The organism is Kitasatospora sp. NPDC088134 (assembly GCF_044741705.1).
Classification (GTDB): domain Bacteria; phylum Actinomycetota; class Actinomycetes; order Streptomycetales; family Streptomycetaceae; genus Kitasatospora.
Genome location: NZ_JBIUTD010000035.1, coordinates 1 through 57,671, shown reverse-complemented (window position 1 = coordinate 57,671; position 57,671 = coordinate 1). Strand labels below are relative to the sequence as shown.

Here is a 57,671-nt window from a genome sequence, read left to right as displayed (position 1 = left end):
CCCGCCATCATGCACAGCATCTTCACCACCGGCGGCGCAACCTCCACCAGCGGTCCGGCGTCCGCACGTGCAGACGCCGGGTGCCGTGCCGCAACACGCCCTGACGGGGCGCCGGGTGACGGACCGTCAGACGGTCGCGAAGGCCGACTCCAGGATGTCCAGGCCCTCGACCAGCAGGTGCTCCGGCATCACCAGCGGCGGCAGGAAGCGCAGCACGTTGCCATAGGTGCCGGCGGTCAGCACCACCAGGCCCTCGGCGTGGCAGGCCTTGGCGATCGCCGCGGTCACCTCCGGGTTCGGCTCCTTGCCGCCCGGCTTGACCAGCTCCACCGCGACCATCGCGCCGCGGCCGCGGACCTCGCCGATCACCTCGTACTTCTCCTGCAGCTCGCGCAGGCGGCCCAGCATGACCTCGCCGATCCGCTGCGCCTTGCCGTTCAGGTCCTCGGACTTCATGGTCTCGATCGCGCCCAGCGCGGCCGCGCAGGCCACCGGGTTGCCGCCGTAGGTGCCGCCCAGACCGCCCGCGTGCGCGGCGTCCATGATCTCGGCCCGGCCGGTCACCGCCGCCAGCGGCAGACCGCCGGCGATGCCCTTCGCGGTGGTGATCAGGTCCGGGACGATGCCCTCGTCGTCGCAGGCGAACCACTGGCCGGTCCGGCAGAAGCCGGTCTGGATCTCGTCCGCCACGAACACGATGCCGTTCGCCTTGGCGAACTCGACGATCGCGGGCAGGAAGCCCTTGGCCGGCTCGATGAAGCCGCCCTCGCCCTGGATCGGCTCGATGATGATCGCCGCGACGTTCTCCGCGCCGATCTGCTTGGTGATGACGTCGATCGCCTGCGCGGCCGCCTCGGCGGCGCAGTTCTCCGCGCCGGTCAGCCAGCGGTACGGGTAGGCCACCGGCACCCGGTAGATCTCCGGCGCGAACGGGCCGAAGCCGTGCTTGTACGGCATGTTCTTCGCGGTCAGGCCCATGGTCAGGTTGGTGCGGCCGTGGTAGCCGTGGTCGAACACCACCACGGCGGTCCGCTTGGTGTAGGCGCGGGCGATCTTCACCGCGTTCTCCACCGCCTCGGCGCCCGAGTTGAACAGCGCGGTGCGCTTGTCGTGGTCGCCCGGGGTCAGCTCGTTCAGCTGCTCCGCCACCGTCACGTAGCCCTCGTACGGGGTCACCATGAAACAGGTGTGCGTGAACGCGGCCAACTGCTCCGTCGCCTTCGCCACCACGGCCGCGGCGCTGTTGCCCACGTTCGTCACGGCGATGCCCGAGCCGAAGTCGATCAGGCTGTTGCCGTCCACGTCCTCCAGCACGCCGCCGCCGGCCCGCGAGACGTACACCGGCAGCGTGGTGCCCACGCCCGCGGCCACCGCGCCGAGCTTGCGGGACTGCAGCTCCTGCGACTTCGGGCCGGGGATCGCGGTGACCAGACGGCGCTCCTGCGGGAGCGGAGTAGCAGCGCTCATGTCTTCTCCAAGTTCTTGACGCGGTACCCGCAGGCTACGGCCGCCCGCTCCGGCCGGGCATGCGCCACTCGGTCCTGCTGGGCCGTCCGAATTGTCCTGCGCGGCCAGTGGCCGAAGATCGGCTGAGGCGCCCCGCGCTCCACTAGATTGACCTCGGGTGTGTCGGTGGGACGGCGATGCGGGTATGGCACCGCCGGCAACGTAGGAGGGGCCCCAAGTGGAACTGAACGACGCGCGTACCCGGCACGCCCGACCCCATCTCCCCCCGCCCCGTCCCCCCTTCCACCTCCCCACCTGGGCCACCGCCCCCCGCCCCGACGCCCCGCCCGGCGTCTACCGGCAGCACCACACCCCGTACGACCCCAGGAAGGCCGAGGACGCCGAGACCCCGGCGGGGCCGCTGCTGCTGCGGGCGGTGCTGAACCTGGCGGTCGGGCTCTTCGTGTACCTGGAGGGCGTCTCCCTGCTGCAGGGGCTGCTCAGCACCCTCGGACTCACCGTCACCAGCTCCTTCGCCGTCTCGCTGCTGATCGCGGCGGCCGTGAACGTCGCGGTGCTCGCCCTGGTGCTGATGGTCTTCGGCCGGATGGGCCGCTGGGGCGAGGTGTGGCGCCGCTGGATCGCCCCCGTCCTGTCCCGGACCGTCACCGAGGTGCCGCCCGAGCCCGAGGCGGCGCCGGTGGTCGACATCTGGGCGGAGCTGCGGCCCGCCGGGGAGGCGGTGCGGCGGCTGGAGGGCGGCGAGCCGGTCGGCGACGTGGACTACGTGCGGCTGCACCAGGCGTGGCGGACGGTGGGCGCGGACCCGGCGGCGTGGCGGGAGTTCGCGGCCCAGCTGGCCGCCCGCGGCCCGGCGGCCTGCGCGCACCCGTCCGAGCAGCGCGACCTGCCCGGCGGCCGGGTAGCGCGGCACGACCTGATGGTGCGCCAGGTGCGGCTGGGGACGGCGCAGGACGTGCTGAAGAACCCGGTGACGCACCGGAACGCCGGCTTCGCGCTGGACCCCCGGGTACTGGGCACCTCGCTGCTGGCGGTCGGCCCGGCGGGCACCGGCAAGACCGCCGCGCTGGCCCGCCCGGTCGCGGAGGCGCTCTGCCTGCAGGCGCTGGCGGGCGCGGCCTGCGCGGTGGTGGTGGGTGCGGCCGACGCCGACCTGGGGCCGGACGACTGGTACGACGTGGTGATTGCCCCCGGCGACCCGTCCGCCCCGTACGGGCTGGACCTGTACGGGGCGGCGCCGAACCCGGACGAGGCGGCGGCCCGGCTGGCGGACGCGCTGCTGCCGGACGAGCTGGCGCCGCGGGCGGAGAGCGCCCGGACCGCGATGCAGCAGGTGGTCGGTCCGTACCGGGCCGGGTACGGCCGCTACCCGGGGGTGCGCGCGCTGCGGGCGCTGCTGGCGGGCGACCGGGACGGCTGGGCGGAGCTCGCCGAGCGCCTGCAGAAGGCCGGGCGGCGGGCCGAGTTCGAGGCGGACGTCCAGCAGCGGGAGCGGATGCACGGCCGGGCCGACGACCCGGGCGCGCTGCTCGCCGACCGGCTGGCGCTGCTGGACCGGCCCGCGCTGGCCGCCGGGTTCTCCGGCGGCCCGGACGCCAAGCCGGCGTTCGCCATGCGCGCGCTGGAGCACCCGCTGCGGGTGCGGGTGAAGCTGCCCGAGCGCAGCCACCCGGAGGCCGCCCGGATGCTGTCGCGGCTGCTGCTCGGCCAGTTCGTCCAGGCCGCGGCCGACCGTACGGACCGGGAGCTGTTCGCCGGCCTGGTGCTGGACGACGCGACGGCGGCGGTGGACGCGCAGGCGATCCGCGGCATCCAGCGGCTGCGCGGCGCCAACGCGGGCGCGGTGCTGCTGCTGCGCACGCTGGCCGACCTGCCGGAGGCGCTGCGGGCCCCGCTGTTCGGCGCGGTCGGCAACCGGATGGCGTTCCCCGGCATCGCGCCCTGGGACGGCAAGCTGTTCTCCGAGGCCTGGGGCACCCACCTGGTCCGGGAGACCGCGGTCACGCACACCCCGGACACCTCGGGCGGAGTGGTCCGCCGGACCGGCCGGCTGCTGCGCAAGGCCCTGTCGGGGACGACCGCGCAGACCGAGTCGGTCACCACCCGGGACGTCGAGCGGCACCGCTGGTCGCCCTCGGACCTGGCGCACGCCCTGCCGTCCGGCCACGCGGTGGTCTCGCTGACCTCCGTCACCGGCGAGCAGGTGCCGCCGCTGCTGGTCGACCTGAGGCACTGAGGCGCGGAGGCACTGGGGCCGCGGAAGCCGCGGAGGATCAGCATTGGGTCACGGAAGCTACGGACCGGCGGATTTCGGTGCTCCGGCTTGTCCGGAGCGTCCATAATGGGGGGAGAACCCTCACTCGCCCGGTCGCAACGGCGCGTCCAGGTCGAACCACCGAAGGTGCCATGCCCCCCACTCTCGCCTCCGTCGTCCGCACCACCGCGCTGCACCTGACGGTCCTGGCCGGCGCGGACCACCTGGAACGGCCCGTCCGCTGGGTGCACACCAGCGAACTGGACGACCCCACGCCCTTCCTGGAGGGCGGCGAGCTGCTGCTGACCACCGGCATCAAGCTCGACAGCGGCGCCGAGGCGCTGCAGGCGTACGTGCACCGGCTGGCCGACGCCGGCGTGGTCGGCCTCGGGCTCGGCGTCGGCCTCTCGCACAGCGAGGTGCCGCAGGCGCTGGTGGACGCCGCCGCGCAGCGCGGCCTGCCGCTGCTCCGGGTCCCGGAGGCGACGCCGTTCATCGCCATCTCCAAGGCGGTCTCGGCCGCCCTGGCCGCCGAGCAGTACGAGGCCGTCACCACCAGCTTCGAGGCGCAGGAGGAGCTGACCCGGGCCGCGCTCGGCAAGGACGGCACCACCGCGATCGTCCGCCGGCTGGCCGCCCGGCTGGGCGGCTGGGCCGCGCTGTACGACGGCTCCGGCGCGCTCTCCGCCGTCGCCCCGGACTGGGCCGCCCGCCGGGCCGGCCGGCTGGCCGCCGAGGTCGACCGGCTGCGCCGCCGCCCCGCCCCGTCCAGCGCCGCCCTGCAGGGCCGGGCCGGGACCATCGACACCGCCGACGAGGACTACGTCGTCGTGCAGTCGCTGGGCGCGGACCGGCGCCCGCGCGGCTTCCTGGCGGTCGGCACCGAGGACCGGATCACCCCGACCGAGCGGTACGTGCTGAACGCCGCCGTGGCGCTGCTGACGCTGACCCTGGAGCGCTCCCGCGAGCTGCGGCAGGCCGAGGAGAAGATGGGCGCGGCGCTGCTGCGGATGGTGCTGGCCGGCGAGGTCGGCACCGCCCGGCAGGTCGCGGCCGGCCTGTTCGGCGGGCTGCCCGAGGGCACCGTCCGGGTGCTGGTGGCGGCCGCCGCGCCGGGCCCGGAGGCCGCCGAGGCGCTCGGCGAGCTGGGCGACCGGGCCGAGAACGCCGGCGGCAAGGTCGGCGAGAAGCTGCTGGCGGCCCGCGAGGACGGCCCGCACGGGCCGCGCCTGCTGGTGCTGGCGCTGGACAACGGCTCGGTGCACCGGGCCTGCCTGGGCGCCGTCGAGGAGCACGAGGGCCTGGCGCTGGGCGTCTCCGCCCCCGCCGCGCTGGAGGACGCCGGCACCGCGCACGCCCAGGCCGAGCGGGCCCTCGCGGTCGCCCAGCGGGGCGGCCGGCGTACCGTCGACCACGAGGAGGTCGGCGCGGGCTCGCTGCTGCCGCTGCTCGGCGAGGAGGCCGTCACGGCCTTCGCCGAGGGCCTGCTGCGCCCGCTGCGCGAGCACGACCGCACCGCGCGCGGCGACCTGGTCGCCTCGCTGCGGGCCTGGCTGTCCCGGCACGGCCAGTGGGACGCCGCCGCGGCCGACCTGGGCGTGCACCGGCACACGCTGCGCTACCGGATGCGCCGGGTGGAGGAACTGCTGGGCCGCTCGCTGGACGACACCGACGTCCGGATGGAGCTGTGGCTGGCGCTCCGTTCCGGCGAGGAGTAGGCCCGGCGTGTCCGCGGCGTACTAATCGGACCCCCGGTTTCGTCCCGTCCGTCCAATCGGGAACGGCCCCGTTCCGCCCTACCGTGAAGGCGACAAGTCTTCGAGGGAAGGGGCCGGTGCGACCGTGACCACCACTCATGAGTTCTGGCTGGCCGGGCGGCGGGCGAGCGGCGAGACGGAGTTCGAGGTCCGTCACCCGCACGACGGCAGCCTGGTGGCGAAGGTCGGCGTGCCGACCGACGCGCAGGTGGAGGAGGCCGTGGCGGCCGCCGCGGCCGCCGTCCCGGTGTTCGCGGCGACCCCGGCGCACGTCCGGTCGGCGGCGCTGGACCACGTGGCGAAGCGGCTCGCGGAGCGCACCGAGGAGATCGCCCGGCTGATCACCGCGGAGAACGGCAAGCCGATCAAGTGGGCGCGCGGCGAGGTCGGCCGGGCCGTGTCGGTGTTCCGTTGGGCCGCCGAGGAGGCCCGCCGCACCAACGGCGAGACGATGCGGCTGGACACCGACCCGGGCGGCACCGGCCGCTACGCGGTCGTGCGGCGCTTCCCGCGCGGCGCGGTGCTGGGCATCGCCCCGTTCAACTTCCCGCTGAACCTGGTCGCGCACAAGGTCGCCCCGGCGATCGCGGTGGGCGCGCCGATCATCCTGAAGCCCGCCCCGGCGACCCCGCTGTCGGCGCTGCTGCTCGGCGAGATCCTGGCCGAGACCGAGCTGCCGGCCGGCGCCTGGAGCGTGCTGCCGGTGGAGAACGCCAAGATGCCGGCCCTGGTGCAGGACAAGCGCCTGCCGGTGATCTCGTTCACCGGCTCGGACAAGGTCGGCTACCAGATCATGGACTCGGTGCCGCGCAAGCACGTCACCCTGGAGCTCGGCGGCAACGCCGCGGCCGTGGTGCTGGCCGACTGGAGCTCCGAGGCCGACCTCGACTGGGCGGCGACCCGGATCGCGCTGTTCGCCAACTACCAGGGCGGCCAGTCCTGCATCTCGGTGCAGCGGGTGATCGCCGACGCGAGCGTCTACGACCGCCTGGTGGAGAAGGTCGTCGCCAAGGTCGAGCAGCAGGTCACCGGCGACCCGTACGACGAGGCCACCGACGTCGGCCCGCTGGTGGACGAGAAGGCCGCCGAGCGGGTCGAGTCCTGGGTGCAGGACGCCGTGGACAAGGGCGCGAAGCTGCTCACCGGCGGCAGCCGGGACGGCGCCGCCTACGCCCCGACCGTGCTGGCCGACCTGCCGGCCGACGCGATCCTGGCCACCGCCGAGGTGTTCGGCCCGGTGCTGTCGCTGCACCGGGTCGAGGGCACCGAGGCGGCCTTCGCGGCCGTCAACGACTCGGCGTTCGGCCTGCAGGCGGGTGTCTTCACGCACGACGTGCAGACCGCGTTCCGGGCCCACCGCGAGCTGGAGGTCGGCGGCGTGGTGATCGGCGACGCCCCGTCCTACCGGGCCGACCAGATGCCGTACGGCGGCGTGAAGGACTCCGGCGTGGGCCGCGAGGGCGTGCGCTACGCGATGGACGACTTCACCTTCGAGAAGGTCCTGGTGCTCACCGGCCTGGACCTCTGAGCCGTCCCGCGACCGGGCCGTCCCGCGACGCCTCCTGACGCCCCGTCACCGCGCCCCGCGCGGCGGCGGGGCGCCGTCGTGCCCGGACGCCGCCGCCGTCCGGGGCAGGGCCGGCGGCAGGACACAATGGGGGGCATGAACTCGCTCGCCCACCCGCAGCTGCGCTTCGCTCCGACCGTGGAGAACCCCGACGGACCCCGGGAGCTGGTGCTCCTCGGCTCCACCGGCTCGATCGGCACCCAGGCCATCGACGTCGTGCTCCGCAACCCCGACCGGTTCCGGGTGGTGGCCCTGTCCGCGGCCGGCGGGCGGGTCGAGCTGCTCGCCGAGCAGGCCCTCGCGCTCGGCGTGCACACCGTCGCGGTGGCCGACCCGGCCGCCGAGGCGCCGCTGCACGCGGCGCTGGCGGCGCAGGCCCAGGGCGCCCCGCTGCCGGAGGTCCTGGTCGGCCCGGACGCGGCGACCGAACTGGCCGCGCTGCCCTGCCACTCGGTGCTGAACGGCATCACCGGCTCGATCGGCCTGGCCCCGACGCTGGCCGCGCTGCGGGCCGGCCGGGTGCTGGTGCTGGCCAACAAGGAGTCGCTGATCGTCGGCGGGCCGCTGGTGAAGGCCGTCGCGCAGCCCGGCCAGATCGTCCCGGTCGACTCCGAGCACGCCGCGCTGTTCCAGGCGCTGGCCGGCGGCACCCGGGCCGAGGTCCGCAAGCTGGTGGTCACCGCCAGCGGCGGCCCGTTCCGCAACCGCACCCGGGAGCAGCTGGCGGGCGTCACCCCGTCCGACGCGCTGGCGCACCCGACCTGGGCGATGGGCCCGGTGGTGACGATCAACTCGGCGACCCTGGTGAACAAGGGCCTGGAGGTGATCGAGGCACACCTGCTGTACGACGTGCCCTTCGACCGGATCGAGGTCGTCGTCCATCCGCAGTCGATCGTTCATTCGATGGTGGAATTCACCGACGGTTCCACGCTGGCCCAGGCCAGCCCGCCGGACATGCGGATGCCGATCGCGCTCGGCCTCGGCTGGCCGGACCGGGTGCCCGACGCCGCCCCCGGCTGCGACTGGACCAAGGCCGCGACCTGGGAGTTCTTCCCGCTGGACAACGCCGCCTTCCCGGCCGTCGAACTGGCCCGCGAGGTGGGTACGCTCGGCGGGACCGCCCCCGCGGTGTTCAACGCCGCCAACGAGGAATGTGTGGACGCTTTCCTGAAGGGCGCGCTGCCCTTCACCGGAATCGTGGACACTGTGGCGAAGGTGGTCGCCGAGCACGGCACCCCGCACCCGGGAACTTCGCTCACGGTGGAGGACGTACTCCAGGCTGAGCACTGGGCCCGGGCCCGGGCCCGGGAACTGGCGGCAGGTTAGGAACGACGGAGGCGACGCGGTGGACAAGCTGATGTGGGTGCTGGGCGTCCTGATCTTCGTGGTCGGGCTGCTGTTCTCGATCGCCTGGCACGAGCTCGGCCACCTCTCCACCGCGAAGCTGTTCGGCATCCGGGTCCCGCAGTACATGGTCGGCTTCGGCCGGACCATCTGGTCCACCAAGCGCGGCGACACCGAGTACGGCCTCAAGGCGATCCCGCTGGGCGGCTACATCAGGATGATTGGGATGTTCCCGCCCGGCCCGGACGGCCGGGTCACCCAGCGCTCCTCCTCGCCCTGGCGGACCATGATCGAGGACGCCCGCTCGGCCTCCTACGAGGAGATCCGGCCCGGCGACGAGGACCGGATGTTCTACACCCGCAAGCCGTGGAAGCGCGTCATCGTGATGTTCGCCGGCCCGGGCATGAACCTGATCCTGTCGATCGGCCTGTTCCTCGCCCTGTTCATGGGCATCGGCGTCCAGCGGGCCGTGCCGACCGTGCAGGAGGTCAGCGAGTGCGTCGTCCCGGTCGGCGCCAAGACCGACGCCTGCGCGCCCGACGCCGAGAAGTCCCCGGCCAACCTGGCGGGCCTGCGCGCCGGTGACACCGTGCTCAGCTTCGGCGGCGTGCAGATCCATGACTACCCGCAGCTGCAGAACCTGATCCGGGACTCCGCGGGCAAGCAGGTCGAGGTCGTGGTCCGGCACCGGGGCGGCGAGCAGCAGACGCTGCACGCCGACATCAAGACCAACACGCTGCAGGCGTACGACAAGGACAACGAGCCGATCAAGGGGCAGACCGTCACCGCGGGTTTCCTCGGCATCACCCCCGCCACCGGGGTGCACCACCTGACGCTCGGCGAGAGCGCCGACCGGATGGGGTCGATGGCCCGGCACAGCGTCGAGTCGCTCACCCAGCTGCCCGGCAAGATCCCCGGCCTGTGGCACGCCGTGGTCGACGGCACCCCGCGCGACGCCGACTCCCCGATCGGCATGGTCGGCGCCGCCCGGCTCGGCGGCGACGTGTTCTCGATGGACCTGCCCGCCACCCAGCGGCTCGCCTTCTCGGTGCAGCTGCTGGCCGGCATCAACATGATGCTGTTCCTGTTCAACATGCTCCCGCTGCTCCCGCTGGACGGCGGCCACATCGCCGGCGCCCTGTGGGAGTCGCTCCGCCGCGGCTTCGCCAAGCTGCTGCGCCGCCCCGACCCCGGGCCGTTCGACGTGGCCCGGCTGATGCCGCTGGCCTACGTGGTCGCCGGGATCTTCATCTGCTTCACCGGCCTCGTGATGGCCGCCGACATCGTCAATCCGGTGCGGCTCAACTAGCGCCGCGCCAGGCAACCTTCGCCCGTCGCGACGCCCGGCACGCGCCCTCCTTGCCCGCCCTCGGGCAGGAGGGGCCCGCTCGCCGCACCGGCCGAAAACCCGAGTACACCCAGTACGAGGGCTTCCGGCCGGCACGCCGAGAGCACGCACCGGACGCCGCTCCTTGACGGCAAAGGTTGCCTGGCGCGGCACTGGCGCCGCGCCACCCACGGCCGGGTGTGCTCCGCCACCCGGCCGTGCCGTACCGTTGGACGCCGGGCGCCCGGGCCGACCAGGCCCGCCCCCCGGCACACCGAACCTCTCCAGAGGAAACACCGCACACATGACCGCGATCTCGCTCGGTATCCCTTCCCTGCCGCTGAAGCCGCTGGCCCAGCGCCGACACTCGCGTCAGATCATGGTCGGCAACGTGCCGGTCGGCGGCGACGCGCCCGTCTCGGTGCAGTCGATGACCACCACGCTCACCTCCGACGTCAACGCGACGCTCCAGCAGATCGCCCAGCTCACCGCCTCGGGCTGCCAGATCGTCCGGGTCGCCGTCCCCTCGCAGGACGACGCCGACGCGCTGCCGATCATCGCCAGGAAGTCGCAGATCCCGGTGATCGCCGACATCCACTTCCAGCCGAAGTACGTGTTCGCCGCGATCGACGCCGGCTGCGCCGCGGTCCGGGTCAACCCCGGCAACATCAAGGCCTTCGACGACAAGGTCGGCGAGATCGCCAAGGCCGCCAAGGACGCCGGCGTGCCGATCCGGATCGGCGTCAACGCCGGCTCGCTCGACAAGCGCCTGCTGGAGAAGTACGGCCGGGCCACCCCCGAGGCGCTGGTCGAGTCCGCGCTCTGGGAGTGCTCGCTGTTCGAGGAGCACGACTTCCGCGACATCAAGATCTCGGTCAAGCACAACGACCCGGTCGTGATGATCAACGCCTACCGCCAGCTCGCCGCCGCCTGCGACTACCCGCTGCACCTCGGCGTCACCGAGGCCGGCCCCGCCTTCCAGGGCACCATCAAGTCCGCGGTGGCGTTCGGCGCGCTGCTCGCCGAGGGCATCGGCGACACCATCCGGGTCTCGCTGTCCGCCCCGCCGGCCGAGGAGATCAAGGTCGGCATCCAGATCCTGGAGTCGCTGAACCTGCGCCAGCGCGGCCTGGAGATCGTCTCCTGCCCGTCCTGCGGCCGCGCCCAGGTCGACGTCTACAAGCTCGCCGAGGAGGTCACCGCCGGCCTGGAGGGCATGGAGGTGCCGCTCCGGGTCGCCGTCATGGGCTGCGTCGTCAACGGCCCCGGCGAGGCCCGCGAGGCCGACCTCGGCGTCGCCTCCGGCAACGGCAAGGGCCAGATCTTCGTCAAGGGCGAGGTGATCAAGACCGTCCCCGAGTCGAAGATCGTCGAGACCCTGATCGAGGAGGCCATGAAGCTGGCCGAGCAGATGCAGGAGGAGGGCGTGGAATCCGGCGCCCCCGTCGTCGTGGCCGCCGAGTGACGGCCTGAAGTCCCCCGGCGGGGCCGCCGCGCGCGGCGGCCCCGCCTGTTCGAGAGGTGCCCCCGTGCTCGACCGAGGCGTGACGCTGCCCGGCCCCTTCCAGGTGGCCCGGGCCCTGGCCGCGACCCGCGTGCTGGAGACCCCCGACCTCGACGCGGCGCTGGAGATCCTGCACCGCGACCCGGTCGCCAACGCCTTCGTCGCCACCCGGGTCGAAGCCGTCGGCCTCGACCCCTGGCGGCTCGGCGGCGAGATGTGGGGCTGGTACGACGCCGAGGGGCGGCTCGACGCGCTCTGCTACGCCGGCGCCAACCTGGTCCCCGTCAACGCCGGGCCCGAGGCCGTCCGCGCCTTCGCCGAGCGGGCCCGCCGACAGGGCCGCCGCTGCTCCTCCATCGTCGGCCCCGCCGACTCCACCGCCGCCCTCTGGGCCCTGCTGGAGCGCTCCTGGGGCCCCGCCCGCGACGTCCGCGCCCACCAGCCGCTGATGGCCACCGCCGAGCCCGTCACCGCCGTCGCGGCCGACCCGCAGGTGCGCCGGGTCCGGCGCAACGAGATCGAGGCGCTGATGCCCGCCTGCGTGGCGATGTTCACCGAGGAGGTCGGCATCTCCCCGCTGGCCGGCGACGGCGGACTGCTCTACCAGGCCCGGGTCGCCGAACTGGTCTCCACCGGACGGTCGTTCGCCCGCTTCGACGAGGACGGCAAGGTCGTCTTCAAGGCCGAGATCGGCGCCGTCACCGTCGGCGCCTGCCAGATCCAGGGCGTCTGGGTCGCCCCCGAGCACCGCGGCCGCGGGCACTCCGAGACCGGCATGGCCGCCGTGGTCAACACCGCGCTCGCCGAGGTCGCCCCCGTGGTCTCGCTGTACGTCAACGACTTCAACCTCCGGGCCCGCGCCGCCTACCGCCGGGTCGGCTTCCGCGAGGTCGGCGCGTTCATGAGCGTGCTGTTCTGACGACCCGTCACTGCCCCGCGGGGTCGCGCAGCGGCAGGTGCGCGCCCATCACCGCGTACGGGCGCGCCGTGTTCGGGAAGCGCACCGCCGGCGCCAGGTCCCGGTAGCCGAGCGAGCGGTACAGCCGGCGCGCCGGGGTCTCCGCGTCGATCGCCGACAGGATCGACCGGTCGAGGCCCGAGCGCCCGCACAGCGAACGGATCAGCCGGGTGCCCACCCCCAGGCCCTGGAACTCCGGCAGCACGTGCAGCTCCGTCACCGCGAACACCCCGTCCAGCCAGCCCTCGTGGCCGCGCGCCGCCAGGTACGGCTCGATCACCGTCGACCACCAGTGGTCGCGCCGGTTCGGCATCCCGTACCCGAACCCGACCAGCCGGCCCTGCGCCATCGCGCCCAGCGCCACCACCCCCGGCTGCAGGGCGTGCCGCCCCACGATCGGCAGCCGCACCGCCACCTCCTGCGGCCCCAGCCCGAACGCGACCGCCTGCACCTCCAGCACGGTCGGCGCCCACGCCGCCAGGTCGATGGCCTCGATCGTCACCCCGGTGAGCTGCTCCATGAAGCGGGACGTTACTACCTGCCGCACCGCCCGGTGCCGCGCCCCGGCCTCACAGCCAGGACGCGAACTCCAGACGGAGCTCCGCCCCCGCCGCGTCGCCCGCCGCGAGCGCCCCCAGCCCGGCGTCCACCGCCCGCAGCAGCGTCCACGCCCGGACCCGCTCGGCGGGCAGCTCCACCGCCTCGGCGAGCTGCCGCAGCCGCCGCCGGGCCGCACCGCGCGGCCCCGGCGAGGCCGCCAGCGTGTCCACCCGGTCCAGCACCAGCCGGGCCAGGTCGAAGGCCCGGTCGCCGACCACCGGGCGCGGGCCGACCGCCAGCCACGGGGCCCGCTCCGCCGCCAGCACCCGCCCGTGGTGGAACGCCCCGTGCAGCAGCCAGTCGCCGCCGTCCCCCGCCAGCGCCACCGCCTCCAGCGCCTCGTCCACCAGCGGCGCGGCGTCCGCAGCGGCGGGCAGCTCCCGGCGCTCCGCGATCCGGGCGGCGATCCGGGCCGCCCGCTCCGGCAGGGTCTCGAAGCCGTGCCCCGCCGGGGCCGGCACCCACAGCCGGCGCAGCAGGCTGGTCGCCTCCAGCATCGCCTTCGCCTCCGCCAGCGAGCGCAGCGGGATCTCCCCGTGCAGGCGCTCCAGCAGCAGCGCCCCGTCCGCCTCGGCGAGCAGCAGCACCGCCCCGCGCCCCGCCCAGGCCCGCAGCGCCGCGGCCTCCGCCGAGGGCCGGGCCGCCTTCACCGCGACGGGGGAGCGGTCCGCCGCCCGGTGCGCGTAGAGCAGCACGGAGCCCCGGCCGCCCGGCTCCAGCACCCGCTCGGGCACCAGCTCCCAGTCGGCCAGCCGCCGGGCGAGCAGGCCGGGCAGCGCCGCCAGCCAGACCTCCCCGGCGGGGTCCCCCGCCGCCCGCACCGACCCGACCAGCCGCCCGGGGGCGGTGAACTGCGCAGATTGTGCCGACATGGGACCGATTATCGGGTACCGGACGGGGCGCTCAGGGCGTCGCCGGGCCCGTCGGCTCCGCCGTTTCCATGATCCCCGGCAGCGCCGGGAGGTCCGCGCCCCAGTGGACGGCGCGCAGCGCGCACTCGCGCAGCGCGGCGGCGCCCTCGGCGCGGAACGCGGCGGTGGCGGCCAGGTCGGCGTAGGCGGCGGTGAGCTGGATCTCCAGGTGGGCGGCGAGCTGCGTCGCGGCGGCGGCGTCCTTGACCGGGAACGGCAGCCGGTAGCCAGCCGCCGCGGCGGCGGGGGAGGCGCCCCGCCCGGCCAGCAGGCGCTGCCAGGCGTCCCGCCGGGCCTGGTGGGCGGCGTACGCGGCGCGGCCGTCCTCGCGCTGCGGCCCGACCGGGAGGAAGGCGCCCACCACGCCGTACCCGTACACGGCGGCGTGCTCGGCGGCCAGCGCCGCCTGCAGCGCCCCGGTGTCGGCCCCGGCCGGGGCGGCGGACCCCGACGGAGCGGCGGACGGGGCGGCGGACGCGGAGCCGGACGGGGCGGGCGGCGGCGCGGCGGGGTCGAAGCCCCCGGTGTCGCCGAGCGCGGCGGCGTGGGCCGCGCCGGAGGCGGCGACCGCGGCGAGGGTCCGGGCCAGCTCCGGGGAGGCGGCGGCCAGGTCGGCGAGGCGCAGGCCGGCGGTGCGCCGCTCGGCCGCGGCCAGCTCGGCGACCCCGCGCGCCGGGGCGGTGGCCGAGGCGGAGGCGGAGGGAGAGGGCGAGGGGGAGTCCGCAGGGAGGCTCCGGGCCAGCGCCGTACGGTGCTGGAGCACGTCCTCGCGCAGGTCGCCGAGCCGGGCGGCGTCCGCCGGGCTCGCCGCGGCGGCGGCGTCGTAGTCCGCCAGCAGCGCGTCGGTGGCGGCCAGCTGACGGAGCCTCAGCACGGCGTCCGGGTCCTGCTGCTGCTGCGGAGCGGGCGGCCGGTCGGAGCCGCCGGTGCAGCCGACCGGCAGGGCGAGTCCGGCGAACGCCCCGAGGGCCAGGAAGGTCCGCCGTGTCGGCGCGCGCATCGGTGCTCCAGCGGGGTCGGTGGGGTCGATGGGGGCGGTGTGCCCCCGTCGGGAGGAATCTTTACCGGATCAGCACGGTCTGCTGCTGGACCTCGGACGGTATCCGGCGCCTGTGACCTTCCTCGCAGCGGGGTGGCCCGGGCCGGGGGCGGAATCGGCGGTTCGGCCTCCGACCCGATAGGCTTCGCGGTGAGTTAGCACCTTCGACAACAGCAGACGCGGCCGAGGAGTCACCCGGATGAGCACCACCCCCACCGACCGGCTGCGCGCGTTGTTGGAGCCGCTGGCCGCCGAAGCCGGGCTGGACCTCGAAGAGGTCAAGGTGACCCAGGCCGGCAGCCGCCGCCAGGTGCAGATCGACGTGGACTCCGACGAGGGCGTCGACCTCGACGCGATCGCCGACTTCTCCCGCCTGGTGGGCCAGGCGCTGGACGAGTCCGACCTGATGGGCGCCGCCCCGTACCTGCTGGAGGTCGGTTCGCCGGGCGCCGAGCGCCCGCTGAACGAGCCGCGGCACTGGCGCCGGGCGGCCGGCCGACTGGCGGCGATCAAGCTGGTGGACGGCGCGGAGCTGACCGCGCGGGTGCTGGAGAGCGACGAGGACGGCGCGCTGGTCGAGGTGCAGCCGGTCAAGGGGCGCGGCCGCCCCAAGGAGCGCCGACTGGAGTTCGCGGAGATCGCGCGGGCCCGGGTGCAGGTCGAGTTCAACCGCAAGGACGAGGAACCCATCGACGCCGCCGCCGACATCGCGGACGTGGACGAAGAGGAAGAGGAGGCGTAGTCGTGGACATCGACATGAGTGCCCTGCGCGGGCTGGTCACCGAGAAGGGCGTGCCGTTCGACCTGCTGGTCGAGTCGATCGAGTCGGCCCTCCTCATCGCGTACCACCGCACCGAGGGCTCGCGCCGCCGGGCGCGGGTGGAGCTGAACCGCAAGACCGGCCACGTGACGGTCTGGGCCCTGGAGGACGCCGCCGAGCTGGAGGAGGGCGTGGAGCCGAAGGAGTTCGACGACACCCCGTCGGGCTTCGGCCGGATCGCCGCCTCCACCGCCAAGCAGGTCATCCTGCAGCGGCTGCGGGACGCCGCGGACGACCAGACCTTCGGCGAGTACGCCGGCAAGGAGGGCGACATCGTCACCGGTGTCGTCCAGCAGGGCAACGACCCGAAGAGCGTGCTGGTCGACATCGGCAAGCTGGAGGCCATCCTGCCCCCGCAGGAGCAGGTCCCCGGCGAGGTGTACGCGCACGGCACCCGGCTGAAGTGCTACGTGGTGGGCGTGCGGCGCGGCGTGCGCGGCCCGTCGGTCACCCTGTCGCGGACCCACCCGAACCTGGTGAAGCGCCTGTTCGCGCTGGAGGTCCCGGAGATCGCGGACGGCTCGGTGGAGATCGCCGCGATCGCCCGCGAGGCCGGCCACCGCACCAAGATCGCGGTCTGGTCGCGCCGGTCCGGCCTGAACGCCAAGGGCGCCTGCATCGGCCCGAACGGCATGCGGGTGCGCACCGTGATGTCCGAGCTGCACGGCGAGAAGATCGACATCGTCGACTGGTCGGAGGACCCGGCGGAGATGGTCGCCGCCGCCCTGTCGCCCGCGCGGGTGACGAAGGTGGAGATCGTCGACCTGGCCCAGCGCTCGGCCCGGGTGATCGTGCCGGACTACCAGCTGTCGCTGGCGATCGGCAAGGAGGGGCAGAACGCCCGCCTCGCGGCCCGGCTCACCGGCTGGCGGATCGACATCCGTCCGGACACCGAGGTCCCCGCCCAGGAATCAGCGGGCCGCTAGCAACCGTTGTCATGAGCCTCCGGAGATCTACTCGGCGGCGGTGAGTCCCTTCGGAGGGGTAGACTTGAACGTGTCTGGCCGGACGCATGTCCGCGCACGCCCTGAACGCACCTGCGTGGGCTGCCGCAAGCGAGCGGCCAAGCACGAGCTGCTGCGTGTCGTGGCGGGCGAGGGCGCGTACGTCCCCGATCCCCGCGGCACACGGCCGGGCCGGGGCGCGTACCTGCACCCCGATCCGGCCTGCCTCGACCTCGCGGTCCGCCGCCGGGCGTTCCAGCGGGCCCTCCGGGTCCGGGAAGCGCTCGACCCCGGCGCCCTGCGGGAGCACGTCGGGGCAGGAGTGGCGCCGGCCGACGGGCAGTCGGCCCGCTGACGGGCATCGCGCCCGGCAACACGCACCAGTGCACGGCGGTGGTACGCCGCCGTGCGCCCCAGTCAGGTACCTCGCGAGATGGAAGTAGGTCGAGATTGCGATGAGCACTCGATGAGTACGCGATGAGTACGCCCATGAAGTAACGGCAGTCCGGCGGACGAATACCCCGGACGCATAGACAGGAGCGAAGTGGCTAAGGTCCGGGTATACGAACTCGCCAAGGAGCTCGGTTTGGAGAGCAAGGCCGTCATGGCCAAGCTCACCGAGCTGGGCGAGTTTGTCCGTTCGGCGTCCTCGACGATCGAGGCGCCGGTCGTGCGCAAGCTGACTGACGCTTTGGGAGCGACCCCGCCGTCCGGCGGCGCGTCCTCCGCGAAGCCTGGCCCGCGGAAGCCCGCGGCGCCCCAGCCGTCCGGCGCCGCCGGTTCGGCCGCGCCCAAGCCGGGCGCAGCACCCACCCCCGGCCCGCGTCCCACCGTGACGCCGGGCCCCCGTCCGACCACCCCCGCGCCCGCCGCGCCGAAGCCCGCGGGTGCGCCCGCCCCGGCTCCGCGCCCGGCGACGCCCGCCCCGGCCGCTCCGGCGCCGGCGGCGGAGTTCTCCTCCCCGGCCCCGGCCGGCGAGGCTCCGGCGCGCCCGGCCGCCCCGCGGCCGGCCCCGGCCAACCCCGCGGCCCGTCCGGGCCCGCGTCCGGCCGGTCCGCGTCCGGGCAACAACCCCTTCACCTCGGGCGGCGCGTCGGGCATGGCCCGGCCGTCCGCCCCGCGTCCGGGCGGTGCGCCCGCGGGTGACCGCGGTCCCCGTCCCGGTGGCGAGCGCGGTCCCCGTCCGGCCGGTGCGCCGGGTGCCGGTGAGCGCGGTCCCCGTCCCGGTGGCGAGCGCGGTCCCCGTCCGGCCGGTGCGCCGGGTGCCGGTGCCCCGCGTCCGGGCGGTGCGCCGTCCGGTGAGCGCGGTCCCCGTCCCGGTGGCGCTCCGCGTCCCGGTGGCCCGGGTGCCGGTGCGCCCCGTCCTGACGGCATGCCCCGTCCGGCCGGTCCGCGCCCCGGTGCGCCGAGCCCGTCCGGGATGCCCCGTCCGAACCCCGGCATGATGCCGCAGCGTCCGGGCCCGCGCCCGGGTCCGGGTGCCGGCGGTGCGCGTCCGGGTGGTCCCGGTGCGCGTCCGGGTGCTCCGGGCGGCGGCGCCCGTCCCGGTTTCCAGGGCCGTCCGGCCGGTCCGGGCTCGCGTCCGGCCGGTGGCGGCTTCGGCGGCCCCCGTCCGGGTGGCGGCGCCGGCGGCGGTGGCGGCTTCGGTGGCGGCGGTGCCCGTCCCGGTGGCTTCGGCGGTCGTCCCGGCGGCCCGGGTGCCCGTGGTGGCACGCAGGGCGCGTTCGGTCGCGGCCCCGGCGGCCGTCCGGCCCGCGGCCGGAAGTCGAAGCGCGCGAAGCGCCAGGAGTACGAGGCCATGCAGGCCCCGTCCGTCGGCGGCGTGATGCTGCCGCGCGGCAACGGCTCGACCGTTCGCCTCTCGCGCGGTGCTTCGCTGACGGACTTCGCGGAGAAGATCAACGCCAACCCGGCGGCGCTCGTCTCGGTGATGTTCAACCTCGGTGAGATGGTCACCGCCACCCAGTCGGTCTCCGACGCCACGCTCCAGCTGCTGGCCGACGAGATGGGCTTCGTGCTGGAGATCGTCAGCCGGGACGACGAGGACCGCGAGCTGCTCGAGTCCTTCGACATCGACTTCGGTGTCGACGAGGGCGACGAGGAGATGCTGGCCGCGCGTCCGCCGGTGGTCACCGTCATGGGTCACGTCGACCACGGCAAGACCCGCCTGCTCGACGCGATCCGCAAGACCAACGTGGTCGCGGGCGAGGCCGGCGGCATCACCCAGCACATCGGTGCCTACCAGGTGGTCACCGAGGTGAACGGCGAGCAGCGCCCGATCACCTTCCTCGACACCCCGGGTCACGAGGCGTTCTCCGCCATGCGTGCCCGTGGTGCCAAGTCCACCGACATCGCGATCCTGGTGGTCGCGGCCAACGACGGCGTCATGCCGCAGACGGTCGAGGCGTTGAACCACGCCAAGGCCGCCGGCGTGCCGATCGTGGTCGCGGTCAACAAGATCGACGTCGAGGGCGCCGACCCGACCAAGGTCCGCGGCCAGCTGACCGAGTTCGGCCTGGTGGCCGAGGAGTACGGCGGCGACACCATGTTCGTCGACATCTCCGCCCGCCAGGGCCTCAACATCGAGGAACTGCTGGAGGCCGTGGTCCTGACCGCGGACGCCTCGCTCGACCTCCGGGCCAACCCGGAGCAGGACGCGCAGGGCATCGCGATCGAGGCCCACCTGGACAAGGGCCGCGGCGCCATGGCGACGCTGCTCGTCCAGCGCGGCACCCTGCGGGTCGGCGACTCGATCGTGGTCGGCGACTCCTACGGCCGCGTCCGCGCGATGCTGGACGAGAACGGCAACAGCCTCACCGAGGCCGGCCCGTCCCGTCCGGTGCTGCTGCTCGGTCTGACCTCGGTGCCCCGCGCCGGCGACAGCTTCATCGTCGTCGACGAGGACCGCACCGCCCGCCAGATCGCCGAGAAGCGCGCCGCCCGCGACCGCAACGCCTCGATGGCCCAGCGCCGCGTCCGCGTGTCGCTGGAGGGCTTCGAGGCCGCGCTGGCCGCCGGCAACATCGAGAAGCTCAACCTCATCATCAAGGGTGACGTCTCCGGTTCCGTCGAAGCCCTCGAGGACGCCCTCGTCAAGCTGGACGTGGGCGAGGAGGTCGAGCTGCGGGTGCTGCACCGCGGTGTGGGTGCCATCACCGAGTCCGACGTGGACCTGGCGATGGGCTCGGACGCCATCATCATCGGCTTCAACGTGCGCGCCGAGGGCCGTGCGCGCACCGCGGCCGAGCGCGAGGGCGTCGACATCCGCTACTACTCGGTCATCTACCAGGCGATCGAGGAGATCGAGGCGGCGCTCAAGGGCCTGCTCAAGCCCGAGTACGAGGAGGTGCGCCTCGGCTCCGCGGAGATCCGCGAGGTGTTCCGCTCCTCCAAGTTCGGCAACATCGCCGGTGTGCTCGTCCGCGAGGGCATCATCCGCCGCAACACCAAGGCGCGCCTGCTGCGCGACGGCAAGGTCGTGGCGGAGAACCTCAACATCGAGGGCCTGCGCCGCTTCAAGGACGACGCCACCGAGGTCCGCGAGGGCTTCGAGGCCGGTGTCACGCTCGGTTCGTTCAACGACATCAAGGTCGAGGACGTCATCGAGACCTACGAGATGCGGGAGAAGCCGCGCTCGTAACGGGTGACCGACCGGGGCCGGTCGGCGGGAGCGTTATCCCGTCGACCGGCCCCGGCCGCGCTTGTTAGGGTCGGGGCCAGTCGGAAACCCTTCGAGGCTCCCAGGCCGGCCCAGGCCTGTCCCACATGTTCGTAGGAACACTCACCTTCGACCTGCTCCTCGGCGACGTGCACTCGCTGAAGGAGAAGCGCTCGATCGTGCGGCCCATCGTGGCCGAACTGCAGCGCAAGTACAGCGTGTGCGCTGCCGAGGTAGGGAACCAGGATCTGCACCGCAGGGCCGAGATCGGCTGTGCGGTGGTGTCCGGCGACGCCGGGTACGTCCACGAGATCCTGGACAGCTGTGAGCGGCTCGTCGCCGGCCGCCCCGAGGTGATGCTGCTCTCCGTCCGGAGGCGGCACCACCACGACGACGACGAATGACCTGCGGGAGTCACCACTGTCACACCCGCACCTGACCGAGAGCGCCCGCAAGGCCGGGCGCGGGCGGGTACGTTGGGGAGAGGGCCCCTCCGGGAGTGGTCATGACCCGGGTACGCGCCCATTGCACGAGGAGGCAACGTGACCGACACCGCTAGGGCGCGCAAGCTCGCCGACCGCATCCAGGTGGTCGTGGCGGAGACCCTGCAGCGCCGGATCAAGGACCCGCGACTCGGGTACGTCACCATCACCGACGCCCGGGTGACCGGGGACCTGCGCGAGGCCACCGTCTTCTACACCGTCTACGGTGACGAGGCGGAGCGGGAGTCCAGCGCGGCCGCGCTGGAGAGCGCCAAGGGCGTCCTGCGCTCCGAGGTCGGCAAGCAGACCGGGGTGCGGTTCACCCCGACCCTGACCTTCGTCGCCGACGCACTGCCGGACAACGCCCGGAACATCGACGACCTGCTGGACAAGGCGCGGCTCTCCGACGCCGCGGTCCGCACGGCCGCCGCCGGGGCCGCGTACGCCGGCGACGCCGACCCCTACAAGGCGGCGCGCGACGACGACGAGGACGAGTGACGATGGCCGGGGAGCCGGCCGGGTCCGGGGCCGCGGGGGCGGTCTCCACCGTTGAGGTGGAGACCGCCCCCGCGGTGCTTCCGGGCCCGCGCAGCGGGTCGCCGTCCGACTCCGGCGCGTCGTCGGACTCCGGGGCGTCGTCGGACCCCGGGGCCCCGTCGGGTCCCGGCGCGTCGTCCGGTTCCGCGGCGGAGCCGGAGGGCGGCCGCTTCGAGCCGCAGTGGGCCCGGGCGCTGGAGCTGCTCGCGGGCTGCGACCGGGTCGACCTGATCTGCCACATCGCCCCCGACGGCGACGCGCTCGGCTCGGCGCTGGCCGCCGGGCTGGCGCTGCGCGGCCTGGGCAAGCAGGTGCGGGTGTCGTTCGGCGACGACCCGCAGGTGATCCCCGAGTCGCTGTCCTTCCTGCCCGGGCAGGAGCTGATCGTGCCCGCCGCCGCGGTGCCGGACCGGCCCGCGCTGGTGCTGGCCTTCGACGCCGCCTCCGAGGACCGGCTCGGCCTGCTCCGGGACAAGGCGTTCGCCGCCGACGCGCTGGTGGTGTTCGACCACCACGCCTCCAATCCGGGCTTCGGCACCGTCCGGCTGATCGACCCGTCCGCGCCCGCCACCGCCGTGCTGGTGGACGAGCTGCTGCGGCGGCTGCGGGTGCCGCTGGACCGGGCGATCGCCACCTGCCTGTACACCGGCATCGCCACCGACACCGGCTCGTTCAAGTACCGGGCCACCACGCCCGCCACGCACGAGATGGCCGGGCGGATGCTGGCCACCGGCATCCGGCACGACCTGATCTCCCGCCAGCTCTGGGACACCACCTCCTTCGGCTACCTGAAGGTGCTGGCCGGGGCGCTGGAGCGGGCCCTGTTCGAGCCCGAGGAGGCCGGCGGGCGCGGGCTGGTGTGGACCTGGGTGCCGTACCAGGACCTGGCGCTGTTCGGCGTCACCGTCGAGGAGATCGAGGGCCTGATCGACGTGCTGCGCAAGCCCGCCGAGGCGGAGGTCGCGCTGGTGCTCAAGCAGGACCCGGACGGCACGCTGCGCGGCTCCTGCCGCTCCCGGGGCGCGGTCGACGTGGCCGCGGTGTGCGCCCGGATGGGTGGCGGCGGGCACGTGTACGCCGCCGGGTTCAGCGCCCGCGAGGCCGTGGAGGCCACCGTGCAGCGGTTCCGGGTGGCGCTGGCCGAGGAGAGCGCGCGCTAGGCTCGTCCGGTTCGGTGGACGGGCCGGGGCCGCGCTGGTGCGGGCGGCAGCGGCGGCGCGCTGGTGCGCGCGGAGGCGAAACGATGATGAAGCGATGAAGCGTAGCGGGACGGGCCCCGACGGGCTGGTGATCGTCGACAAGCCGGAGGGCATCACCTCGCACGGGGTGGTCGCCAAGCTCCGGTGGCTGGCCGGCACCCGGAAGGTCGGGCACGCCGGGACCTTGGACCCGATGGCCACCGGCGTGCTGGTGATCGGCGTCGAGCGGGCCACCCGGCTGCTCGGGCACCTGATGCTCACCGCCAAGACCTACGAGGCGACGATCCGGCTCGGGCAGACCACGATCACCGACGACCGGGAGGGCGAGGTCACCGCCTCCGTCCCCGCCGACGAGGTGGCCCGGGCGGCCGTCGACGCCGAGGTCGCCCGGCTCACCGGCGAGATCATGCAGGTGCCGTCCAAGGTCAGCGCGATCAAGATCGACGGGAAGCGCTCGTACGCGCGGGTGCGCGAGGGCGAGGAGTTCGAACTCGCCGCCCGGCCGACCACGGTGCACTCCTTCACCGTGCACGAGGCCCGCCCCGCGGTCGCCGAGGACGGGACGCCGGTGCTCGACCTGGACGTCACCGTCGAGTGCTCCTCCGGCACCTACATCCGGGCGCTGGCCCGCGACCTGGGCGCGGCGCTCGGCGTCGGCGGCCACCTGACGATGCTGCGGCGCACCAGGGTCGGCCCGTACTCCGTCGAATCGGCGCGCACCCTGGAGCAGCTGGAGGAGAAGCTGGAGGTGCTGCCGATCGCCGAGGCCGCGGCCGCCGCCTTCCCGCGCTGGGACGTGGACGCCGAGCAGGCCCGGCTGCTCTCCAACGGCATGCGGCTGCCCGCGCCCGGGCTGGGCGTGGACGGGCCGATCGCGGTCTTCGACCCGGACGGCCGGTTCCTGGCGCTGGTCGAGGAGAGCGGCGGCCTGGCCAAGTCGGTCGCGGTGTTCGTCGGCTGACGGGGCGTCGGACGGTACGTCGGCCGTTGTCGGTGTTCAGCGCAGGGCCAGGTGCCAGTCGTTGCTGTGCAGGAACCGGCCGGAGCGCTGCGGGTACTCGAAGGCGCACGGGCCCGCGTCGGTGAAGCCCAGGCGGGCGCAGAGCGCGTTGGAGGGCGCGTTGTCGACCGCCGGGAAGGCGTGCAGCACGCCCGGTGCGGCCGGGTCGGCGGCGACGGCGGCGCGCAGGTCGGCGAGCAGCGCCCGCCCCGCCGCCACCGCCACGCCGCGCCCCTGGAACTCCGGCAGCACGTTCCAGCCGGTCTCGTGGATCTCCGCGCCCCGCCACTCCCGGCGGTGCCGGGCGATCGAGCCGGCGGGCGCCCCGTCGACCAGCACCGCGAACATCACGCCGCCCCGGGACGGGAGTTCGAGGTAGCGGCGGTGGCGGACCAGCAGCTGCTCCGGTGTCTCCGGGCCGCCGACGTGGCGGCGCATCAGCGGGGTGTTGATGCGCCGCAGCAGGTCGAGGTGGGCGTCGGACCAGGGTTCCAGGCTGATCTCCATGCCCGGCATGGTGCCCCGGCGGGGCGGCCGGGAGCGAGCGGGTTTTCGGGACGTCCTGCCGGGGCCGGGCGGTCAGGACGGTGCGGCGGGGCGGCTCCCGTCGGGTGCGCGGGTGGCCGGGAAGAGGCGTCCGACGGCGGCGACCACGGCGGCGCGGCGGGCGGCGAGGAAGGCGGCGCGCTCCCCGGGGGCGGTCGGCAGCCGGTCGGGGCGGTCGGCCCAGGCGGTGGCGAGGCGGTCGACGAAGACCAGGACGTCCTGCGGGTCCCAGCCCGGGTCGAGCAGCCCGGCGGCCTGGGCCGCGCGCAGCCGGGCCAGCCGGCGGGCGGTGGCGCGGCGCAGGGCGGCGTCGGGCCGCGAGCCGTCCGCGCCGAGTTCCAACTGCCCCCAGCGGACCAGGCGCAGGCGCTCCGGGTGGGCGGTGAAGTGGTCGTGCAGCCGGCCGGCGTAGCCGGGCAGGTCGGCCGGGTCCAGCCGGGCGGCCCGGGCGACCGCGGCCAGCTCCCGCGCGCAGACCAGCCGGTACAGCTCCTCCTTGCCGGTGAAGTGGGCGTACACCCGCTCCTTGCTGGTCCGGGCGGCCTTGGCGATCCGGTCGACCCGGGCCCCGGCGATCCCGTGGCGGGCGAACTCGGCGGTGGCGGCCGCGACCACCCGGTCCCGGGTCGACCCCGCGGCCGCGGACGGGGCGGTGCCCGGCGGGCTGGTGCTCGGCGGGGCGGTTCTCGAAGGGGCGCTCGGAGCAGGGGAGAGGGCAGGCCGGAGGAGGGCCGGGGGCGGGGGAGTCATGGCGGCCACGCTACGGGGCCGTCCTGACGGTCCGTCAGTCCGGTACGGGGGCGCCCCGTGGGGGCGGGGTCAGCAGAGCGGGGCGGCCGGCGGGGCGAGCGGGGTGTCGCCCGGGGCGGGGGCGAGGCCGCGCAGGACGTGGTCGAGGACGTCGTCGAGGACCTGGTCGAGGGCGGGGCCGGCCAGGGTGCCGGTGGCGGCCCGGGCGGCGACGCCGTGGACGGCGGTGAAGAGCACGTTGAAGATCCGCTCGGTGTCGCCGGGGCGGACCAGCCCGTCCCGCTGCCCCTGGGCGACCACCTGGCCGACCTCGTCCTCCAGCGGCTGCCAGGCGGTGCGCAGTTCGTCCGTCACGGCGGGGTCGTGCTTGCGGATGAAGGTCAGCTCCAGCAGGGCGGGGCGCTCGGCGGCGAAGTCCACGTAGGCGCGGGCGAAGGCGCGCAGCCGGGCGTCGAAGGCGGGCCCGGCGGTGGCGAGGCGGGTGCGGGCGGCGGCGGCGACGCGCTGGATGCCGGTCAGCGCGAGCGCGTCCAGCAGGGCCCGCTTGTCGCGGAAGTGGCGGCTGGGCGCGGCGTGGCTGACGTCCAGTTCGCGGGCCAGTTCGCGCAGCGAGAGGGCGTCCGGGCCGTGTTCCTGGAGGGCCTTCTCGGCCTGGGCCAGCAGTGCGGCGCGGAGGTCCCCGTGGTGGTAGCGGCCCGTTCGCATGGGCTCATGATAGGCGAATGTTGGCGTTGACCACTTTGTGGGCGGCGACTACATTCGGGTTGTTGTCACCGTCAACATGCGGCGGTCGCGCCCGCCCGCCGCCGTCCCGGGAGCCCCGATGGATTTCACCCGCAGCACCGCCCTGATCACCGGCGCCTCCACCGGCATCGGCGCCGCCTTCGCCCGCGAGCTGGCCGCCCGCGGGGCCGACCTGGTGCTGGTCGCCCGCAGCGAGCGGCGGCTCGCCGACCTCGCCGCCGAACTGACCGCCGCGCACGGCGTCCGGGCCGCGGTGCTGGTCCAGGACCTCACCGCCGCCGACGCCCCCGCCGCGCTCCAGCGGCGGCTCGCCGAGCAGGGCCTGGAGCCCGACGTGCTGGTCAACAACGCCGGCTTCGGCATGCACGGGCCGCTGGCCGCCGCCGACCCCGACCGGGTCGCCGCCCAGGTCCGGCTGAACTGCCTCGCCCTCACCGAGCTCACCACCCGCCTGCTGCCCGGCATGCTGGCCCGCGGCCGCGGCGCGGTCGTCAACGTCGCCAGCACCGCCTCGTTCCAGCCGCTGCCCGGCATGGCCGTCTACGGGGCCACCAAGGCGTACGTGCTGTCCTTCACCGAGGCGCTCGCCCACGAGCTCAGGGGCACCGGTGTGCGGGCGCTGGCGATCTGCCCCGGCGCCACCGACACCCCGTTCTTCGCGGTGATGGGCGGCGAGGTCACCGGCCCCGGCGCCAAGCGCACCCCCGAGCAGGTGGTCGCCACCGCGCTCGCCGCCCTCGCCAAGGGCCGCCCCAGCGCCGTCGACGGCCTGCTCAACCGGCTCACCGCCGCCTCCCCGCGCCTGCTGCCGCGCCGCGCCGTCACCGCCGTCGCCGCCCGCTTCACCCGCACCGCCGCTGCCGCGCCCGGGAACTGACGGGCCGTCGGCTCCGGGGGTCCTGCGGGGGGCGTGCGACAGGGTGGTCGTGCGACGGGGCGCGAGGGCCCGGAGCCGGCGCCCGGGGCCCGCTCCGCTCCGCCCGCGCGGGCCCCGGAGGGGGGCGCACGGAGTGAAGCGGTGTGGTGAGAGGGGCGCGCGGGGTGCGGTGGGGCTGGTGGGGGGCAAGCTGACCGGCGGCGTGTACGGCGGCCGTACCCCGGCCCCGGACGGGCCCGGGGCCGCGGCCCGGCGGGAGGACTGGCCAGATTGGGCGAGGACACGGGCGCCGTCGGTGCGGGGTATCCGGCACCGGCGCTGCTGCGGATCAGGGACGCGCAGGGCCGGCTGTGCGGGCTCGGCTTCGTCGCCGACCGGCACGGCACGGTGGTCACCGCGCACGAGGCGGTGGCCGGACTGCCCCGGCTGGTGCTGCACACCCCCGGCGGGCAGTCCCGGGTGCTCGGCCCCGAGAGCGTCGACCTGCTCCCCGCGCGCGGCCTCGCCCTGCTGCGCACCGCCGCCGTCGGCGGCGTCCCCGGCCCGGCGCTGGCGATCGGCCGCGGCCCCGTCGGCGGCCCCGTCGTGGTGCCGCACCAGCGCTGGGAGGACGGCACCCCCGTGCTGGTCCGGGGCGGCCCCGTCGGCCGGGAGAGCGGGCGCTGCGCGGACGGCGCCCGGGTGCGGACCGTCCCCGGCGTACTGGTGCTCGACCTCACCGCCACCCCCACCGCCGGCGCCCCCGTGCTCGACCCCGCCACCGGCGCGGTGCTCGCCGTGATCGCGCCCCGGGTGCGGGCCGTCCCCGGCGCGGGCGTCGCCGCCGTCCCGCTCACCGCCGACGACCCGCCGCCGGACAGCGACCCGCTCGGCGGGCTGCTCGCACGCAACGCCGCCGACGTCCCCGCCTTCGGCCGGGCGCTCAACCTGGGCGGCGCGCTGCGCCTGGCCGAGGCCCAGCTGGACGCCGCCACCGCCGGGCCGGGCCGGGTCGCCGACCTGGCCGCCGACCGGGTCGACCGCCCCGACGGCCTCAGCGGCGAGGAGCCCGGCGACACCCTCACCGTGCTGCTCGGCGGCACCGGCAGCGGCCGCAGCACCGAACTCGCCGCGCTCGCCGTCCGCCGGGCCGGCGCCGAGCACCCGCTGCCCACCCTCTGGCTGCGCGGCGCCGACCTCGCCGCCGGCGACCGCAGCCTCGGCGACCCGCTGCGCCGCCGCCTGACCGAGGCCGCCCGGACCCTCGGCGTCCCCGAGGCCGACCCGGGCGAGCTGGCCGCGCTGTGCGCCGACGCCGGGCGCCCGCTGCTGCTCGTCCTGGACGGCCCCGAGGAGGCGCCGCTGGCGCTCTCCGCGCGCTGGCTGGCCGGCGGGCTGGACTGGCTGCGCGGCAACCGGGTCCGCGCCCTGGTGGCCTGCCGCCCCGACGGCTGGGACCAGCTCGGCCCCTGGCGGGCCGCCGCCCGGGCCCTGTGGCTCGGCCCGCTCACCGACGACGCGGCCGCCCGGGCCGGCCGCCGCTACGGCCTCCCCGAGACCTTCCTCGGCGCCGCCGACCGCGGCCACCCGCTCGCCCTCCGGCTGGCCGGCGACCTGCGCACCGCGGGTGTGCACGGCCCCGTCGGCAGCCGTACCGAACTCTTCGACGGCTGGCTCGACCTGGCCTGCCTCACCGTCGCCCGCCGGATCGCCGCCACCCCCGGCGGGCCGCGCCGCCACCGCCGCGGCGACCCCGTCCCGCCCGGCGAGAACGCCCGGCAGGTCCGCCGGCTCGCCGCGGTCGCCGCGGGGCGGCTGCACGAGGCCGCCCGGCTGATGCTCGGCGCGGGCGACGGGGCGCTCCCCGCCGCCGACTTCGACCGCCTCTTCCCGGCGGCCGGCGGCTGGGCCCGGGCCGTCCGCGAGGAACGCCTGCTCGTCCCGGCGGGTACCGGCCACCGGGCCGGTCACGAGGAGTGGGGCGAGTGGCTGCAGAGCCTGCACCTCGACCTCGACGCGGCGCTGCGCCTGCTGCTGGAGGAGGACGCGGAACCGGAGCCGGACACCGGGGTGACGGACCGTCAGGACGGGGGCGGCTGCGGGGCCTGCGCCGGCGGGACGGACGGGGCGTGCGGCCGAGGTGGGGGGACGGAGCGTCGGGGCGGCGGAGGGGCGCTGCGGGACCAGGACGGGGCGGCGGGGCCGAGCGGGCCGACGGGCCGTCAGGACGGCGACGGTGCCTGCCGGGTGTGCGCCGGGCCGGGCGGTGGCGACGCCGGGGCGGGGGAGCCGGGCGGCGGGTCGCCCCGGACGCGCCTCGCGGAGCCGGGCGGGGTGGTGGTGCTGGCGGAGCGGCGGGCGGGTGCGGCCCCCCGTCCGGAGGGCTGTCCGGAGGACCGTCCGGAGGGTGGGACCCGGCCGGCCGGGGCGGCCGTCGGCGGGGTCGGCCGGGGGCGGGCCGGGGTGGTGGTCGGGGCGCTGCGGCGGCTCGGACAGGTGCAGGGGGCGGCGGCGCTGGACGGCCGGCTGCGGCGGGTCCTGGCGGCGCTGGAGCGCGCCGAACGGGGCGGCGAGGCCGACTGGTGGGCGGGCCGGCTGCTGGCCGAGGGCCTGGCGGGCAGCCCGGACCCGGCGGCGCACCGGGAGGTGCTGGAACTGCTCGGGCGGCGGGCCGGCCGGGACGAGCGGTTCGGCCCGGCGTTCTGGACCGACCTGCCACTGCCGGTCGCCGAACGAGTGGCCCTGCTGGGGCGGTTGGCGGGCGGCGGCGGACCGGCCGACCGGCTCGCGGTGTTCCGGCGGGCCGCGACCGACCTGCTGACGGCGGACCCGCACACCGTGCTGCCGCTGCTGTGCGCCTGGTACGAGGCCGGGGACGGCGCCGCCGACCTCGCCGACGAACTCCTGCACGCGCACCGGGCGCTGGCCCTGGACGAGCTGACGGAGGCCCTGGTGTCCGCCGCCCACCCGCGCGCCGACGCGCTGCTCGGCCGGCTCGCCGCGGCCGAGCCGTCCGCGCTCTGCCGGGCGGTGGACCGGTGGAGCCACGACCCGCGCCCGGAACGGCACGTCGCCGCGGCCGTGCACGCCCTGCGGGCCGCCCCGCACGCCGGCGGGTCGGGCGCCCGGCTGCTCCGGCTGGCCGCCCGGACACTGCTGGCCCGGGAGGAGGAGCCGGCCCTGCACGGCGCCGCGCTGGCGGTGCTGGTGCGCGACCCCCGGGACGGCGCCGGGTACCTGGCGCCGGCGCTGGCCGCCCACCGGGCGGGCGACCCGTTCCTGACCGCCGAGGTGCTGGCGGGCCTGCTGGACCTGCACCCGGGGCCGGTGCTGGCGGAGGTCCGGGAGCGGCTGCGGGAACCCGGCGCCCGGTTCGAGGAGGGCCTGCGGGTACTGGCCGGGGCCGCCGACCCGGAGGTGGCGCGGGCCGGGACGCTGCTCGCCGCCGACCTGCTGCGCGAGCGGCCGGAGGCGGCCGCCCCGGTCGCCGCCCACCTGGACGCGCTGCTGGACGCGGGCGGGGACGGCCGCCCGCTGCTGCCCGCCGTGCTGGCCGCCGACCCCGCCGTCCGGGCCGTCCTCGCGCCGGTGCTGGCCGCGCCCGGCGACGGCCGGGAGGCCCTGCTGGACGCCCTGTTGGCCGTCGAGCGGGACCCCGGGGTGCTGGCCGCGGTGGTCGAGGCGCTGGCGGCCCGGCACGCCGGGCACCCGGAGCCGCGGGTACGCCTGCTGCTGGCCCGGGTGGTCGAGCGCTGGCCCGGCGCGGACGCCGTCCTGGTGCGCTGCGCGGGCCGCTGGGCGGGTTTCGCCCGGCTGCTGGCGGCCTGGCCCGAGGGCGCCCCGCCGCCGCCCGAGGGGCCCCGGCTGGCCCGGATGCGGGCGCTGACCTCGGCGGGGCGCGACCCGCAGTACGCCGCCGCCGAGGCGGAGCGGCAGGTGGACCGCCCCGGCGGCCGTCCGACCGGTCACACCGGGGGCCTTCCGGTACCTGGGCAGGGCCGGTCGCATGGCACGCTATAGGGGTTCGGTTTCGGTCTTTCGAGTGCACGGGTGTGCACACCGTAGGAACAAGGAGCGGTCAGGTGCAGCGCTGGCACGGCCTGGAGGAGATCCCCGGGGACTGGGGGCGCAGCGTCGTCACCATCGGATCGTTCGACGGGGTCCACCGCGGACACCAGTTGATCGTCAACCGGGTGGTGGAGCTGGCCGGGGAGTTGGGGGCGAAGGCGGTGGTCGTCACCTTCGACCCGCACCCGAGCGAAGTGGTCCGGCCCGGCAGCCACCCGCCGCTGCTCGCCCCGCAGCCGCGGCGGGCCGAGCTGATCGAGCAACTCGGCGTCGACGCCGTCCTGGTGCTGCCGTTCACGGCCGAGTTCTCGCAGGAGTCGCCGGAGTTCTTCGTGCGCTCCGTGCTGGTCGACGCGCTGCGGGCCAAGGCCGTGGTGGAGGGCCCCAACTTCCGCTTCGGGCACCGGGCGGCGGGCGACGTCGCGCTGCTCGCCGAGCTCGGCGCGGCCGACGACTTCACCGTCGAGGTGGTCGACCTGCAGGTGCGCGGCACCGCGGGCGGCGGCGAGCCGTTCTCGTCCACGCTGTGCCGACGGCTGGTCGCCGAGGGGGACATGGCGGGCGTCGCCGAGATCCTCGGCCGGCCGCACCGGGTCGAGGGCGAGGTGGTCCGCGGCGCCCAGCGCGGCCGCGAACTCGGCTACCCCACCGCCAACGTGGACACCGTCCCGCACTCGGCGATCCCGGCCGACGGCGTGTACGCGGGCTGGCTGAGCGCCGACGGCGAGACCATGCCCGCCGCGATCTCGGTCGGCACCAACCCGACCTTCGACGGCACCCACCGCACCGTCGAGGCCTACGCCATCGACCGGGTCGGCCTCGACCTGTACGGGCAGCACGTCGCCGTGGACTTCCTGGCCTGGCTGCGCGGCATGGAGAAGTTCGACTCCGTCGAAGCCCTGCTGGAGCGGATGGCCGAGGACGTCAAGCGCGCCCGGGACCTCACCGCCCGGGACTGACCGGCCCCGTCGGAACGCCGACCGGCCCGCTGCGGAACTTCCTTCCGCAGCGGGCCGGTCGACGTCGCGTCAGCCCTGGTGGGGCGGGTAGCCGTAGCCGGGCGGCGGCGCCTCGTGCGGCGGCGGGTACCCGTAACCGGGCTGCCCCTGCTGCGGGTAGCCGCCCTGCTGCGGGTACGGCGGCTGCCCGGGCTGCTGCCACGGCTGGCCCTGCTGCGGGTAGCCCCCCTGCTGGGGGTAGCCGCCCTGCTGCGGGTAGCCCTGCTGCTCCGGCGGCACCCCCTGCTGCTGGCCCTGCCAGGTCTGGCCGGCCTGCGGCTGCTGCTGCTGCTGCCAACCGCCCTGCTGCTGCCAGCCGCCCTGCTGCTGGGCCCGGGCGATGTCCTCGCCGACCAGCGCCGCCAGCTCGAAGTAGGCGTCCCGGACCTTCGGCCGCATCATCTGCAGGTTGACCTCGGCACCGGCCGCCAGCGACTCGTCGAACGGCACCACCACGACGCCGCGGCAGCGGGTCTGGAAGTGCGCCACGATGTCCTCGACCTTGATCATCTTGCTGGTCTCGCGCACCCCGGAGACCACCGTGATCGACCGCTGCACCAGGTCCGCGTACCCGTGCGCGGACAGCCAGTCCAGCGTGGTCGAGGCACTGGACGCGCCGTCCACGCTCGGCGTGGCCACCACGATCAGCTGGTCCGCGAGGTCCAGCACGCCGCGCATCGCCGAGTACAGCAGGCCGGTGCCGGAGTCGGTCAGGATGATCGGGTAGTGCTGCCCGAGCACCTGGATCACCTGGCGGTAGTCCGAGTCGTCGAAGGTGGTGGAGACCGCCGGGTCGACGTCGTTGGCGACGATCTCCAGGCCCGAGTTCGGGTCCTGCGAGGTGAACTGGCGGACGTCCATGTAGCTGCGGACGTGCGGGATCGCCGTCACCAGGTCGCGGATGGTCGCCCCGGTCTGCCGCTTGATCCGGCGGCCCAGGGTGCCCGCGTCCGGGTTGGCGTCGATGGCGATGACCTTGTCCTGCCGCTCGCTGGCCAGCGTCGCGCCGAGCGAGGTGGTGGTCGTGGTCTTGCCCACGCCGCCCTTGAGGCTGATCACCGCGATCCGGTAGCAGGTCATCACCGGGTGCCGGATCAGCTCCAGCTTCTGCTGCTTGTCGGCCTGCGCCGACTTGCCGCCGAACTGGAACCGGGACTGCTTCTGCGCCTTCGGCTGGCCGCGCAGCAGCCGGTCCGAGGACAGCTCCACCGCCGCCGTGTAGCCCAGCGCCGCCCCGTGCGCCGCCGCCTGCTGGCCGTGCTGCTGGAACTGCGCCGGCGCCTGCGGGGCGTTGTGCGGACCGGCCTGCGGCCAGCCGCCCGCCCGCGGGTCCACCGGCCACTGCTGCGGCGGCTGACCTTGCTGCTGCGGGTACTGCGGGGGGTACGGCTGCTGGGGCGGCTGTCCCTGCTGCTGCCCCTGCTGGGGGTACTGCGGCGGGTAGGGCTGCTGGGGCTGCCCCTGCTGCGGGTAGCCGCCCTGCTGCGGGTACGGCGGCTGCCCGCCCTGGGTCTGGACCGGCGGCTGCGGCTGCACCGGCGGCTGGACCTGCACGGGCGGCTGCGGGGCCACCGGCGGCTGCGCGACGGGAGGCTGCGCGACGGGGGGCTGACCGGTGCTCGGGTCGGCGGGCGGCTGGGCCACGGGCGGCTGCGGCTGCACCGGCGGCTGCGCGGCCTGCACCTGGACCTGGGGCTCCGCCTGGACCGGCGGCTGCGGGGCGACGGGGGGCTGACCGGCGGTCGGGTCGGCGGGCGGCTGGGCCACCGGCGGCTGCGGCTGCACCGGCGGCTGCGCGGCCTGCTGCTCCGGGGACTGGGCGACCGGCGGCTGCGGCTGGACCGGCTGCGGCTGCACGGACGGCTGGACCTGCACCGGCGGCTGCTGCGCCACCGGTGGCTGGGCCTGCACCGGCGGCTGCGCGGCGGCGGCCGGGGCGGCCGGAGCGGCGCTCTGGGTGTACCAGGACGGCGGGGTGTAGTCCGGGGCGTCGGACCAGTCATCGTCGTCCTCGGCCGCGTTGTCGCCGACGTAGACGCCGTCCCGATCGCTGCTCACTGGGGCTCCCTCGTTCTCGCCGAAGCTGCTTCGGCGCTTGCCGTCGAGCATTAAGACTAGGCGGTGGACAACCGCGGGTTGAAGCCGGTTCCCGGGGCGCAGGCCGGTGGGGGCGGCCGGGAGCGGCCCTCGGCCGCCCCCTGCGACCGACCGCCCCCGGCCCCGGCCACCGGCCGGTGCGCTCAGTCCATCCGGCGCGGGCCGCCCAGCACCTGGGTCTCGGCCTCGCCCGGGTTGGTCAGCACGTACTGGCGGCGCATCCGGGTCGCCCACAGCGTGACGTTGTCCGGCAGCGTCGGCAGCGTGGTGACGTCACCGGGGCCGAGCGACAGCATCCGGCCCACGATCTCGGACTCCTGCGGCGAGATCCGCTGCAGGCCCACCAGGTCCGCGGCGTTCAGCACCCGGGACGCGTTCGGGCCCAGGTACGGCAGCACCGTCAGGGTGGTCTGCCAGGGCGCCGCCGACAGCCGGCTGCGCGAGGGCCGCGCACCCAGGTCGCGAACCACCAGGACGGGTGACGCCACCGAGGCGCCCTGCGCGCCCAGCCGGCCCACCTGGTGGATCGTCACGCACGGCTGCCCGCCGCCCGCCGCCTGCGCCATCGGCGCCCACGCCTGCGGACGGCCGGTCTCCACCGCGATCCGGGCCCCGGTCGCGGCGGCCCGCAGCGCGATCAGCTGCGCCGTCCACATGCCGCCGACCAGCGCCACCTCGTACGGGGAGGGCCGGAACAGGCCCATCACGGCGGGCTGCTGCTGCTGGTCGACGCCGACCACCACGCCGTCGTCGCCGACCGGGAAGGACAGCGCGGACAGCTCGTCCACCGTCAGGACGTGCTTCTCCCGCCGCGGACCGCGCAGGCCGTAACCCGGGCGGACCCGCACCTGGCGCTGCTCGACGGTCTGCGGCGCCTGGCCGGAGTAGGTCTGATAGGCCATCAGGACGTCCCTCCCAGGGGCAGCGTGGCGAGCAGGCCGGGGGCGTGCTCCAGGTCGAGGCGGGTCAGCGAGGTGCCGACGTGCTGCGCCCGGGACTCCACCAGGCGGCCCACCTGCGCCACCTCGCTCTCGCTGCGCCCGGTCAGCCGCAGGTGGCCGCTGAGCGCCACCGAACCGCCCATCGCCCGGGTCGCGGTGATGGTGAAGGTGGAGGCGAACGCCGGGGTGCCGGTGAGCTGGTTGACCAGCTCGGGGGCGGCGATCCGGCCGTCACCCGCGCCCGGCCGGGACAGCGTCGGCCACTTGGAGATCCAGTACGTGGTGTGCCAGCGGTCGTCGATCCGGCAGAACTTCGCCGACTCCTGGGCCCGGCGGGCGACGCCGACGCCGCCGCCGGAGCCCTGTCGGCCCGCCACCGCGACCGGGTTGGCGCACACCGAGATGGCCAGCGCCGCGATCAGCTCCCGCTCGTCCAGGACGGTCGCGGTGAAGCCGGCGCTGTTCAGCCGCCCGGCCAGCTGGTCGGTGACCCGCTGCAGCGCCTTGCGGGAGCCCTCCTCGCCACCGCCGCGGGCCAGCACGGCGGTGGCCGCGCGCTCCGGGTCGAGCTTCAGGGCGACCCAGGTCAGCCGCAGCGCCGGGGTGCTGACGCCGCCCGGGGCCTGCTGGTAGGCGCGGGCCGCCAGCGAGTGCTCGGGCAGGTGCGGGGCGGGCGCGGGCTGGGTGTGCTGGACCAGCTGCACCGACTCCAGGCCGATGTCGTCGACCTGGAGGATCGAGCAGATCAGGTCCAGCGGCAGGCCGGAGGTGCCCCGGCCGGGGCGCAGCGGCTGGTCCTTGGACTGCACCAGCAGCACCGAGGTGAAGAAGGTGCCGTCGCCGACCATGCCGGTCTCGCGGCGCAGCGGGCGGCCGTCGCCGAGGTCGGTCTCGATCGCGTGGGTGCAGGTCCGCAGGGCCGGCTCCAGCTCCAGCACCGGCGCCAGCGCCGGGTCGGTGCCGGGCGGCGGGACGTTGTACTTGGCCTCCCGGCGCCGGGAGTTGTAGGCGCTGCGGACCGTCATCGCCTCGCCGGTGGTGCGGCCGCCGAGGCGCAGCAGCGCGAGCACCAGGAGGACCAGGGCGGGCACCCCGAAGATCCCCGCCATCATCGGGTCGATCGTCCAGCCGACCGCCACCAGGGCGGCGGCGACCTCGAGTTGGACGAGCTGCTTGAGCTCCAGGCGGCGGCCCAGCAGGCCCGGCCTGGGCAGCAGCCGGATTCCGACCGGGCCGACCGGGGCGGCCGGGGCGGCCGGAACCGCGCCGCGGGCCCGGTGTCCGCCCGGGCCCTCCGGCCTCCGGCCGTGCGAGGTGGAGCGTCGTCGTGCTGGAGCGGACTGGCTTGGCATCCCCCGAATTGCCCTCTCTGCTTCAGATGTCCCGTCAGATCCCCGTCGGCGTCCCCGGGCGAGGGGGCCGGTCCGGCGGTTCCCCCGTTCCGGTGCCGACGGCCCGGATGGCGGACCGTCGGAGCCTACCCGTTACCGTACTCACCGTCTGCTGCCGCATCGTACGAGGGTCACCGGTGCCGGTCGACCGCCGGGTGGCAGACTCACGCACGGAGCAAGCGCGTTGACACCCGCAGGTCGGGTCACACAGGGGAGACGGGGACGAGCATGGCATCACGCCGGGACGAGCTGAACGCCTACACCTTCGCCCGGAAGCGGATGGTGGGGGCCTTCCTGCAGCCGGGGGGCGGCGGGAACGACGAGGACGCGCCCCGGCCGATCCGCGCGGTGCTGCCGAGCTTCGTGGTCGGCGCGGTGATCGTGGCGGGCTTCGGCATGTGGGGCGTCCTCAAGCCGGCCGCGCCGCCGAACTGGGACAACGGCAAGTCCATCATCCAGGGCAAGTCCTCGACCACCCGCTACGTGATCCTGCCGGACAGCAAGACCGGGCAGCCCACGCTGCACCAGGTGCTGAACATGTCCTCGGCCCGGCTGGTGCTGTCCGAGGGCGCCACCGTGCAGAGCGTCGCCGACGACGTGCTCGACAAGTACCCGCGGCGCGGCGCCACCATCGGCATCCCGTACGCGCCGGACAAGCTGCCCCAGGCGGACGACGCGGGCGCCGCCAAGGTGTGGTCGGTCTGCGACAAGATGGGCAAGGACAACCTGCAGTCGACGGTCAGCCAGTCGGTGTTCATCGCGGCCGGGGCCGACGTCAAGACGCTGGCCTCGCCGGACCGGAAGCTCGACGACGGCAAGTCGCTGTTCGTCCAGGAGCCGCCGCACGGCAGCAAGGACGGCTCGATGTTCCTGATCGACCGCCAGGGCGTGAAGCACGCCGTCGGCCGCCTGGACACCTCGGACGACGACCGCAAGGCCCTGCAGCGCGCGCTGTTCGGCGCGGACGCCAAGCCGCAGCAGGTCACCGCCGAGTGGCTGGCCACCCTCGGCAACGGCGAGCCGGTGGTCTTCCCGCGGGTCGACAGCGTGAAGACCAGCGGGACCACCGCCGACTCCCAGGTGGAGCTGTCGAACAAGGCGCTGCGCAAGGTCGGCCGGGTGGTGAAGTTCCAGGAGGTCTACTACGCGGTCGGCGCCCAGCAGCTGTACAAGATCACCCCGTTCCAGGCCGACCTGATGCGGCTCGACCCGAAGAACCAGGGCGCGTACGGCTCCGAGACCCCGTCGATCAACGAGATCACCGCGAGCGACATCCAGAAGTTCGAGAAGCGGGTCAGCACCCAGCTGATCGACGAGGCCAAGGACCTGCCGCAGCAGACCTCCCCGGCGGTCAACCTGAGCGGCGACAAGGCCGGCCGCACGGTGGTCTGCTCGACCTTCGAAGGCTTCGACAACGGCCAGCTCAAGCGCAGCGTCTGGGCGGGCAGCGCGTACCCGGCGGAGGTCACCGCGGGCTCGGTCAGCGCCCACGTGACGCCCGGCCACGGCCTGCTGTACCGCGCCGTGGACGGCGACATGACGAACGCCGACGGCCAGGCCGGCTCCGGCAGCGACTTCCTGATCACCGACGCCGGGCTGCGCTACTCGCTGCCCGCCAACGACGACGGCGCGAACGGTGCCACGCCCGCCCCGCAGCAGAACGGGCAGGGCGGCGGCGACACCAAGAACGCCGCCCAGGCGCGCCTCGGTTTCAAGAACGTCAACCCGCCCGTGGTGCCCGCCGCCTGGTCGAAGCTGGTGCCCGCCGGACCGGTGCTCAACACCAACACCGCACTTCAGGCCCAGAACGCCTGACGAATCGTCAACGCCGGGTGCGGGCCTCCTGTGTCATGGTCTGGTAACTACCCGCTACCCGGTGTTGGGCGTACCGCACTTGGCCGTTACAGTGCTTGGGAGCACCACACCGTGGTGCCCGTACGCGCGTTCGCCACAGGGACGTGCGGACGTAGTCTGTCTCATGGGGGACGGTGGATCATGGCAGGTCAGTTCACGACGACCGCAGAGGAAATGATCGCCTTCGCGAACCGCATCGGCGAGGTGAACAACCAGGTGCAGGCCGAGATCGGTCGCCTGAACAACCTGGTCACCGAGATCCGGCAGGGCTGGCGGGGCGATGCCGCTACGGCTTACGAGCAGATGCAGCAGCGGTTCAACGAGGACGCCAACGCGCTCAACCGCGTGCTCGACGAGATCCGTCAGGCGATCGAGGCGACGACCAAGCTCTACTCGATGACCGAGGACGAGCAGCGCGCCGCTGTCGGCGGCGTCGCCTGACGCCAGCTCGGCGTACCGCTATTCCGCGTCTCCGGGGGAGGCGCGCCGTGCATCCATCGAAGGGGAGAGACCACATGGCCGGCATTCTCGTCAATTTCAGCACCATCCAGAACGCCAGCACCGAGGTGCGGCAGACCGCTTCGCGCATCCAGAACCAGCTGGACGACCTCAAGTCGGGCGTGCAGAAGATCGCCGCCACCTGGGAGGGTGCTGCGCAGCAGGGCTACCAGGCCCGCCAGCAGGAGTGGGACAACAAGGCCGCCGACCTGCAGCAGGTCCTCGGCCAGATCGCGTCCGCGCTGGACAACGCCGCGCAGAGCTACCAGCAGACCGAGGACAAGAACCGGAACCTCTGGGAGGGCTGACCTTCCCCTGACGGGAAGTCAGTAGCACAAGCGTTCTGACAAGGGCGGGCGTCCCACGGGGCGCCCGCCCTTCGCGCGCGGCGACGGGGTACGCGCGCCGTACTACGGGGTGAAGCAGTGAGGGGTGGACGTCAGGTGTCGTCAGGATCGTTGCGCCGGGCCGGTGCGGTGCTGCTGGTGCTCGGGGTGGTCGGCACGGTCTCCGCCGCGCCCGCCGTCGCCGACCCCACGCCCGCGGCCGGGGAGGGTGTCCAGCGGCCGCCGGTGGCCATCGCCGCGGCCGGTGACTGCCCCATCCCGAACGCCCCCGACGTCCCGGCCAAGCCGTGGGCGCTGCAGCGGGTCTTCCTGGACGAGCTGTGGGGCGACAACGACAGCAACGACAAGAAGAACAAGAACGAGCACAGCGGCAAGGGCGTCACGGTCGCGGTCATCGACACCGGCGTGGACAACACCAACCCGCAGCTCGCCGGGCCGGGCAAGGTCGTGGAGGGCCCGGACCTGCTGGGCGCCGCCACCCCGGCCGGGCAGCAGCGCCCCGAGGGCAACAGCTTCACCGACAAGGTCGGCCACGGCACCAAGGTGGCCGGCATCATCGCGGCCGCCCGGATGAACGGCGTCGGCTTCGTCGGCCTCGCCAAGGACGCCACGATCCTCTCCATCCGGCAGAACGACGCCGAGGGGCACGGCAGCGTGCCGACCCTGGTGCAGGCCATCAACGAGGCGGTCAAGAAGGGCGCCGGCGTCATCAACATCTCGCAGGACGTCCGGGTCGAGCTCGACCCGAACCGGCCGGCCGGCGCCCCGCTGTTCCAGGGCGAGTCCGACCTGGCGCAGGCGCTGGACAAGGCCGAGGACGCCGGGGTCGTGGTGGTGGCCTCCTCGGGCAACGACGGCCAGGAGGGGCCCACCTACCCGGCCCAGTACGACACGGTGCTGGCCGTCGGGGCCTCCGACCGCAACAACGAGCGGGCCGCGTTCTCCCAGTACGGCGACTTCGTCGACGTGGTCGCGCCCGGTGTCGACATGCTCTCCACGGTGCCCGGCCACGGCCAGTGCACCGACAACGGCACCAGCTTCTCCGCGCCCTACGTCTCCGGGCTGGCGGCGATCCTCAAGGGCATGCACCCGGACTGGAAGCCGCAGCAGATCCGCACCGTGATCGAGCAGACCGCGCAGCGCACCGAGCACGGCCGCAACAAGTACATCGGCTGGGGCGTGGTCGACCCGGTGAAGGCCGTCGAGTACACCACCGTGCCCGGCCCCTCGGAGTCCCCGCACCCGGACGCCCCGACCAAGCTGGACGCCGCGCCGCTGGTGGCCCAGCCGCTCGGCCTGGCCGAGACCCAGGCCGACCGGGACCGCCGCACCGGCACCTTCGTGCTCGGCGCGGGCGGCCTGCTGGTGGCCGGGCTGGCCGGCGGCGCGATCGTCGCCCGCGACCTGGGCCGCCGCCGCAAGGGCCGCTCCGAGGGCTGAGACGCCCCGCCCGGGCGGACGGAGCACAAGGGGGCCGGTCCCGGAAAAGGGGCCGGCCCCGTCCGGTCTCGGGGACCGGACGGGGCCGACGGGGAGCGCGCTGCGGGGGTCAGACGCGCTCGTCCTCGGGGAGGGTGATGATCCAGCGGCTCTCCTGCCGGGGGCGCAGGTAGAACAGCCAGTACAGGCTGGCGGCGACGGTGATGGCCAGCGTCCACAGCAGCGCGGTGGTGTCCAGCTGGGTGAGGGTGTAGCCGAGCGCCACGATCACCAGGACCGGCAGCACGGGCCAGAGCGGCTGGCGCCAGGCCGGGGCGTCCTTGTGGTGGTGGCGGCGGGAGAACAGCGCGCCGACGGCGACCAGCAGGTACAGCGCGGCGACCGCGACACCGGTGATGTTGGTCAGCAGGTCCTGGCCGACGAAGCAGAGCGCCGCGCCGGGGATGCCGACCGCCAGGGTGGAGATCCACGGGGCGCTGAACTTGTTCAGGGTGCCGAAGGCCTTGTTGACCGGCTCCGGCCAGGCCTTGTCGCGGCCGGAGGCGAACAGCACCCGGGAGTTCTGGATCACCATGACGATGCCGGCGTTGACGATGGCCAGGGCGATGCACAGGCTGATGAAGGTGCCGACACCGGTGTTGCTCCAGCCGATCACCAGCTCGGAGATGTTGCCGGCGGACAGCGTCTGCAGGTCCGGGGCGCCCATGGTGATCGCGGCGACCGGGACCAGGATGATCGCGCAGGACAGGCCCAGCGTCCACAGCACGGTGCGGGCCACGTTCTTGCGCGGGTTCTCCAGCTCCTCGGAGAGGTAGATGGCGGTGGAGAAGCCCTGGGTGACGAAGAGCGCGGTGCCCATCGCGGCCAGGATCGCCGCGAAGCCCACCCCGGAGACGCTGCCGGAGGCGTCGGCCACGGTGCCGTGCAGCAGGCTGCTCGCGCCGCGCTCGCCGTGCGAGAAGCCGAGGAAGGACACCACGGCGCAGGCGATGACCTCCAGCACCAGGAAGATCCCGGTGATCCAGGCGTTGGCCCGCAGGTCCAGCAGGCCGGCCACGGTCGCGGCCAGCATCACGACGGCGCCCGCGATCCTCGGGTCGACGTGGATGATCGGTTCCAGGTAGTCGGCGGTGCCCATGGCGATCAGTGAGGGCACGATCATCACGACGATCAGCGACTGGATGAACACCAGCCAGCCCGCGAACTTGCCCGCCAGGGTGCCGACCATGGCGTACTCGCCGCCCGCGGAGGGGACCAGGGTGCCGAGCTCCGAGTAGCAGAACGCCACCGCGATGCAGATCACCGAGCCGATGGCGATGGCCATCAGGGTGTAGGTGCCGAGGTCCGCGAACAGGTCCGGGACGATCACGAAGAGCGAGGAGGCCGGGGTCACGCAGGAGAGCGTGAGCAGCGTGCCGCCCACCACGCCCAGCGAGCGGGCGAGCTTCTTCGGACTGTCCGCGGCGGCGCCCGGGACGGGCTCGGCTGCCTGCGGGGGGAGCGTGTCGGTCATGGGGAATCCGATCCACTGAGCGGCGGTGTTGGGGAGGGGAGCGGTATCGCCTCCGAAGCACTGTCTCGCGGTCAGGTTCTGCTTCGCTCCCGGGTCGCCAGGTTGCCTGGACGAATTGGCCCAGTCAACGCGGCCCGGGCTGCGGATTCCGTTGTCATAAGGGCCATCCGCCTGCGGAATACAGCTACGGGGAGCGACCGACACATGTTTCCGTTGTGTCAACTCCGGTGAACTGCGCTTGAATCGAAGGTGAAGTGATCTGCGCGACTCCGATTCCAAGGAGTGTCGCCGGGCCGGGCGGGCGGCCCGAAAACACCGCCCGGTCCGCCGAACGGCTACGGGAACCGCAGCGCGACCCGGAAAATTGCAAGATAACGGTATGGCACGGTCCACACCCCGGAATGCCGCGAGGGCCGGGTCCCAGCGGAACCCGGCCCTCGCGGTCACCGTCCGTGAACGGCGTCCGGCTACATCTGCGTCGGCAGCCAACCGGTCTGCACCGTCTGGCCCGCCTGGATGCGGCGGGAGACGAACACACCGCGGCCCGGCGGCTGCGGCGACGGCTTGACGGTGCCGAGCAGCGCGCCCTCGCCCTTGTCGCCGGAGAGCAGCAGGCCCTGGCCGCCCAGCTCGCGCATCCGCTGCATCACCGGCTCGAACAGCGAGCGGCCGGCGCCGCCCGCGTTGCGGGCGATGATCAGGCGCAGGCCGATGTCGCGCGCGAACGGCAGGAACTCCGCCAGCGGCGCCATCGGGTTGCCCGACTGGGTGGCGACCAGCTCGTAGTCGTCCACGATCACGAACATGTCCTTGCCGGTGTACCAGCTGCGGTTGCGCAGCTGCTCCGGCGTGACGTCCGGGCCGGGCAGGCGGCGCCCGCAGGCCCCGCGCAGCATCTCCACGATCGCCGACATGGCGGGCGCGGCGGCCGCGTACTCCACCAGGTACTCCGGCGGCACCACGCCGAGCAGCGAGCGGCGGAAGTCGCCGACCACGATGCCCGCCTGGTCCGGGGTGTACCGCTCGGTGATCTGCTTGATCAGCATCCGCAGCATCGCCGACTTGCCGGACTCGCTCTCGCCGAAGACGACGAACAGCGGGTCGCTCTCGAAGTTGACGAACACCGGCGCCAGCTCGACCTCGTCGATGCCGAACGCCACACCCAGCTCCGGGTGCTCGAAGCCCTTGGGCAGCGAGTTCCCGTCCAGCACCGCGGGCAGCATGCGCACCTGCGGGGCGCGCGGGCCGGTCCAGGCGGCGTTCACCTGGGCCACCAGGTCGGCGACGCCGTCGACCAGGTCCTGGGTCTCGCTGGAGCCGTCGATCCGCGGCAGGCCGGACAGGAAGTGCAGCTGGTCGTGGGTCAGACCGCGGCCCGGGATCGCCGGGACGTTCGCCGCGACCTTGCGGGCGATCTCGGACTCCATCGAGTCACCGAGCTTGAGCTCGACCCGGTTCTGCAGCTGGTCCTTCAGCGCCGGGCGGACCTCCGCGTACCGGGCCGCCGTGATGATCACGTGGACGCCGTAGTTCAGACCCCGCTGCGCGATGTCCGCGATGACCGGCTCCAGGACCTCGAACTCCTGCTTGAAGGTCATCCAGCCGTCGACGAACAGGAACACGTCGCCGAACTGCTCGTCCGGCAGCTGCCCGGCCGCGCGGCGCGAGCGGTACGTGGTGATGGTGTCGATGCCCTGGACCCGGAACAGCTCCTCACGGCGGTTGAGCACGCCGTGCACCTCGCTGAGCATCCGGCGGACCTTCTCGACGTCCAGTCGGCCCGCGACGCCGCCGACGTGCGGCAGGTCGGCCAGCGAGCCGAAGCCGCCGCCGCCGAAGTCGAGCAGGTAGAACTGCGTCTCGACCGGGGTGTGGGTGACCGAGAAGCCCGCCACGATGGTGCGCACCATGGTGGACTTGCCGGACCGCGGACCGCCGACGATCATGCCGTGGCCGGCCGCGCCGGAGTAGTCCAGGTACATCACGTCGCGGCGCTGGTCGCGCGGCTTGTCGACGATGCCGACCGGGACGATCAGGTTGCCCTGCCGGATCGAGGCCGGGGTCAGACCGCGGTCCGGGCTCGGCTGCAGCGGCTCCAGCAGGCTGTCCACGGACGGCGGGGCGTCCAGCGGCGGCAGCCACACCTGGTGGGCCGGCGGGCCCTGGCCGATCATCCGCTGCACGAAGACGTCCAGCATGGTCTCCAGCAGCGCCTCGTCGACCTCGTCCTCGGCGGGCAGCTCGGGCAGGATCTCCACCTCGGGCTCGACCACCTCGACCTCGGCCGCGGTGAACAGCACCGGCTGCGCGGTGACCACCCGGCCGCCGACCGCGCGCTGCGCGCCCGGGGCCCGGTACTTGCCGGAGACGTAGGCGGCGCGGAAGCGCTCCATCACGTCCGAGCCGAACTTCAGGTAGCCCACGCCGGGGATCGGCGGCAGGTGGTAGGCGTCCGGCACGCCGATCGCGGCCCGCGACTCGGCGGCCGAGAAGGTGCGCAGACCCAGCCGGTAGGAGAGGAAGGTGTCCAGACCGCGGAGCTTGCCCTCCTCCAGTCGCTGCGAGGCCAGCAGCATGTGCATGCCGAGCGAACGGCCGATCCGGCCGATCTGGATGAACAGCTCGATGAAGTCCGGCTTCGCGGTGAGGAGTTCGGAGAACTCGTCGATGATCATCAGCAGCGAGGGCAGCGGGTCGAGCGGCGCGCCGGCCGCCCGGGCCCGCTCGTACTCGTTGATGTTCGCGTAGTTGCCCGCCGCGCGCAGCAGCTCCTGACGGCGGTTCATCTCGCCCTCGATCGCGTCGCGCATGCGGTCGATCAGGGTCGCTTCGCCCTCGAGGTTGGTGATCACGGCCGCGGTGTGCGGCATCTCCGACATGCCGGCGAAGGTCGCACCACCCTTGAAGTCCGCGAGGACCAGGTTCAGCACCTCGGAGGAGTGGGTGACCGCCAGCGCCAGCACGATGGTGCGCAGCACCTCGGACTTGCCGGAACCGGTCGCGCCGACGCACATGCCGTGCGGGCCCATGCCCTCCAGCGAGGCCTCCTTGAGGTCCAGCCAGACGTACTCGCCGTTGACGCCGACGCCCAGCGGGACGCGCAGCTTCTCCCGGATCGGCTTCGGCCGCCAGTGCCGGGCCGGGTCGAAGGAGCCCGCGTCACCGGTGTGCATCATCTCGGTGAAGTCCATCGACACCAGCGACGGGTCGCTGTCGTCGCCGCCCGCGGACGCCCGGAACGGCGCCAACTGCCGTGCCAGCGCCTCGGACTGCCAGCCCGACAGGGTGTCCGGCTTGCCCGGGTAGCTCGCCCCGGACGCCGCCTCCAGCATCAGCTCCTGCTTGCCGACGGTGATCACCAGGTGGCCGTTCGGCTCGTCCAGGTCACCCGGGACGACCTCGATCACGGTCACGCCCTGGACGCCTTCCGCGCCCGCGATCACCGAGTCGACCGGCACCGAGGCGCCGTCCATGATGACCACCAGGTGCGGCTGGTCCGGGGTCGGCGTGCTGTCCCGGGAGAAGCCCTTGCGGCCGGCCAGCTCGTTCGCCAGCAGCTCCTCCAGCTCACCCAGCCCGGAGGCGATCAGGCGGCGCGAACCGGCCCCGTCGTTCTCCTTGCGGTGCTGGGTGTGCGGCAGCCACTTCGCCCACTCCCACTCCTCCACCGCGCCGGGCGCGGCGGCCACCCCGATCATCAGGTCCTCGGGGGAGTGCAGGGTCGCCAACTGGGCCACCATCGCCCGGACGTTGCCGTACACCGAGTCCGGGTCGCCGCAGACCGTGATGTGGTAGAAGGCGCGCAGCGACACCGCCAGCGGCAGGTCCTGCAGCGTGCCGTGGGTCTTGATGAAGGTGCCCATCGCCTCCGCGGCGAGCGGCTCCAGCTCGTCCATCGGCGCGGTCTGCGGCGCCACCAGCGGCGTCGACAGCTGCAGCGGACCCAGGCCCACCCGGATCTGCGCGAAGTCCGGATCGGTCGGCCGGCGCTCCCACAGCCGCCGGCCCTCGGCCACGATCGACCACAGCTGGTCCGGCTCCGGGTGCGTGAACAGCAGCGCCCCGCGCTGCCGTTCGGCCGTCCGGCGGACCTCGCGGCGCTTCTGCTGCAGGTACTTCAGGTAGTCCCGGCGCTCGTCCGAGGTCGCCGCCGAACCGCCCTTGCGCGCCTTGACGATCTGCGCGACCGCCATCGCGGCGGTCGAGGCGACCATCAGGACGCCCATCATCTTCATCGGGCCCTGCGCACCGGGCGAGAAGAAGAACGCCGCCGAACCGCCCATGCCGAGCAGCGGCAGCAGCGACATCATCCAGTCCTCGCCGCCGCCGCGCGGCAGCTCCGGCGGCGGAACCAGCTCGACCGGCTCCTCCGGCACCGGAGGCGGGAACGCCCGCGGCGGACGCTTGACCGTCACCGTGCTCACACGATCACCCCGCCCCCGCGGCCGACCGCGACCCGCGCCCGCCCGTCCTCAACGGCGCGCCCTCCCCGGGCACTTGATCGGGGGCACCCCCATGGCTCGCTCACAATTCGCCCTCACGCATCTGGATACGTACGGTGAGGGCGCCCCGTGTGACGCCGCCCCCGCTCCGCCGAACCGCAGGCGCGCGGGGCTGCCGCGTCTTCGACCGCCGCCCCCGTACGCCGTGCGCAGGGGCCGATCCTACTGGGCACGCCAAGCGGTTCGTCCACGGGGTGGGCAAGCCGCCCGCCGCTGACCGCGCGTCAACACACGACCCCCCGACCGCCTCCTCGGCACCACCACGTCCGGACCGCCGCAGGCCACCCGCCGCACCGGCCCCTTGCGCCGCGGGGTAGGGTGTCGCCGCGCCAACTCTCGCTCGGACCGTGACAGTTCCGGTACCGCTCGACGGATGGCCAGCAGACTTGCCGACACAGCCAACGAGGGGGAGAGGGCCGGTGAGCAACAACGCAACGACCGGTTTCTGCCGGGTCACCGTGGTGGCACCGGACAGCCGGATCGACGTAGCCCTGCCGGAGGACGTCCCGCTCGCGGACATCTACCCGGAGGTGCTGAGGCTCTCCGGACAGACCCAGGTAGACGGGACCCCCACCGGGTTCCACCTGGTCCGACGGGACGGCACCGTGCTCGACAGCGGGCTGCCGCTCGCCGCCCAACAGGTCCGCGACGGCGACCTGCTGAGCCTGCGCCCGTTCGCGGAGTCGCTGCCGCCGGCCGTCTACGACGACGTCGCCGACGCCATCGCCTCTGCGGTCGCGGCCGACCGGCGGTTCTGGAGCCCCGACCTGATGCGGGCCTTCGGCCTGATCGCCGGCACGGTGCTGCTCTGCCTGCTGGCCTTCGCGCTCTGGTTCTCCGACCTGCACCACAACATGTTCGGCCTGCCGGGCATCCTGGCCGGCGTCACCGCCGTCGCCCTGGTGACCTTCGCCGCGGTCCGGGCCCGGGTCTACGACGACCACGGGGCCGGGCTCGCCCTCGGCCTCGGCGCGCTGCCGCACGCCATGCTGGCCGGCTCCGGCGCGCTCGACGTGCCGAACGCCGGCGACGGCCCCGGCCGCATCCAGTTCCTGGTCGGCTGCGTCGCCGTCCTGGTGGTCTCGGTGCTGCTGGTCGGCCTGCTGCCGGAGAAGGACTCGGTGTTCGTCGCCGCCGCCTTCCTGGCCGCCGCCGGCACCCTCGCCACCTTCGCCGCGGTGCTGATGTCCGGCACCGCGATCACCGACATCGCCGCCGTCACCGGCGTCGCCGCGGTCGCCGCGATCGGCTTCCTGCCCGCCCTCTCGGCCCGCTTCGCCCGGCTGCCCGTCGGCTTCAGCGCCCCCGGCCAGACCCGCACCCGCGGCACCGCCTACGGCGAGGAGTCCGGCAGCACCGAGACCGTCCAGTACGAGCGGATCGCCGCCCAGGCCCGCCGCGGCCACGAGGTGCTGGTCGGCCTGGTCGGCGGCGCCGCCGCCACCATCGTCGGCGCCAGCGCCGTGCTCGGCTTCAGCGACCGCAGCTGGGCCGAGCTGCTCGCCCTGGTCCTCGGCATCTCGACCATGCTGCGGGCCCGGCTGTTCCGCTACACCGCCCAGGTCTTCTCGCTCACCATCGCCGGCCTGGCCGGGCTGTCGCTGCTGATCCTCGGCCTCGCCCTGCACACCCCGCTGCACCTGGCGCTCGCCCGGCTCACCGGCGGCGGCAGCGGCGACCTGCGCACCGTCTGGCTGGCCGCGTCCATCGCCGCGGGCGCCGCGGTGATGACCGCGATCGCGCTGATCGTCCCGCGCTCCGGGGTCTCCCCGTTCTGGGGCCGCATCCTGGACATGGTCGACAGCCTGATGCTGATCGCCCTGGTGCCGCTGGCGCTGGCCGTCCTCAACGTCTACAACATCATCCGCGGCGCCACCGGCTGACCCCGCGGGAAAGTCCGGCGCGGCCCGGTGGGCCGCGCTGGTATCGTTGATCCGTCCGAGTCTTGTCAGACCCTGTGCTTCCGACCAGGATCGCTCGGCCCACACCCAAGGAGATGCCAGTGGCCCTCGCCGCCGACGTCAAGAAGCAGATCATCGCCGAGTACGGCCAGAAGGAGGGCGACACCGGCTCTCCCGAGGTCCAGGTCGCCATGCTCTCCCGCCGGATCTCGGACCTGACCGAGCACCTCAAGTTCCACAAGCACGACCACCACTCGCGCCGTGGCCTGCTCATCCTGGTCGGCCAGCGCCGCCGCCTGCTGCAGTACCTGGCCAAGAAGGACATCGAGCGCTTCCGCACCCTGGTGGACCGCCTCGGCATCCGCCGCGGTGCCGCCGGTCGCGCCCGCTGACACCGCTCGCAGGGGCGGCTCCCCGCACCGGGGAGCCGCCCCTCGGCGCATTCCGCGCCACCCGCGACCGCACCCCGCGGGGAACCCGTCCGCGCAAAGCCGCGCTCGGTAGGGTGTGAATTTGTAAGGTGGGGGGCATGTCCGCCCCAGCGGGCCGAACCAGGCTTCAAACGGAAGCCGCCCGCAACCCCGCAGGAGCGTCCAGACGCCGACCGCCGCGCGCCGAAAGGCGCCGGTCCTCGGTAGTGGCCGCCGGGACCCCCGAAGGGGTCGCCCCGGTGGCTTCGATCGAAGACCGGCCCAGCTGCCCGGGCCACGGCAGGCAAGCGCAGGGACGCTCCCGGGAGACGTACGAAAGAGGAGATCTTCCAGGTGGAAGAGAACGTTTTCTACGCCGAGGCCGTCATCGACAACGGCAGCTTCGGTACCCGCACCATCCGCTTCGAGACCGGTCGGCTGGCCCGTCAGGCCGCCGGCTCCGCCGTCGCCTACCTGGACGACGACACCATGGTGCTGTCGGCCACCAGCGCCTCGAAGCAGCCCAAGGAGCACTTCGACTTCTTCCCCCTCACGGTGGACGTCGAGGAGCGCATGTACGCCGCGGGCCGGATCCCCGGCTCGTTCTTCCGCCGTGAGGGTCGGCCGTCCGAGGACGCGATCCTCACCTGCCGCCTGATCGACCGCCCGCTGCGCCCGTCCTTCGCCAAGGGCCTGCGCAACGAGATCCAGGTCGTCGTCACCGTCATGGCGCTCAACCCCGACCACCTGTACGACGTGGTGGCCATCAACGCGGCCTCCGCCTCGACCCAGCTGGCCGGCCTGCCGTTCTCCGGCCCGATCGGCGGCGTCCGCGTCGCGCTGATCAAGGGCCAGTGGGTGGCGTTCCCGACCCACAGCGAGCTCGAGGAAGCCGTCTTCGACATGGTCGTGGCCGGCCGGGCGCTGCCCGACGGCGATGTGGCGATCATGATGGTCGAGGCCGAGGCCACCACCAAGACGATCAGCCTGGTCGAGGGCGGCGCCGAGGCGCCGACCGAGGAGGTCGTCGCGGCCGGCCTGGAGGCCGCCAAGCCGTTCATCAAGGTGCTGTGCGCCGCCCAGGTCCAGCTCGCCAAGCAGGCCGCCAAGCCGACCGGCGAGTTCCCGCGCTTCCTGGAGTACCAGGACGACGTGCTGGCCGCGCTGACCTCCGCCGTCAAGGACGAGCTCGCCAAGGCGCTCACCATCGCCGGCAAGCAGGAGCGCCAGAACGAGCTGGACCGGATCAAGGGCGTCGCCGCCGACAAGCTGCTCCCGCAGTTCGAGGGCCGCGAGAAGGAGATCAGCGCCGCCTACAACGCGCTGACCAAGAAGATCGTCCGCGAGCGTGTCATCAAGGACAAGGTCCGCATCGACGGCCGCGGCGTCACCGACATCCGCACCCTGGCCGCCGAGGTCGAGGCCATCCCGCGGGTGCACGGCTCGGCCCTGTTCGAGCGCGGCGAGACCCAGATCCTGGGCGTCACCACGCTGAACATGCTGCGCATGGAGCAGCAGCTCGACACGCTCTCCCCGGAGACCCGTCGCCGCTACATGCACAACTACAACTTCCCGCCGTACTCGGTCGGCGAGACCGGCCGCGTCGGCTCCCCGAAGCGCCGCGAGATCGGCCACGGCGCCCTCGCCGAGCGGGCCATCCTCCCGGTCCTGCCGACCCGCGAGGAGTTCCCCTACGCGATCCGCCAGGTCTCCGAGGCGCTCGGCTCCAACGGCTCCACCTCGATGGGCTCGGTCTGCGCCTCCACCATGTCGCTGCTGAACGCCGGTGTGCCGCTGAAGGCCCCCGTCGCCGGCATCGCCATGGGCCTGATCTCCCAGGAGATCGACGGCGAGACCCACTACGTGACGCTCACCGACATCCTCGGCGCCGAGGACGCGTACGGCGACATGGACTTCAAGGTCGCCGGTACCCGCGACTTCATCACCGCCCTGCAGCTCGACACCAAGCTCGACGGCATCCCCGCCTCCGTGCTGGCCGCCGCGCTGAAGCAGGCCAAGGACGCCCGCCTGCACATCCTCGACGTGATGAACGAGGCGATCGACGCCCCGGACGAGATGTCCCCGAACGCCCCGCGGATCATCACCATCAAGATCCCGGTGGACAAGATCGGCGAGGTCATCGGCCCCAAGGGCAAGATGATCAACCAGATCCAGGAGGACACCGGCGCCGAGATCACCATCGAGGACGACGGCACCATCTACATCGGTGCCTCCGTCGGCTCGGCCGCCGAGGCCGCGCGCTCGACGATCAACCAGATCGCCAACCCGACCATGCCGGAGGTCGGCGAGCGCTACCTGGGCACCGTGGTGAAGACCACCACCTTCGGCGCCTTCGTCTCGCTCATGCCGGGCAAGGACGGCCTGCTGCACATCTCGCAGATCCGCAAGCTGGCCGGCGGCAAGCGCGTCGAGAACGTCGAGGACGTCCTCGCCATCGGCTCCAAGGTGCAGGTCGAGATCGCCGAGATCGACCCGCGCGGCAAGCTCTCGCTGATCCCGGTCGTCGAGGGCGAGGAGGGCGGCGAGGCCGCCGCCTCCGAGTGACACCCCGTTAGCACCCCGCGGCCCGCACGCCCCACCCGGCGCGTGCGGGCCGCACCCTGTTCACGACGCTCACACAGTGGAGCGGTAGCTGGAAGGAACACCCGTGGCCCAGGCCTCGGCGGCGAAGCAGCGCCCCGGTACCACCCGGACCCTGCTCAAGGGCGGCGAAGGCGGCGCGGGCACCGTCCGCCGCACGGTCCTGCCCGGCGGCCTGCGGGTCGTCACCGAGACCCTCCCGACGGTGCGCAGCGCCACCTTCGGCATCTGGGTCGGCGTCGGCTCCCGCGACGAGACCCCGGTCCTCAACGGGGCCACCCACTACCTGGAGCACCTGCTCTTCAAGGGCACCGCCCGGCGCGACGCGCTGGAGATCTCCGCCGCGCTGGACGCGGTCGGCGGCGAGATGAACGCCTTCACCGCCAAGGAGAACACCTGCTACTACGCGCGGGTCCTGGACACCGACCTGCCGCTCGCCATCGACGTGGTCTGCGACATGCTGACCGGCTCGCTGATCCGCCCCGAGGACGTCGAGTCCGAACGCGGCGTCATCCTCGAGGAGATGGCGATGGCCGAGGACGACCCGGGCGACGTGGTGCACGACCTGTTCGCCGAGGTGATCTTCGGGAAGACCCCGCTCGGCCGCCCCATCCTGGGCACCCAGGAGACCGTCGGCGCGCTCACCCGCGAGCAGATCGCCGGCTTCTACCAGCGCCGCTACAAGCCGGAGAACCTGGTGGTCGCCGCGGCCGGCAACCTCGACCACACCAAGGTGGTCAAGCTGGTCGAGCAGGCCTTCGCGCCCGTCCTGGCCAAGTCCAAGGGCCACCCCGCCGAGGTCCGCCGCGGCGTCAAGGCGGTCCGCACCGCCGGCCGGGCCGCCGTCCTCAACCGCCCCACCGAGCAGGCCCACCTGGTCCTCGGCGTCCCCGGCGTGCCGCGCCACGACGAGCGCCGCTGGGCCCTCGGCGTGCTCAACGCCGCCCTCGGCGGCGGCATGAGCTCCCGGCTGTTCCAGGAGGTCCGGGAGAAGCGCGGCCTCGCCTACTCGGTGTACTCCTACTCCTCCTCGTACGCCGACACCGGCCTGTTCGGCATCTACGCCGGCTGCCAGCCCAAGCGGGTCGAGGAAGTGCTGAAGATCTGCCGCACCGAACTCGCCAAGGTCGTCGAGGAAGGCATCACCGAGGAGGAACTGCGCCGCGCGATCGGCCAGATCTCCGGCTCCACCGTGCTCGGCATGGAGGACACCGGCTCGCTGATGAACCGGATCGGCAAGGCCGAACTCTCCTACGGGCACCACCTGTCGGTGGACGAGATGCTCACCAGGATCGCCGGGGTGACCCTGGACGACGTGCACGCCGTCGCCCGCGACGTGCTGGGCGCGCACCGGCCCTCGCTTGCCCTGATCGGCCCGATCACCGACCGGCGGGCCGCCAGGCTCGCCGACCTGCTGGTCTGACGACCGGCCGAGAGGAGAACTGACATGACGCTGCGCGTCGCCGTGATCGGCGCCCGGGGCCGGATCGGCTCCGAGGCCGTCAAGGCCGTCGAGGCTGCCGACGACCTGGAGCTGGTGGCCGCCCTCGGCCGCGGCTCCGACCTGACCGAACTCACCGAGGCCCGGGTCGACGTCGCCGTCGAACTCACCCACCCCGACGCGGTGATGGGCAACCTCGAGCACTGCCTGAAGCACGGCATCCACGTGGTCACCGGCACCACCGGCTGGAACGAGGACCGGCTCCGCGAGGTCGAGGGCCTGCTCGCCGCGAACCCGGGCGTCGGCCTGCTGATCGCCCCGAACTTCTCGATCGGCGCGATCCTCGGCATGAAGTTCGCCCAGACCGCCGCCCGGTACTTCGAGTCCGTCGAGGTGATCGAGCTGCACCACGACAACAAGGCCGACGCCCCCTCCGGCACCGCCACCCGCACCGCCCAGCTGATCGCCGCCGCCCGCGCCGAGGCCGGGCTGCCCCCGCAGCACGACCCCACCACCCACGGCCTGCCCGGCGCCCGCGGCGCCGACGTGGACGGCGTCCCCGTGCACGCGGTGCGGCTGCGCGGCCTGCTGGCCCACCAGCAGGTGATGTTCGGCGACACCGGCGAGACCCTGACGATCCGGCACGACTCGATGCACCACAGCAGCTTCATGCCCGGCATCCTGCTCGGCGTGCGGAAGATCGCCGACCACCCGGGCCTCACCTTCGGCCTGGAACACTTCCTGGACCTGTGACATGACCTCCCGCACCGGCTTCTTCGTCCTCTCCGCCGTCCTGCTGCTGGTCTCGCTGATCTGCGTGCTGGAAGGCGTCCAACTGGTCGCCACCGGCAAGCCGCTCGGCATCGGCATCGGCGCCTGCGCCTTCGTCATTCCGCTGATCGGCCTCTGGTTCCTGCGCCAGACCGTCCGCTTCGGCCGGGACAGCGAGCGGCTCGGCCGCGAACTGGAGGCCGAGGGCGGCCTGCCGGTCGACGAGCTGCGGCGCACCAGCGGCGGCCGGATCGACCGGGCCTCCGCCGACGCGGTGTTCGCCCGCCGCAAGGCCGAGGCCGAGACCGACCCCACCGACTGGCGGAACTTCTTCCGCCTGGCGGTGGCCTACGCCGACGCCGGCGACGTGCCGCGGGCCCGCAAGGCCATGCAGCACGCCATCAAGCTGCACGATGCCGGGACTCCAGCCGCCCGCCCGTAAACTGGCCCGGATCTCCTCCCAAACCCCCAGGACGTTCTCCCATGCGCGCAGTCGAACCCCAGGTCCACCTCATCGCCCGCCCCGAGCTCGACTACGACGAGGTCGCCGCGTACCTGCAGGACGTCGGCGGCGAGAGCTGGCTGGAGCGGGTCGACCGGGGCGACCTGGACGACGCCCAGAACCTCGCCGAGTTCGCCGGCCGGATCTGCTATCGCTCCTGGAAGCCCGGCCTCAACCCGAACGTCACCAAGGTCCGCACCGACCAGGACGCCTACCTGAAGAACATCCTGGCCAGCGCGCACGGCTCGGTGCTGGAGCACGTCTCCTTCACCTTCGTCCTGCACAACGTCAGCCGGGTGGTCACCCACGAGCTGGTCCGGCACCGGGCCGGCGTCGCGGTCTCCCAGGAGTCGCTGCGCTTCGTCCGCCTCGACGACATCCCGTTCTGGTTCCCCGAGTGGGCGAAGCAGGACGCGGAGCTGATGGCCCGGGCCACCGGCCTGATGAAGGAGATCGAGGGCTTCCAGCACTGGATGGCCGGGCACTTCGGGCTGGACGAGGAGGGCGTCCCCTTCCACGAGAAGAAGGAGAAGACCTCCTTCATGCGCCGCTTCGCCCCCGAGGGCCTGGCGACCGGCCTGGTCTGGACGGCGAACGTCCGCACCCTGCGGCACGTGATCGAGAACCGCACCGCGCCGGGCGCCGAGGAGGAGATCCGGCTGCTGTTCGGCCTGATCGGCGAGCTGATGGTCAAGGAGGCCCCGGCGCTGTTCGGCGACTACACCGTCGAGGACGGCGCCTGGGTCCCGGGCTGGCGCAAGGTCTGACGCAAGGTCTGACGCCCCGTCGGACGGCGGGCCTGCCGGGCCTCACCCGTGCGGCCCGCCGCCGCGGCCGTCCCGGCGCCCGCTGACCTGCGCCGACGAGCAGATGGCCGGACCGCCCGGCATGTCTGGATTGCGGCTTTCTCGGCCGCTCCATACGCTCAGGACACGGATTCCGGTGCTGCGTGAACCCCCGAGCGCGCAGCACCGGAATCCCATGTCCGGCCCCGGTCCCGGCGGTCCGAACTGTCCAAACCCTGGACCTGCGTCGCTGTCGACCACCGCCCTACGAGTAGCTTTGGACCCATGGCTCCGACCTCCACACCGCAGACGCCCTTCGGCCGGGTCCTGACCGCGATGGTCACCCCCTTCACCCCCGAGGGCGCGCTCGACCTCGACGGCGCCCAGCGCCTCGCCGCCCACCTGGTGGACTCCGGCAACGACGGCCTGGTGCTCAACGGCACCACCGGCGAGTCGCCCACCACCACCGACGCGGAGAAGGCCCAGCTGGTCCGGGCCGTGATCGAGGCGGTCGGGGACCGCGCCCACGTCGTCACCGGCGTCGGCACCAACGACACCCACCACAGCGTCGAACTCGCCCGCCAGGCCCAGGCCGCCGGAGCGCACGGCCTGCTCGCCGTCACCCCGTACTACAGCAAGCCCCCGCAGGAGGGCCTGTACCGGCACACCGTCGCCGTCGCCGACGCCACCGACCTGCCGGTCATGCTGTACGACATCCCCGGCCGGTCCGGCGTCGCGCTCGAACTCGACACCCTGGTCCGGCTCGGCGAGCACCCCCGGATCGTCGCCAACAAGGACGCCCGCGGCGACGTGGCGGCGGCCGCGCACGCCATCGCCCGCTCCGGCCTCGCCTGGTACTCCGGCGACGACGTGCTGACCCTGCCGCTGCTCTCGGTCGGAGCCGTCGGCGTGGTCAGCGTGGTCGGCCACGTCGCCGCCGCCGGGATGCGCACCATGATCGAGGCCTTCACGGCCGGCGACACCGCCAAGGCGCTCGCCGTCCACCAGTCCCTGCTGCCGGTCTACGCCGGTATGTTCCGCACCCAGGGAGTGATCCTCTCCAAGGCGGCGCTGAACCTGCAGGGACACCCGGCGGGCCCGCTCCGCCTCCCCCTGGTCCCCGCCACGGACGCGGAGATCGCCCGCTTGAGGGAGGATCTCGCCGCCGGCGGGGTACACCTGTAGACAACACGCAGACGTGCGCGCCCCCGGCTCGCCGGACCCGACCGGGTCCGCCGCTGGACCGGGACCGAAGGCGCGCGGTACACGGCAGTAGGTAACCACGATGGACGCGCGCCATATGTCACCGGAGGAGGAACCCTCCGGCCATGTGGCGTGCGTCGTGAGGAGAGTCTTTTGAGCCACCCGCACCCCGAACTCGGCGCTCCCCCCGCTCTCAAGGAGGGCGCCCTCCGCATCACCCCGCTCGGCGGTCTCGGTGAGATCGGCCGCAACATGACCGTGCTGGAGTACGGCGACCGCATCCTGATCGTCGACTGCGGCGTGCTCTTCCCCGAGGACGAGCAGCCCGGCATCGACCTGATCCTCCCCGACTTCAGCTACATCCGGGACCGCCTCGACAAAGTCGACGGCATCATCCTGACGCACGGCCACGAGGACCACATCGGCGCCGTCCCCTACCTCCTGCGGGAGAACCCGGACATCCCGCTGATCGGCTCCAAGCTCACCCTCGCCCTGATCGAGGCCAAGCTCGCCGAGCACCGCATCCACCCCTACGTCCTGGAGGTCGTGGAGGGCGACCGCGAGCGGATCGGCCCCTTCGACTGCCAGTTCATCGCGGTCAACCACTCCATCCCGGACGCCCTCGCGGTCGCCGTCCGCACCCCCGCGGGCATGGTCGTCGCCACCGGCGACTTCAAGATGGACCAGCTCCCGCTGGACGGCCGGCTCACCGACCTCCCCGCCTTCGCCAAGCTGGCCGAGGAGGGCATCGACCTCCTCCTGGTGGACTCCACCAACGCCGAGGTCCCCGGCTTCATCCCGCACGAGCGCGACATCTCCGCGGCCCTGCGCAACGTCTTCGCCAACGCGGACAAGCGCATCATCGTCGCCTCCTTCGCCAGCCACGTGCACCGCATCCAGCAGGTGCTGGACGCCGCGCACGAGTACAAGCGCAAGGTCGCCTTCGTCGGCCGCTCGATGGTCCGCAACATGGGCATCGCCCGCGACCTCGGCTACCTGAAGGTCCCCGGCAACCTGGTCGTCGACGTCAAGACCCTCGACGACCTGCCCGACAAGGAGGTGGTGCTGATCTGCACCGGCTCCCAGGGCGAGCCGATGGCCGCGCTCTCCCGGATGGCCAACCGCGACCACCAGATCCGCATCGTCGAGGGCGACACCGTCGTCCTCGCCTCCTCGCTGATCCCCGGCAACGAGAACGCCGTCTACCGCGTCATCAACGGCCTCACCCGCTGGGGCGCCAAGGTCGTCCACAAGGGCAACGCCAAGGTGCACGTCTCCGGCCACGCCTCGGCCGGCGAGCTCCTGTACTTCTTCAACATCTGCAAGCCCAAGAACCTGATGCCGGTCCACGGCGAATGGCGCCACCTGCGCGCCGCCGCCGACCTCGGCATCGCCACCGGCATCCCGCGCAACCGCGTGGTCATCGCCGAGGACGGCGTCTGCGTCGACCTGGAGAAGGGCGTCGCCCGGATCGTCGGCAAGGTCCAGGCCGGCTACGTCTACGTGGACGGCTCCTCCGTCGGCGACATCACCGAGTCCTCCCTCAAGGACCGCCGCATCCTCGGCGAAGAGGGCTTCATCTCGGTCTTCGTGGTGGTCGACTCCACCAACGGCAAGATCGTCAGCGGCCCGACCTTCCAGGCCCGCGGCTCCGGCATCGACGACGCGGCCTTCGGGTCCATCTCCGGAAAGCTGGCCGAAGCCCTCGCCCGCTCCGCCGGCGAAGGCGTCCTGGACGTCCGCCAGGTGCAGCAGCTGGTCCGCCGCACCGTCGGCAAGTGGGTCGCGGACAACTACCGCCGCCGCCCGATGATCCTCCCGGTCGTCGTCGAGGTCTGACCGGCCGCACACCCGATTTGACCTGGGGCAGCTCGGTGCGTAACGTTCTCCGAGTTGCCCCACGGTCGTGCGGCTTCGCCCCGTAAATCGAATTCGTTCGAGTCGGGGCGGGGAAAACAGGCCGAGAAACTCTGGTAGAGTTCGGGAGCGCCGAAAGGCGAAAGCCAAATCGGATGGCAAACAGAAACTCCGGAAAGCGGAGCGGAAAACATCTGATAAGCTGGAAACACGAAAGAACGAAGCGCCCGGAGGGTCCGCAGGAATGCGGTCCGAAGGAAGCGTCCGTTCCTTGAGAACTCAACAGC

General features: G+C 73.9%; 43 protein-coding genes. 31 read left to right on the top strand and 12 right to left on the bottom strand.

Going from position 1 to position 57,671, the window contains the following annotated elements; translation table 11 throughout:
- Positions 1-126: 126 nt before the first annotated feature.
- Positions 127-1,467 carry a 4-aminobutyrate--2-oxoglutarate transaminase gene (gene gabT, locus ACIOHG_RS34385; RefSeq protein WP_400956637.1) on the bottom strand — a complete coding sequence of 447 codons (1,341 nt, stop codon included), beginning with the start codon at positions 1,465-1,467 and terminating at the stop codon, positions 127-129.
- 217 nt (positions 1,468-1,684) lie between these two features.
- Here gabT and ACIOHG_RS34380 point away from each other — a divergent pair, with 217 nt between their 5' ends.
- From ACIOHG_RS34380 to ACIOHG_RS34350, 7 genes are all read left to right on the top strand, one after another.
- Positions 1,685-3,703 (top strand): ATP-binding protein, encoded by a 2,019-nt coding sequence (locus ACIOHG_RS34380; RefSeq protein WP_400956634.1) that lies wholly within the window; start codon positions 1,685-1,687, stop codon positions 3,701-3,703.
- A 170-nt stretch (positions 3,704-3,873) separates the two neighbouring features.
- A complete protein-coding gene (locus tag ACIOHG_RS34375) occupies positions 3,874-5,439 on the top strand; it encodes a PucR family transcriptional regulator (protein WP_400956632.1) in 1,566 nt (521 codons plus the stop codon).
- A gap of 124 nt (positions 5,440-5,563) precedes the next feature.
- Positions 5,564-7,006, top strand: coding sequence for an aldehyde dehydrogenase family protein (locus ACIOHG_RS34370; protein ID WP_400956630.1), 1,443 nt, complete (start codon positions 5,564-5,566; stop codon positions 7,004-7,006).
- Positions 7,007-7,141: 135 nt separating this feature from the next.
- Positions 7,142-8,371: a 1-deoxy-D-xylulose-5-phosphate reductoisomerase gene (dxr, locus tag ACIOHG_RS34365; RefSeq protein ID WP_400956627.1), complete on the top strand. Its 1,230-nt coding sequence runs from the start codon at positions 7,142-7,144 to the stop codon at positions 8,369-8,371.
- Positions 8,372-8,390: 19 nt separating this feature from the next.
- Complete coding sequence (locus tag ACIOHG_RS34360) at positions 8,391-9,698, top strand: M50 family metallopeptidase (protein WP_400956624.1); 1,308 nt, start codon at positions 8,391-8,393, stop codon at positions 9,696-9,698.
- A 322-nt stretch (positions 9,699-10,020) separates the two neighbouring features.
- Positions 10,021-11,181 carry a flavodoxin-dependent (E)-4-hydroxy-3-methylbut-2-enyl-diphosphate synthase gene (gene ispG, locus ACIOHG_RS34355; RefSeq protein WP_033253947.1) on the top strand — a complete coding sequence of 387 codons (1,161 nt, stop codon included), beginning with the start codon at positions 10,021-10,023 and terminating at the stop codon, positions 11,179-11,181.
- 115 nt (positions 11,182-11,296) lie between these two features.
- Positions 11,297-12,139 (top strand): GNAT family N-acetyltransferase, encoded by an 843-nt coding sequence (locus ACIOHG_RS34350; protein WP_400956677.1) that lies wholly within the window; start codon positions 11,297-11,299, stop codon positions 12,137-12,139.
- 7 nt (positions 12,140-12,146) lie between these two features.
- On the opposite strand, the gene ACIOHG_RS34345 is transcribed toward ACIOHG_RS34350, so the two are convergent.
- Genes ACIOHG_RS34345 through ACIOHG_RS34335 form a run of 3 tightly spaced genes read right to left on the bottom strand, consistent with a single transcriptional unit; the run spans position 12,147 to position 14,689 of the window.
- The gene (locus tag ACIOHG_RS34345) at positions 12,147-12,698 is read right to left on the bottom strand and encodes a GNAT family N-acetyltransferase (protein WP_400956622.1); all 552 of its coding nucleotides are present in this window, start codon (positions 12,696-12,698) and stop codon (positions 12,147-12,149) included.
- Positions 12,699-12,747: 49 nt separating this feature from the next.
- Positions 12,748-13,650 carry an aminoglycoside phosphotransferase family protein gene (locus ACIOHG_RS34340; RefSeq protein ID WP_400956619.1) on the bottom strand — a complete coding sequence of 301 codons (903 nt, stop codon included), beginning with the start codon at positions 13,648-13,650 and terminating at the stop codon, positions 12,748-12,750.
- Between the two features lie 31 nt (positions 13,651-13,681).
- The gene (locus ACIOHG_RS34335) at positions 13,682-14,689 is read right to left on the bottom strand and encodes a DUF4439 domain-containing protein (protein WP_400956616.1); all 1,008 of its coding nucleotides are present in this window, start codon (positions 14,687-14,689) and stop codon (positions 13,682-13,684) included.
- Between the two features lie 238 nt (positions 14,690-14,927).
- Here ACIOHG_RS34335 and rimP point away from each other — a divergent pair, with 238 nt between their 5' ends.
- The 8 genes from rimP to truB all read left to right on the top strand — a co-directional run bounded on the left by rimP (position 14,928) and on the right by truB (position 23,329).
- The gene (gene rimP / locus ACIOHG_RS34330) at positions 14,928-15,470 is read left to right on the top strand and encodes a ribosome maturation factor RimP (RefSeq protein ID WP_400956615.1); all 543 of its coding nucleotides are present in this window, start codon (positions 14,928-14,930) and stop codon (positions 15,468-15,470) included.
- Between the two features lie 2 nt (positions 15,471-15,472).
- Complete coding sequence (nusA, locus tag ACIOHG_RS34325; RefSeq protein WP_400956612.1) at positions 15,473-16,474, top strand: transcription termination factor NusA; 1,002 nt, start codon at positions 15,473-15,475, stop codon at positions 16,472-16,474.
- A 70-nt stretch (positions 16,475-16,544) separates the two neighbouring features.
- Positions 16,545-16,847, top strand: a complete 303-nt coding sequence (locus ACIOHG_RS34320) for a YlxR family protein (RefSeq protein ID WP_400956674.1) — start codon at positions 16,545-16,547, stop codon at positions 16,845-16,847.
- Between the two features lie 189 nt (positions 16,848-17,036).
- Positions 17,037-20,132, top strand: a complete 3,096-nt coding sequence (gene infB / locus ACIOHG_RS34315) for a translation initiation factor IF-2 (RefSeq protein ID WP_400956609.1) — start codon at positions 17,037-17,039, stop codon at positions 20,130-20,132.
- Between the two features lie 125 nt (positions 20,133-20,257).
- Complete coding sequence (locus ACIOHG_RS34310; protein ID WP_400956606.1) at positions 20,258-20,554, top strand: DUF503 domain-containing protein; 297 nt, start codon at positions 20,258-20,260, stop codon at positions 20,552-20,554.
- 138 nt (positions 20,555-20,692) lie between these two features.
- Positions 20,693-21,130 (top strand): 30S ribosome-binding factor RbfA, encoded by a 438-nt coding sequence (gene rbfA / locus ACIOHG_RS34305; RefSeq protein ID WP_400956604.1) that lies wholly within the window; start codon positions 20,693-20,695, stop codon positions 21,128-21,130.
- A 2-nt stretch (positions 21,131-21,132) separates the two neighbouring features.
- Positions 21,133-22,329: a bifunctional oligoribonuclease/PAP phosphatase NrnA gene (locus tag ACIOHG_RS34300; RefSeq protein ID WP_400956601.1), complete on the top strand. Its 1,197-nt coding sequence runs from the start codon at positions 21,133-21,135 to the stop codon at positions 22,327-22,329.
- A gap of 94 nt (positions 22,330-22,423) precedes the next feature.
- A complete protein-coding gene (gene truB, locus ACIOHG_RS34295; RefSeq protein WP_400956599.1) occupies positions 22,424-23,329 on the top strand; it encodes a tRNA pseudouridine(55) synthase TruB in 906 nt (301 codons plus the stop codon).
- A gap of 36 nt (positions 23,330-23,365) precedes the next feature.
- Here truB and ACIOHG_RS34290 read toward each other — a convergent pair whose 3' ends face one another.
- From ACIOHG_RS34290 to ACIOHG_RS34280, 3 genes are all read right to left on the bottom strand, one after another.
- The gene (locus ACIOHG_RS34290; protein WP_400956595.1) at positions 23,366-23,875 is read right to left on the bottom strand and encodes a GNAT family N-acetyltransferase; all 510 of its coding nucleotides are present in this window, start codon (positions 23,873-23,875) and stop codon (positions 23,366-23,368) included.
- 72 nt (positions 23,876-23,947) lie between these two features.
- Positions 23,948-24,664: a TetR family transcriptional regulator gene (locus ACIOHG_RS34285; protein WP_400956593.1), complete on the bottom strand. Its 717-nt coding sequence runs from the start codon at positions 24,662-24,664 to the stop codon at positions 23,948-23,950.
- A gap of 69 nt (positions 24,665-24,733) precedes the next feature.
- Positions 24,734-25,369, bottom strand: coding sequence for a TetR/AcrR family transcriptional regulator (locus tag ACIOHG_RS34280; protein WP_400956591.1), 636 nt, complete (start codon positions 25,367-25,369; stop codon positions 24,734-24,736).
- A 118-nt stretch (positions 25,370-25,487) separates the two neighbouring features.
- Between ACIOHG_RS34280 and ACIOHG_RS34275 the strand changes: the two genes are divergently transcribed.
- The 3 genes from ACIOHG_RS34275 (at position 25,488) to ACIOHG_RS34265 (ending at position 31,291) form a co-directional block, all read left to right on the top strand.
- The gene (locus ACIOHG_RS34275) at positions 25,488-26,285 is read left to right on the top strand and encodes an SDR family NAD(P)-dependent oxidoreductase (RefSeq protein WP_400956588.1); all 798 of its coding nucleotides are present in this window, start codon (positions 25,488-25,490) and stop codon (positions 26,283-26,285) included.
- A 270-nt stretch (positions 26,286-26,555) separates the two neighbouring features.
- Entirely contained in the window at positions 26,556-30,284 is a 3,729-nt protein-coding gene (locus ACIOHG_RS34270; RefSeq protein WP_400956585.1) for a serine protease, read from the top strand.
- Between the two features lie 62 nt (positions 30,285-30,346).
- Positions 30,347-31,291, top strand: a complete 945-nt coding sequence (locus tag ACIOHG_RS34265; RefSeq protein WP_400956583.1) for a bifunctional riboflavin kinase/FAD synthetase — start codon at positions 30,347-30,349, stop codon at positions 31,289-31,291.
- 69 nt (positions 31,292-31,360) lie between these two features.
- Here ACIOHG_RS34265 and ACIOHG_RS34260 read toward each other — a convergent pair whose 3' ends face one another.
- The 3 genes from ACIOHG_RS34260 to eccE form a co-directional block, all read right to left on the bottom strand.
- Positions 31,361-33,388 carry a MinD/ParA family protein gene (locus ACIOHG_RS34260; RefSeq protein WP_400956581.1) on the bottom strand — a complete coding sequence of 676 codons (2,028 nt, stop codon included), beginning with the start codon at positions 33,386-33,388 and terminating at the stop codon, positions 31,361-31,363.
- Positions 33,389-33,570: 182 nt separating this feature from the next.
- A complete protein-coding gene (locus tag ACIOHG_RS34255) occupies positions 33,571-34,329 on the bottom strand; it encodes a hypothetical protein (protein ID WP_400956578.1) in 759 nt (252 codons plus the stop codon).
- Positions 34,329-35,720, bottom strand: coding sequence for a type VII secretion protein EccE (gene eccE / locus ACIOHG_RS34250; protein ID WP_400956575.1), 1,392 nt, complete (start codon positions 35,718-35,720; stop codon positions 34,329-34,331). The genes ACIOHG_RS34255 and eccE overlap by 1 nt, the downstream gene beginning before the upstream one ends.
- A 267-nt stretch (positions 35,721-35,987) precedes the next feature.
- Here eccE and eccB point away from each other — a divergent pair, with 267 nt between their 5' ends.
- The 4 genes from eccB (at position 35,988) to mycP (ending at position 39,898) form a co-directional block, all read left to right on the top strand.
- Complete coding sequence (gene eccB / locus ACIOHG_RS34245) at positions 35,988-37,574, top strand: type VII secretion protein EccB (protein ID WP_400956572.1); 1,587 nt, start codon at positions 35,988-35,990, stop codon at positions 37,572-37,574.
- Between the two features lie 180 nt (positions 37,575-37,754).
- Positions 37,755-38,054, top strand: coding sequence for a WXG100 family type VII secretion target (locus ACIOHG_RS34240; protein ID WP_400956569.1), 300 nt, complete (start codon positions 37,755-37,757; stop codon positions 38,052-38,054).
- A gap of 74 nt (positions 38,055-38,128) precedes the next feature.
- Positions 38,129-38,419, top strand: coding sequence for a WXG100 family type VII secretion target (locus ACIOHG_RS34235; RefSeq protein ID WP_400956566.1), 291 nt, complete (start codon positions 38,129-38,131; stop codon positions 38,417-38,419).
- A gap of 135 nt (positions 38,420-38,554) precedes the next feature.
- Positions 38,555-39,898 carry a type VII secretion-associated serine protease mycosin gene (gene mycP, locus ACIOHG_RS34230; RefSeq protein WP_400956563.1) on the top strand — a complete coding sequence of 448 codons (1,344 nt, stop codon included), beginning with the start codon at positions 38,555-38,557 and terminating at the stop codon, positions 39,896-39,898.
- A gap of 109 nt (positions 39,899-40,007) precedes the next feature.
- Here the strand turns inward: mycP and ACIOHG_RS34225 are convergent, their stop codons facing one another.
- Both ACIOHG_RS34225 and eccCa read right to left on the bottom strand, forming a co-directional pair.
- Positions 40,008-41,411 (bottom strand): APC family permease, encoded by a 1,404-nt coding sequence (locus tag ACIOHG_RS34225; RefSeq protein ID WP_400956560.1) that lies wholly within the window; start codon positions 41,409-41,411, stop codon positions 40,008-40,010.
- 467 nt (positions 41,412-41,878) lie between these two features.
- Positions 41,879-45,835, bottom strand: a complete 3,957-nt coding sequence (eccCa, locus tag ACIOHG_RS34220; protein WP_400956557.1) for a type VII secretion protein EccCa — start codon at positions 45,833-45,835, stop codon at positions 41,879-41,881.
- Between the two features lie 497 nt (positions 45,836-46,332).
- Here eccCa and eccD point away from each other — a divergent pair, with 497 nt between their 5' ends.
- From eccD to ACIOHG_RS34175, 9 genes are all read left to right on the top strand, one after another.
- Positions 46,333-47,796: a type VII secretion integral membrane protein EccD gene (gene eccD / locus ACIOHG_RS34215; RefSeq protein ID WP_400956554.1), complete on the top strand. Its 1,464-nt coding sequence runs from the start codon at positions 46,333-46,335 to the stop codon at positions 47,794-47,796.
- A 119-nt stretch (positions 47,797-47,915) separates the two neighbouring features.
- Positions 47,916-48,206, top strand: coding sequence for a 30S ribosomal protein S15 (gene rpsO, locus ACIOHG_RS34210; RefSeq protein ID WP_400718681.1), 291 nt, complete (start codon positions 47,916-47,918; stop codon positions 48,204-48,206).
- 372 nt (positions 48,207-48,578) lie between these two features.
- Positions 48,579-50,789: a polyribonucleotide nucleotidyltransferase gene (locus ACIOHG_RS34205; RefSeq protein ID WP_400956551.1), complete on the top strand. Its 2,211-nt coding sequence runs from the start codon at positions 48,579-48,581 to the stop codon at positions 50,787-50,789.
- 103 nt (positions 50,790-50,892) lie between these two features.
- The gene (locus ACIOHG_RS34200) at positions 50,893-52,248 is read left to right on the top strand and encodes a M16 family metallopeptidase (RefSeq protein WP_400956548.1); all 1,356 of its coding nucleotides are present in this window, start codon (positions 50,893-50,895) and stop codon (positions 52,246-52,248) included.
- Between the two features lie 24 nt (positions 52,249-52,272).
- Positions 52,273-53,019, top strand: a complete 747-nt coding sequence (gene dapB, locus ACIOHG_RS34195; RefSeq protein ID WP_400956545.1) for a 4-hydroxy-tetrahydrodipicolinate reductase — start codon at positions 52,273-52,275, stop codon at positions 53,017-53,019.
- Position 53,020: 1 nt separating this feature from the next.
- Positions 53,021-53,479, top strand: a complete 459-nt coding sequence (locus tag ACIOHG_RS34190; protein ID WP_400956542.1) for a hypothetical protein — start codon at positions 53,021-53,023, stop codon at positions 53,477-53,479.
- A gap of 41 nt (positions 53,480-53,520) precedes the next feature.
- Positions 53,521-54,306 carry an FAD-dependent thymidylate synthase gene (gene thyX / locus ACIOHG_RS34185; protein WP_400956539.1) on the top strand — a complete coding sequence of 262 codons (786 nt, stop codon included), beginning with the start codon at positions 53,521-53,523 and terminating at the stop codon, positions 54,304-54,306.
- A 303-nt stretch (positions 54,307-54,609) separates the two neighbouring features.
- Positions 54,610-55,509 (top strand): 4-hydroxy-tetrahydrodipicolinate synthase, encoded by a 900-nt coding sequence (gene dapA / locus ACIOHG_RS34180; RefSeq protein WP_400956536.1) that lies wholly within the window; start codon positions 54,610-54,612, stop codon positions 55,507-55,509.
- 171 nt (positions 55,510-55,680) lie between these two features.
- Positions 55,681-57,366: a ribonuclease J gene (locus tag ACIOHG_RS34175; protein ID WP_400956533.1), complete on the top strand. Its 1,686-nt coding sequence runs from the start codon at positions 55,681-55,683 to the stop codon at positions 57,364-57,366.
- The last annotated feature ends 305 nt before the right edge of the window (positions 57,367-57,671 follow it).

Coding starts and splice junctions, on each gene's coding strand:
- dapA (WP_400956536.1), top strand. CDS start 54,610: ATGGCTCCGACCTCCACACCGCAGACGCCCTTCGGCCGGGTCCTGACC.
- ACIOHG_RS34255 (WP_400956578.1), bottom strand. CDS start 34,329: ATGGCCTATCAGACCTACTCCGGCCAGGCGCCGCAGACCGTCGAGCAG.
- ACIOHG_RS34240 (WP_400956569.1), top strand. CDS start 37,755: ATGGCAGGTCAGTTCACGACGACCGCAGAGGAAATGATCGCCTTCGCG.
- ACIOHG_RS34345 (WP_400956622.1), bottom strand. CDS start 12,698: ATGGAGCAGCTCACCGGGGTGACGATCGAGGCCATCGACCTGGCGGCG.
- gabT (WP_400956637.1), bottom strand. CDS start 1,467: ATGAGCGCTGCTACTCCGCTCCCGCAGGAGCGCCGTCTGGTCACCGCG.
- ACIOHG_RS34290 (WP_400956595.1), bottom strand. CDS start 23,875: ATGGAGATCAGCCTGGAACCCTGGTCCGACGCCCACCTCGACCTGCTG.
- eccE (WP_400956575.1), bottom strand. CDS start 35,720: ATGCCAAGCCAGTCCGCTCCAGCACGACGACGCTCCACCTCGCACGGC.
- ACIOHG_RS34310 (WP_400956606.1), top strand. CDS start 20,258: ATGTTCGTAGGAACACTCACCTTCGACCTGCTCCTCGGCGACGTGCAC.
- truB (WP_400956599.1), top strand. CDS start 22,424: ATGAAGCGTAGCGGGACGGGCCCCGACGGGCTGGTGATCGTCGACAAG.
- ACIOHG_RS34285 (WP_400956593.1), bottom strand. CDS start 24,664: ATGACTCCCCCGCCCCCGGCCCTCCTCCGGCCTGCCCTCTCCCCTGCT.
- ACIOHG_RS34340 (WP_400956619.1), bottom strand. CDS start 13,650: ATGTCGGCACAATCTGCGCAGTTCACCGCCCCCGGGCGGCTGGTCGGG.
- ACIOHG_RS34375 (WP_400956632.1), top strand. CDS start 3,874: ATGCCCCCCACTCTCGCCTCCGTCGTCCGCACCACCGCGCTGCACCTG.
- ACIOHG_RS34280 (WP_400956591.1), bottom strand. CDS start 25,369: ATGCGAACGGGCCGCTACCACCACGGGGACCTCCGCGCCGCACTGCTG.
- rimP (WP_400956615.1), top strand. CDS start 14,928: ATGAGCACCACCCCCACCGACCGGCTGCGCGCGTTGTTGGAGCCGCTG.
- dxr (WP_400956627.1), top strand. CDS start 7,142: ATGAACTCGCTCGCCCACCCGCAGCTGCGCTTCGCTCCGACCGTGGAG.
- ACIOHG_RS34275 (WP_400956588.1), top strand. CDS start 25,488: ATGGATTTCACCCGCAGCACCGCCCTGATCACCGGCGCCTCCACCGGC.
- ACIOHG_RS34190 (WP_400956542.1), top strand. CDS start 53,021: ATGACCTCCCGCACCGGCTTCTTCGTCCTCTCCGCCGTCCTGCTGCTG.
- ACIOHG_RS34225 (WP_400956560.1), bottom strand. CDS start 41,411: ATGACCGACACGCTCCCCCCGCAGGCAGCCGAGCCCGTCCCGGGCGCC.
- ACIOHG_RS34300 (WP_400956601.1), top strand. CDS start 21,133: ATGGCCGGGGAGCCGGCCGGGTCCGGGGCCGCGGGGGCGGTCTCCACC.
- ispG (WP_033253947.1), top strand. CDS start 10,021: ATGACCGCGATCTCGCTCGGTATCCCTTCCCTGCCGCTGAAGCCGCTG.
- ACIOHG_RS34335 (WP_400956616.1), bottom strand. CDS start 14,689: ATGCGCGCGCCGACACGGCGGACCTTCCTGGCCCTCGGGGCGTTCGCC.
- eccB (WP_400956572.1), top strand. CDS start 35,988: ATGGCATCACGCCGGGACGAGCTGAACGCCTACACCTTCGCCCGGAAG.
- thyX (WP_400956539.1), top strand. CDS start 53,521: ATGCGCGCAGTCGAACCCCAGGTCCACCTCATCGCCCGCCCCGAGCTC.
- dapB (WP_400956545.1), top strand. CDS start 52,273: ATGACGCTGCGCGTCGCCGTGATCGGCGCCCGGGGCCGGATCGGCTCC.
- ACIOHG_RS34235 (WP_400956566.1), top strand. CDS start 38,129: ATGGCCGGCATTCTCGTCAATTTCAGCACCATCCAGAACGCCAGCACC.